Below are 53,499 nucleotides of genomic sequence, written 5' to 3'. Positions count from 1 at the left end.
CGCTTTTGAAGTAGACCTGGTAGGTGCCTGCGATCCCGGTGATCCTCGCCGTGGAGTTCCCCCGCACGTAGACGCTCGCGAGCGGCGCCTTCGGGTCGGACGCGACGGCGGCGACCACCGCGTCGGAGTCGCCCCCGTTGTTGATCTCCAGGGTGCCGCGGCCGTGCGGTCCGTTGCGGTCGAGCACCGCCCCGTTCTCGCCGCGCCGGTTCTGCTCCGCCGGCGGCTCGAGCCCCGGCGGGACGAGGTCGACGGCGAGCGAGAGCCCGGCCCGGGCCATGTTGTCGTTCGTCAGCGTCGCCCCCGCGCTCTCCAGCTCCGCGCGGACGTCCGCCTTGGCCTGCGCGGTCTGCTCCTCGGGGGTCGGCACGATCCCGCACTCGTCGGGCGTCGTGCCGTCCGGCGGGGCGAGGGCGGCGAGCTTCTCGGCCGCGCCCAGGAAGCCGAGCACGGCGCCGTGCTGGACGCCGGCCTCCTCGGGCGGCCTCCCGGCGTCGCGGAACGCCTCCATCTGCGCGCGCATCGCCGCGACCAGCTCGGAACGGGCCGCGGTGACCTCGTCCACGGACGTCGCCGCCGCGAGCCGGTCGATCGGCGGCTGGACGGCCTGCTCCAGCCCGGTCAGCAGCCCCTGGTACTCCTCGGTGGTGAGGGTCGAGGCGCACCCGGTGACGCCCAGCAGCACCGCGAACCCGGCCGCGGCGAACCGCGCCCCCGTCCGCGCGCGAACCCGACCTGGCAACGGCTCCGTCCGATGCACGAGACCCCCCCGACTCGGTGCGCTGATGATCAACGGCGTGTGATTCCACCACGCCCACCGGGGCCCGTCCACCGCAAGCGGGAACCGGTCTCCGGGCCCTCGTGTTCGATGGTCGCGTGGAACGCGTTGCGCGAGTGGATCCGCCCGTCACCGTGGTTCACGCGTTCGCGGACGGGGGGCGGGGCGGGAATCCCGCCCCGATCGTCCTCGACGCCGCCGGGCTCGACGACGCCGCGATGCAGCGGATCGCCCGCGAGCACGGTCTCGAGAGCGGGTTCGTCCTCCCGGCGCCGCCCGGCTCCGGATGCGACCTGCAGCTGCGGTTCTGGGTCCCCGCGCACGAGATGTCGATGTGCGGCCACGCGACCCTCGCGGCGGTGTGGCTGCTCGACCGGCTCGCCGGCGAGCGGCTCACGGCGATGCGGGTCCTGACCAGGAGCGGGGTGGTCGAGGCTCGGCTGCACGGGACGGGCGACGGCAGGCGTGTCGAGATCGCGCAGCCGCCCGGGACGGTCGAGCCGGTGCCGCGGGGCGCCGTCGAGCCGATCCTCGACGTGCTCGGGCTCGACCCGGACGCGCTCGCGGACCGGCCGGTGCGCAACGCGTCGACGAGCCGCGTGAAGACGCTGGTCCCGGTGGCCGACGGGGCCGTGCTCGACGGCCTGGCGCCGGACTTCGCCCGCGTCGAGGCGGTGTGCGACCGCGCCGGGTCGACGGGGCTGTACCCCTACGCCGTGACCGACCCGGCGGCACAGGTCGTGGACGCGCGCCAGTTCCCGCGGTCGTCCGGGTACCCGGAGGACGCCGCCACCGGCATCGCCGCCGCCGCGCTCGCGTTCGGGCTGCTGCACGACGGCCTGGTCGACCCCGCGCGACCGGTCACGGTGCGGCAGGGGCGGGCGATGGGCCGCCCCTCGCGCATCGAGCTGCGGTTCCGGTCGGAGGACGGGGGCGTCTGGATGGGCGGCGAGGTGCGCCTCACTCGCCGCTGAACCGCGGCGCGAGCGGCCCGAGCGGCGGGACCCACTCCCGGATGTCGGCCTTCGCGACGACGCCCGCCTTCGTGTACGGGTCGGCGTCGACGAACCCCTGCACCGTCGCCTTGTCCTCGGCGCGGAACACGAGCAGGCCGCCGGGGGCCTCGGACGGCGCCCACGCCCCCGCGACGAGCAGTGCGCCGTCGTCGGCGAGGCCGCGCAGGTACTCGCGGTGCGTGGGCCGCGTGGCCTCCCGCAGGGCGGTGTCGTCGGTGTAGGTGTAGATCACTGCGAAGGTCGAGGCCATGCCCCAGATACTTCCACCGGGCCGATCGCGACCACCAGAATGGGGCCCATGACGATCTACGCGGTCACCTACCGGTACTCCGACGACGTGGACACGCGTGACCGCGTCCGTCCCGAACACCGCAGGTACCTGGGCGGGCTCGCCGACGAGGGGAAGCTGCTGCTGTCCGGCCCCTACGCGCCCGGCGAGCAGGCGGGCGCGCTGCTGCTGTTCCGCGCCGACGACAAGGACACCGTGGCCTCCTACGTCGCCGACGACCCGTTCACCGCCGCCGGGGTGATCACCTCCAGCGAGATCGTCGAGTGGGAGCCCGTGCTCGGGCCGCTGCGGTCCGCGATCCCGTGAGGCCGTACCGGTTCGCCGGGCGCACCGCCGTCGTCACCGGCGCGGGCAGCGGGATCGGCGAGCAGCTGGCCCGCGCGCTCGCCGAGCGGGGCAGCCACCTCGTCCTGCTCGAACGCGACCCCGACCGCCTCGACCGGGTGTCCGGCGAGATCCGCGCCGCCCACCCGGGCATCGCGGTCGACCCCATCACGGTGGACCTGGCCGACCGCGCCGCGACCACCGACGCCGCGCAGCGCATCGTCCGCGACCACCCGCGCACCGACCTGTTGATCAACAACGCCGGGGTGGCGCTCGCCGGGCGGTTCTCGGAGGTCACGCTCGAGGAGTTCGACTGGGTGCTGGAGGTGAACTTCCACGCCCCCGTCGTCCTCACCCACCACCTGCTGCCGACCATGCAGCCGGGCGCCCACCTCGTGAACGTCTCGAGCCTCTACGGCCTGATCGCCCCGCCCGCTCAGTCGGCGTACGCCGCGTCGAAGTTCGCCCTGCGCGGCTTCAGCCAGTCGCTGCACGTGGAGCTGGCCGAGCGGGGAATCGGGGTCACCACGGTGCACCCGGGAGGGGTGAACACGCGGATCGCGGTGGACGCGCGCGTGGGGTCCGGGGTGGACCGCGCGGAGTTCGAGGCGGGCCTTGCGTCGTTCTCCCGGCTGCTCAGCTACCCGCCGGAGAAGGCGGCCGCCGACATCCTGCGTGCCGTCGAGCGCCGCAAGGCGCGGCTGCTCATCGCCGCGAACGCGAAGATCCCGGACGTGCTCGCCCGGCTGCTGCCCGTCGGGCACATGGCCGTGCTCTCCCGGCTGGTTCGCCCGTGACCCGGCTCGTCGCGGCGAGCGGGACCCGGGTGCGGGTCCGCGAGACGGGCCCGGCCGACGGCGACCCGGTCGTCCTGCTGCACGGTATCGGCCGCAGCCTCGAGGACTGGGCGCCCCAGCACGACGCGCTGCCCGCCGCGTACCGCGTGATCAGCATGGACCTGCTCGGGTTCGGGTTGTCGGACCCGCCACCACGACGGCCGGTCACGCTCGCCCGGCTCGCGACGGGCGTCGGCGACGTGCTCGACGCGCTCGGCGTGCGGCGGCCCGTGCACGTGTTCGGCAACTCGCTCGGCGGGGCCGTCGCGCTCGCGATGCAGGCTGCGCACCCGCAGCGGGTGCGCAGCGTCGTCCTCGCCGCGCCCGCGGGGTTCGGCCGGCAGGTCGTGCTCGACCTGCGGCTGCTCGCGATCCCCGGCCTGGGCGGCCACCTGCTGCGGCACACGGGCCCGCGGACCGCGCGCCGCACCGAGCGCGCGCTGTTTGACGACCCGTCGTTCGTCACCGAGGAACGGGTCCGGCACGCCCTGCGCGTCGCGGCCCAGCCCGCCCGTACCGAGGTCTTCCTCGACGTCCTCCGCGAGCTGGGCACCGTGCGCGGCATCCGGCCGGGCTGGCGCTCCGCCCTGCTCGCCGACGTGGCGCGCGACCCGCGCCCGACCCTGGTCGTCTGGGGCGACCGGGACCGCATCCTCCCGGTGCGCCACCTGTCGGCGGCCCGCGCGGCGCTGCCGCACGCGCGGTCGCACGTCTTCGCCGACACCGGGCACCTGCCGCAGGTCGAGCGCGCCGACGGGTTCGCCGCGCTCGCCGTCCGTTTCCTGGGGTCGGTCTAGCTCGCCGCGGCGGCCTTCCCCGCCGCCCTGCGGGCGCGGCGGCGCTCGACGAACGCCCGCTGCTTGGCCGCGGCGCCGCAGGCACTCATCGAGCACCACACCCCGGAGGCGTTGCGGGACGCGTCGTAGAACGCCGCGCGGCAGCGCGGCTCGCGGCAGACCTTCAGCCGCTGCCACGTCCGGTCCCGCGCGGCGGGGACGACGGCGGCGAGGGCCGACGCCAGCAGCCGGCGGGCCGGCGACCCGTCCCGGGGGAGCAGCTCGGGCGAATCGCCCGCGAGCGAGACCCGCAGACCGAGCGCGGGCGCCGCTTCGTCGAGGCGCTGCAGCGCCTCCGCGTCGGCCGGCTGCACGGCGTCGTTGTGCCGCGCGAGCGCGGCACGCAGTCCCTCGCGCACGGTGCGGGCGAGCGCGAGGTCGTCGGCCGTGACCGCGTCGTCGGCGACCGCGACCCCGTGTGCCCGGCACCAGCGGGCGAGGTCGGCCGGGGACGCCAGGTGCTCGTCACCGCCGCCCGACAGCCGCCCGGACCACGTGTTGACCAGGTCCTGGACCAGGTCGAGCGGGGCGGGCGCATGGGCCTTGCTCATGCGCAGAGATGTTACCAGCGTCTTGCATTGACTGGTCACACTGTGACCGGCTAACGTCTTTCGCTGGTCACACCAACTTGGAGGAACGATGTTCCGCGGCTTCGCCACCCTGAACTTCTTCGCCGACGACGTCGCCGTCGCCCGCGACTGGTACGCCGAGCTGTTCGGCGTCGAGGCGTACTTCGCCAACCCGCCCGCCCCGGCGCCGCCCGCGTACGTCGAGTTCCGCATCGGCGACGACGGGGACGAGATCGGGATCATCGACCGCCGCTACGCACCGCCCGGGCACGCCGCGGGCCCCGGCGGTGCGGTCATGCACTGGCACGTCGACGACCTGCAGGGCGCCCTCGACCGGCTGCTCGCCCTGGGCGCCACCGCGTACCAGCCGATCACCGAACACGGCGACGGCTTCGTCACGGCGTCGGTGGTCGACCCGTTCGGCAACGTGCTCGGCGTGATGCACAACGCGCACTACCTCGAGGTCGTCGCGGGCCGGGGGACCGGGTCGTGAGCACGGAGGTGTTCGAGCCGGCCACGCGGGAGGAGTGGCGCGGGTGGCTCGAAGCGCACGCGGGCACCGCGGCGGAGGCCTGGGTGGTGATCCCGCACGCCCGCAGCGGCCGGCCGGGCATCAGCCACCGCGAGGCGGTCGAGGAGGCGCTCTGCTTCGGCTGGATCGACAGCCTCGCCCGCCGCCACGACGGCTCCTCCTTCCGGCAGCGGTTCGGCCCGCGCCGCCCGACCGCCCCGTGGAGCACGCTCAACCGCGGGCTGGCCGAGGAGCTCGCCGCGCAGGGCCGGATGACGCCCGCCGGCCAGGCCGCCGTCGACCGCGCGAAGCGGACCGGCACGTGGTCGCTGCTCGCCGGCGCCCAGGCCGGGGTCGTGCCCGACGACCTGCGGGTCGCGCTCGACGCCGAGCCGGGCGCCGCGGCGGGCTTCGCCGCGCTCTCGCCGTCGGCCCGCCGGGCGGCGCTGGAGTCCATCGCGCGGGCGGTCCGCCCGGAGACCCGGCGACGGCGGATCGCGGCCGCCGTCGCCCGGGCGCTGGGCCGCTGACCGTCGACCTCAGGCGACCGCGGCGTTCCCCCGCGCCGCCCCGATCTCCGCGGCGGCGCGCAGCACCACCTCGCCCAGCTCGGCGAAGCGCTCCGGTGGAACCCGGTCGCGCGGCCCCCAGATCGACAGCACCGCGAGCGGGCGGTGGTTGCGGTCCAGCACCGGCGCCGACACCCCGTACAGCGACGACTCCAGCTCGCCCGCGCACACGCCGTAGCCGCGCTCGCGGGTGGCGGCGAGCTCGGCGGTGAGGTGGTCCGGGTCGGTGATCGTGGTGTCGGTGAAGCGGGTCAGCGGGCCCGCGAGCACCCGGCGCACCTGGTCGGCGGGCAGGTGGGCCAGCAGCGCCTTGCCGGTGGAGGTGGCGTGCAGCGGCACCGAGCGGCCGAGCCAGCTCGCGGTGAGCACGGCCTTGGGCGTGACCTCGTCGAGGTAGGTCAGCCCGCCGACGCCCGGTACGGCGAGCGAGGCGGTCTCCCCGGTCTCGGCGCACATCCGCTCGAGCGTCGGACGGGCGGCGGAGATCAGCGCGTCCGGCCCGGCGGCGTTGCCGAGCTCCATCGTGGTGAGCCCGATGGAGTACCGGCCGGTGGACTCGTCCACCGAGACCAGCCCGCGCACCTGGAGGGTCTTGAGCAGCCGCCACGCGGTGGCGCGGTTGAGCCCGCAGGCGCGGGCCAGTGCGGGGACGGTCGCCTCTTCGGGCTGCGCGGCGGCGACCGCCAGGAGAAGATCAACGGCACGGTCGACCGACTGGATGCGGACCGAAGCCGCCGGCTCACGTGTTGCCACGACGCAACATCCTCATCACTCCGTTGACGGTCGACCCCCGGGTGGATAGGTTCACATCGCTCCAAGGGGGTTCGCATCATGCGACAGACAAGGCCGTCCCGTCGAGATGTGCTCAGAGCGGGCTTGCTCACAGGAGCAGCGCTCGCCGGATTACCCGGGTGCAGCGCGGTGCCCAGCCGGCCGGAGCCGGGCACGCCGCCGGTCCGCGGCGGCGTCTACAGCCACGGCGCCACCGGCGGTGGCCTGAAGGACACGCTCGAGCCGTACTTCCCGGTCACCAACCCGGACATCAGCCGCGTCATGCAGCTCTACGAGCCGTTGCTCCGATGGGACGCGAACTACGAGATCGAGCCGTCGGTCGCCGAGTCGGTCGAGCCGAACGCCGACAACACGCAGTGGACCGTGCGCATCCGCGACGGCGTGGAGTTCCACCACGGCAAGACCGTCACGGCCGAGGACGTCATGTTCAGCCTCGCGACGGTCACCGACCCCGACAACCCCGGCTCGGGTGGCACGGAGCTCGCCACGATCCTCGAGCTGGACAACTCCAAGATCCTCGACCCGCGCACGATCGTGCTGCAGCTCAACTCGCCGTACGCGGTGCTCGACCAGCTGCTCGCCGAGTACACCGTCGGGATCATCCCCACCGACTTCGACATCTCCCACCCGGTCGGCACCGGCCCGTTCGTCTACAAGCACTTCGTGCCCGGGCAGCTGTCGCAGTTCGTGCGCAACGAGAACTACTGGGACGGCCCGCCCTGGGTCGACGAGCTGTTCATCTACGACTTCGCCGACGACGCGGCCAAGGTCAACGCGCTGCTCGCGGGCCAGGTGCAGAGCATCGACAACCTGCCCAGCTACCTGGCGGGCACCATCGAGCAGCAGGGTGCGACGCCACTGGTCTCCGAGACCGGGGCGTGGGTGCCGTTCACGATGCGCGTCGACGTCGCCCCGTTCTCCGACGTGCGGGTGCGCCAGGCGATGCGGCTCATCGTCGACCGGCAGCAGATGATCGACCAGGCGCTCAACGGGTTCGGCGTGCTCGGCAACGACCTGTACGCGCCGTTCGACCCGGCGTACGCGAGCCACCTGCCGCAGCGCATGCAGGACATCGACCAGGCCAAGTCGCTGCTGCGCCAGGCCGGCTACGAAGACCTCGAGGTCGAGCTGGTCACCTCCACCGCGGTCGGGGCGGGCGGGGTCGAGTCGGCCAACCTGTTCGTCGAGCAGGCCCGGCAGGCGGGCGTCACGGTCCGGCTGAACAAGGCCGACCCCAACGTCTTCTACGGCGACCAGTACCTGTCCTGGACCTTCGCCCAGGACTTCTGGAACACCCGCAACTACATCCCCCAGGTGGCGACCTCGTCGGTGAAGGGCGCCACCTACAACGAGACGCACTTCGAGGACCCGGTCTTCACCGAGCTGGTCGAGCAGGCCAAGCGCGAGCCGGACCCGGAGCGCCGCAGGCGGCTCCTGCACGAGGCGCAGGAGATCGAGTACCACACCGGCGGTTACATCATCTGGGGCTTCAAGCGCCAGCTCGACGCCTACTCCAACCTGGTGCAGGGGCTCGAACCGCACCGGTACCTGCCGTGCTCCAACTTCCGGTTCTCCCGGGTGTCCTTCGTGAGGCAGCCATGACCGCGACGCAGGACAAGGTGGTCGAGACCCCCGCGCAGGCGCCGCCCGCCCGGCGCGGCTCGGCCTGGCTCTGGTGGTTCGCCCGCCGCATCGGGCTCGCCCTGCTGACGCTGTGGCTGTGCTCGATGCTCGTCTTCTTCGCCACCGCCGCGCTCGGCGACCCGGTGCGCGCGATCCTGGGCCGGGACTACGCCCAGAGCCCGGAGCGGGTGGCCGCGATCGAGGCCGCGCTGCGGCTCGACCAGCCGGTGATCGTCCGGTACTTCGAGTGGCTGGGCGGGCTGCTCACCGGGAACCTGGGCAACTCGATCGCCAACGGGCTGCCGGTGGGCGAGCTGGTCGGCGACCGGATCGTCAACTCGGCGGTGCTGGTGATCGTGTCGGCGATCGTGATGATCCCGATCGCGTTCGGCATCGCGATGATCTCGGCCAACCACCGCGGCAAGCGCGCCGACGGCGTCATCCAGGTCATCATGATCACGATCGCCGGGCTGCCCGAGTTCGTGGTCGGCATCCTGCTGGTGGCGCTGTTCTCCACCACGGTGCTGCACGTGCTGCCCGCGGTCACCATCGCCGGCGGCGGGGCGCCGCCCTGGTCCGTCCCGGCCTCGATGGTGCTGCCGGTGGCCACCCTCGTGATCGCCGTGGCGCCGTACGTGGCGCGCATCGTGCGCTCCAGCCTGCTGGAGGTGCTCGACTCCGACTACGTCGAGCTGGCGCGGCTCAAGGGCGTGCCCGAGCGGATCGTGATGCGCAAGCACGCCCTGCTCAACGCGGTCGTGCCCGGCATCCAGGTGATCGCGCTGCAGCTGGCCTGGCTCGCCGGCGGCATCGTGATCGTCGAGTACCTGTTCTCCTACCCCGGCGTGGGGGCGAGCCTCGTCGACTCCGTGCGCAACTCCGACTTCCCGATGGTCCAGGTGCTGGCCATGGTGATCGCCGCGGTGTACGTCGTGGTCAACCTGGTCGCCGACGTGCTGTCGATCCTGTTCACCCCGCGAGCGAGGACGGCGATCAGCTCATGAGCGTCATGACGACAACGCGGCGGATCGGGCGGCAGCGCCGCCTCGTCACCGGCATGGTGATCACGCTGGTGATCACGGTGCTCGCGATCGTAGGCCCGTGGCTCGCCCCCTACGGGGAGAACGAGATCGTCGGCAAGCCCTTCACCATGGAGGGCTCCTGGCTGGGCACCGACTACCTCGGCCAGGACGTGTGGAGCCGGGTGCTCGCCGGCGGTGGCTCGATCCTCGTCACGGCGGCGCTGGCCACCGCGCTCGGCATGGTGGTCGGGATCGTGATCGGCGTCGTGGCCGCCTACTCCGGCGGCTGGCTCGACGAGGCGATCATGCGGCTCAACGACGTGGCGCTCGCGTTCCCGCAGATCCTGCTCGCGCTGCTCGTGCTCACCGCCGTCGACCAGCCCGCCTGGTGGATGATCGTGCTGCTGGTCGGCGCCTCGCACGCCCCCCGCGTGGCGCGGGTGGCCCGCGGCGTCGCGCTGGGCGTCGTCTCCCGCGACTTCGTCCACGCCGCCGAGGCGCTCGGGGAGTCGCGACTGCGGGTGATGGTGGCCGAGGTGCTGCCGAACATGAACGCCCCGCTGCTGGCCGAGGCGGGCCTGCGGCTGACGTACTCGATCGGCATGGTCGCGGGCATCGGCTTCCTCGGCTTCGCCACCAACCCCGGCGCCGCCGACTGGGGCCAGATGATCAACGAGAACCGGCTGGCGCTGCTGGTGCAGCCGTGGGGCGTCCTGGCGCCGGTGATCGTGATCGGCATCTTCACCGTCGGCACGAACCTGATGGCCGACGGGATCGCGCAGCTCGCAGGACGGAGCGAGTAGATGACCACCATCACGACCGAAGCGGGCTGCGTCCTGTCCGACCTGCGGGTCGGCCTCGCCGGGCGGCGCGACGTCGACGTCGTCGACGAGATCAACCTCGAGCTGCGCCCGGGCGAGGTCGTCGGGCTGGTCGGCGAGTCCGGATCGGGCAAGACCACGGCGGGCACCGCGCTGTTGGGTTACGCCCGGCCGGGCGCGGTCATCGAGCGGGGCAAGCTGCTGTTCGAGGGCCAGGACATCCTGGCGCTGCCCTGGGAGCAGGTCCGCCCGATCCGCGGCATGAAGATCGCCTACGTCCCGCAGGACCCCGGCGCGGCGCTCAACCCGGCCATCCGCATCGGCCGCCAGATCGTCGAGCTGCTCGAGCTGCACGGCGTCGGCACCCCGCAGGAGCGCCTCGAGCGGGCCAGGGCGGGGCTGCGCGAGGTCGGCCTGCCCGACGACGACGAGTTCCTCGCCCGCTACCCGCACCAGCTCTCCGGCGGGCAGGTGCAGCGGGTGGCGCTCGCGATGGCGTTCCTGCCCCGGCCCAAGGTGCTCGTCCTCGACGAGCCCACCACCGGGCTGGACGTCACCACGCAGGGCATGGTGCTGCGCACGATGGCGCAGCTGTGCCGCAGCTACCAGGTGGCGGCGCTGTACGTCACCCACGACCTCGCCGTCGTGGCCAACATCGCCGACCGGGTCGCCGTCATGTACGCGGGGCGGATCGTCGAGCTGGGGCCGCGCGAGCAGATGTTCTCCCAGCCCGCCCACCCCTACACGCGCGCCCTGCTCGACGCCATCCCGCACCTGTCGCACGCCCGCGCGCTCACCGGCATCCCCGGCAACACCCCCGCGCCGGGGCGCCGCCCGTCCGGCTGCCGCTTCCACGACCGGTGCGCCTACGTCCAGGACCGCTGCCGGGAGACCGAGCCGGTCGACGTCGAGGTCGGCCCGGACCACACCGCCAAGTGCCACCGGGTCGGCGAGATCGGTGTGTGGGACCTCGCCCGCGGCAACGTGGCCGACACCGACCCGACGAAGCAGCGCGAGATCATCCTCACCGTCGAGGACCTGCGGGTGTTCTACGGCCGCAAGGAGGTCGTGCACGGCGTCGGCTTCGACGTGGCGAAGGCCGAGGTCGTCGCGCTCGTGGGCGAGTCGGGCAGCGGCAAGACCACGATCTCGCGCTGCATCGGCGGGCTGCTCGACAGCTGGACCGGACAGGTGGTCTTCGAGGGCCGCAGCCTGGGCAAGGGCGCCCGGGCGCGCAGCGTCGAGGACCGCAAGCGGATCCAGTACATCTTCCAGAACCCCTACCTGTCGCTGAACCCGCGCCTGACGATCGCCCAGATCGTGGCCCGCCCGATGGAGCTGTTCGGCATCGCCAAGGGCAAGGCGGCGCGCGAGCGCGTCGTGGAGCTGCTGGAGGCGGTGGCGCTGGGCCCGGCCGTGCTCGACCTGCGCACCGACCGGCTCTCCGGCGGCGAGCGGCAGCGGGTGGCGATCGCCCGAGCGCTGGCCGCCGAGCCGGACCTCCTGGTCTGCGACGAGATCACCTCGGCGCTGGACGTGTCCGTGCAGGGCTCGATCGTCGAGCTGCTGGAGGACCTCCGCAAGGAGCGGGGGATCAGCATGCTCTTCGTCACCCACAACCTCGCCCTGGTCCGCTCGATCGCGGCCAGGGTGCAGGTGCTCAACGCCGGCGAGCTGGTCGAGTCGGGCTTCGTGGTCGAGGTCCTCGACTCGCCGAAGCAGGAGTACACGAGGCGACTGCTCAGCAACTCGCCCACGGTCGGCTGAAGGGAGCCGCGGGTTGAACAGGAAGGTCATCATCACCTGCGCGCTGACCGGCGCGGGGGACACGGTCGGCAAGTCCGAGCACGTGCCGGTGACCCCCGAGCAGATCGCGCAGTCCGGCATCGAGGCCGCGCGCGCCGGGGCGGCGATCGTGCACGTCCACGTGCGCGACCCGCAGACCGGCGCCGGGTCGCGCGATGTCGCGCTGTACCGGGAGGTGGTGCAGCGGCTGCGCGACAGCGACGTCGATGTCGTGATCAACACGACCGCGGGCATGGGCGGCGACCTCTACCTGGACCCGGACGACCCCTCCGGGTTCGCCGAGGGCACCGATCTGGTCAACGGCATCGAGCGGCTCGCGCACGTCGAGGAGCTGCTGCCCGACATCTGCACGCTCGACTGCGGGAGCCTGAACTTCGGCGAGGGCAGCCTCGTCTACGTCAGCACGCCCGACATGCTGCGCGCGGGCGCCAAGCGGATCCAGGAGCTCGGCGTGCGCCCCGAGCTGGAGATCTTCGACACCGGCAACCTCTGGTTCGCCAACAAGCTCGTGGACGAGGGCCTGATCGACCCGCCCGGGATGTACCAGCTGTGCATGGGCATCCCCTACGGCGCGCCGCCCGACCCGGCCCTGCTCGCGGCGATGGTGGCGCAGATCCCGCCCGGCGTGGTGTGGGCGTCGTTCGCCCTCGGCCGGATGCAGATGCCGTGGGTGGCGCAGTCGGTGCTGCTCGGCGGGCACGTGCGGGTCGGGCTGGAGGACAACCTCTACCTCGGCCGCGGCAACAAGGTCACCAACGCCGCGCTCGTCGAGAACGCCGTCACGATCATCGAGGCGATGGGCGCCGAGGTGGCCACGCCGGACGAGGCGCGGGAGATCCTCTCCCTGCGGCCGCGCGCATGACCGAGCGCGTGCGACCGGACCGGGTGCGCACCGTCGCGTGCGTCGGCGCCGGGGTGATCGGCGGCGGCTGGGTGGCCTACTTCCTGGCCCGCGGGTTCCGGGTGCGCGCGTGGGACCCCGCGGCCGACGCCGAGGCGCGGCTGCGGGAGCTCGTCGACGCGGCCTGGCCGGCCCTGACCGAGCTCGGGCTCGCACCAGGCGCGAGCCGGGACGACCTCGCGGTGACCGGCGAGCTGGCCGAGGCCGTGGCCGACGCCGACTACGTGCAGGAGAGCGCCCCCGAGCAGCTCGACCTCAAGCGCCGCCTGCTCGCCGACATCGACGCCGCCACGCCCGAGCACGTCGTGATCGGCTCGTCCACGTCCGGCTACGGCATGAGCGAGATGGCGGTCGACGCGGTCGGCGGGCACCGGCTCGTCGTCGCCCACCCGTTCAACCCGCCGTACCTGATCCCGCTGGTCGAGGTCGTGGGCGGCAAGCGGACGGCGGCCGAGGTCGTCACGTGGACCGCCGACTTCCTGCGCCACATCGGCAAGTCGGTGATCGTGATGGACCGGGAGGTCCCCGGGTTCATCGCCAACCGGCTGCAGGAGGCGCTGTGGCGGGAGGCGCTGCACATGGTGGCCAACGGCGAGGCCACGCCCGCGCAGATCGACGCCTCGATCACCGAGGGCCCCGGCCTGCGCTGGGCCTTCCACGGCCCGATGCTCACCTTCCACCTGGCGGGCGGCCCCGGCGGGATGGCGCACATGCTCGACCACTTCGGCCCGTCGCTGCTCTCGCCGTGGACGCGGCTCGACGCGCCCGAGCTCACGCCCGAGCTGCGCGATTCCGTGGTGGCGGGCACCGAGGCCGCGGCCGCCGGGCGCTCGATCGCCGAGCTGGTGCGCGAGCGGGACCGCAGGCTCGTCGACGTGCTGCGCGTGCTCGGCAAGGTCGGCGATGGCAGCTGAGCCGGCCACGTGGACCGAGGATGTCCGGCCGGAGTGGATCGACTACAACGGCCACCTGTCCGAGGCCTACTACGTGCTCGTGTTCGGCCACGCCACCGACGCGGTGATGTTCGGCCTCGGCATCGACCCGGCCGTCACCGGCACCTCCCTCTACACGGTCGAGGCGCACGTGCGCTACCTCGACCAGGTGCCGCCCGGCGCCCGGCTCGAGGTGCGGACCTCGGTGATCGGCGTGACGGCCAAGCTCGTGTGGCTGTGGCACGAGATGCGGTCCGACGGGCGGCTGCGTGCCACCGAGGAGGTGCTCACCGTGCACGTCGACGCCGCGGCCGGTCGGTCCAGCCCGCTGCCGGACGACGTGCGGCAGCGGCTCGAGGAGATGCGGGTGCCGGTGCCCGAGCACGCGTCGCGGCGGATCGCGGTGGTCTGAGATGGACCTGCGGTTCCCCGACGAGCAGCGCGCGGTGGAGGAGCCGTCCCGCGCGTTCGTGCACCGCGAGCTCGTGCCGCCCGAGGACGAGGTGGAGCGCACCGGGCGGGTCGACCCCGACCTGGTGCGCGAGCTGCGCGGCCGGGCCCTCGAGGCCGGGCTCCACGCGGCGGACCGGCCCGAGGACGCCGGCGGCGCCGGGCTGGACACGCTGACCTGGATGCCGGTGGAGCGCGAGCCCGGGCACACCGGCTCCGCGCGGCAGACGCGCGCGGTGGCCCGGCCGTCGCGGATCCTGCTCGCCTGCCCCGGCGACCAGCGCACCGACCACCCGCTGCCGACGGTCGCGGGGGAGCGGGTCGAGTGCCTGGCGATGACCGAGCCGGAGGCGGGCTCCGACCTGCGCGGCATGCGCACCCGCGCCGTCCGCGACGGCCCGGACCGGGTGATCACCGCGACGAAGCACTTCACCGGTACGTCGCTGAGGCGCACCGCTGGGGCCCGGTGAACGCGGTGCACCCGCGCCACGAGCTGGAGGACCGGGTGCTGGGGTGGCCGCGCGGCGGCCGAGGGGCCGCCGCTGGTGTTCGCGGCGATCGAGGAGGTGTGGCGGGAGAGCGAGCGGTTGACCTTCGCCGAGGCGATGCGCCGCATCGCGGACCGGGGGTTCCGGCCGTGGCGGCGCTGTACGGGATCGCAGGAGCAGCTGGAGGGCGCCCGCGCGTTCGCGCAGAAGCGCCGACCGGTGCGGAAGGGGTACTGAGGATTGGGTCACGAGCACGGTCACGTTCCCGGGCACGGGCACGGGCACGGGTGCAGCGCGGATCACCACCGCGGGGAGTACACCGAGCGGCAGCGGGCGGACCTCGACCTGGTGCTGGCGTTCAACCACCGGCTCGCGCACGCCGTCGAGGAGTGCGTCGACATCACCGAGACCATCGCGGCGCTCGACCCGGACCCGCTGCGGTACATGTGGGTCGACGAGGGCGCGGGCCAGATCCCGGCGCAGCTGGAGCGGGCCGCGGCCGTCCTCGAGCGCGCGCCGGTGCTGCGCGGCCAGACCCGGGCGACGGCGCGGCCCCTGCCGGCGAGCCGCAACGCCGCCCGGCCCACCGTCGCGACCGGGGCCGGCCGCACGCTCGTCGCCTGGCTGGAGTGGGTGCCCGACCGCGGTGACCGGCTCGTCGCCGAGCTCGACGGCGAGACCTCGACCGTGCTCGCCGAGCCGCACGACCTGTTCCGCCCGACCGCGGCGGTCACCGCGGACGGCACGCCGTGGCTGCTGTTCGGCCGCTCCGTCGACGGCGTGGTCGGGGTGTGGGCGTGCCGCCACGACGGCGCCAGGTGGGGCGAGCCGGAGCTGGTCAGCACCACCGACGCGCCGTCGTTCAACCAGGAGGTGCTCGCCCACCCCGACGGCAGCCTCCACGTGTGCTGGCAGGCGCGCACCGCGGGCGGGTTCGGGATCTTCGCCCGCCGGTTCGCCGGCAGCTGGGGGCCGACGCGCTGGGTGAGCGAGGGTGCGGTCGGCAACGCGTGGGACCCGACGCTCGCGGCCGTGCCGGAGGCGGTGTCCGAGGACGGGATGGCCTACGCGTGGTCGGAGTACGACGGCGGCAGCTACGCGGTCGTGCTGCGCACCGGCGACCGGTCGCGCCGGCTCACCGGGGGCAGCGACTACGCCCTGCACCCGAGCCTCGCCACCACCACCGACGGGCGGCTGTGGTGCGCCTTCGACGTGATCACGGTGCACGGGCACGGCGGCAGCGGGCCGACGAAGCTGCGGCCCCGCGACCGCGGTGCCACCCGTGTGGCGGGCATGCGGGAGGCGGGCGACAGCGTGCCCCCGGAACTGCTGCCCGAGGTGAGCGCGGCGATCCGCGTCGTGCGGGTCGACGGCGACGAGGTCGTCACGCCGCCGGGCGAGCTCGCCCCCGGCCTGAACGTCGTCCCGTCCGCGCTGCCCCGGCTGCACGCCACGGCCGACGGCGGCCTCGTCGTCGGCTACCGGGTGCACCGCCAGCTGCCGCTGATGACCTACTACTGGGAGGTGGCCACGCAGGCCCTCGGCCCGGACGGCTGGCTGCCCCCGACCACCTACACCGGCACCGACGCCACGCTCGAGGAGGTGGCGCTCGCCGACGGCGTGCTCGTCACCCAGTCCGACGGCAGGCTCGACCGGGCCCTCGGCTGGACCGAGGGCTTCGGCGGGCGCGAGTGCCCGTACCTCGCCGACCACCACGGGGCGGTGATCTGGCACGGTGTGCACGGCGCCGGGCAGGTGGTGCGCGCCGAGGTCGGCTCGGCGGGCCCGGCCGCGACCGGCGGGGAGCGTGCCGCGCTGGTCAGCTCCGACGGCCGCCGCGAGGACCGCCGCTGGCTCGCCGGCGAACCGGCCGAGCGCTACGAGGTGGACGGCTACACCCTGTACTGGGGTGACCTGCACCGGCACTCGTTGATCAGCCGGTGCACCTCCGGCGACGAGCCGTCGCTGGAGGACTTCTACCGCTACGCGTGGGACGTCAACTCCTACGACTTCTGGGCGGTCACCGACCACGCCGAGAACTCGTCGGCCTACCAGTGGTGGAGCCTGCAGAAGATCGCGGACCTGCTGCACGTGCCCGGCCGGTTCGTGCCGCTGTACGGCTTCGAGTGGACCTCGGCCGACACCGGGCACCAGAACGTGATCTACGGCGACGTCGCCCGCGGCGCGCCGATCTTCTCCGCGTTCGCCGCGGGCACCACCACCCCGGACGGGCTGTGGCGGGCGCTCGCCGAGCACCCCGAGTACCCGGCGATCACGATCCCGCACCACCCCGGCTCGGCGATGGTGCACAACGACTGGGACTACCACGACCCCCGCTACAGCCGCCTGGTCGAGGTGTTCCAGGCCTGCCGCGGCAACTACGAGTCCGACAGCTGCTTCCGCCAGTACTCCGACGGCACCGCGGCCGGCACGTTCATGCTCGACGGGCTGCGCCGCGGGCACCGGTTCGGGCTGATCGCCTCCTCCGACCACGGCCACGGCGCGAGCTACGTCGGGGTGCTCGCCCGGTCGCTCTCGCGCGCGGACGTGTTCGACGGGCTGTGGTCGCGCCGGACCTGCGCGGCCACCACCCGCGGGGTGATCGCCGACCTGCGGCTCGGCCCGCACCTGATGGGTTCGGAGGTGTCGTGGAACGGGCCGCGGCCGCTCACCGTGCACGCCCGCGGCTACACCGAGCTCGCCCGGGTCGACATCGTCCGCGACGGCGAGGTCGTGCACACCGTCCGCGGCGAACCGGAGCTGCCGCTCGGCCACCTGCGCGTCGACGTGCGCGTGGAGTGGGGCAAGGCCGACACGACGATGTGCTGGGACGGGCGGCTGCGGGTGACCCGCGGCCGGCTGCTGCTGCCGGAGTTCGTCGGCCCCGAGGTGGTGGCGATGGACGAGGAGTCGGTGGCCTGGGAGCACGTGACCCGCAGCTTCGGCGAGCCGTACGGCGCGCAGCGCGGCGGGGTCGAGGTGAGCGTCTGCGGCCCGCCGGACGCGCTCGTGCACGTCGAGTGCGGTGGGCGCAGGGTCGCCGTCGAGCTCGCGAAGCTCGCGGCCGGCCCGGTCGTGTTCGACGACGACCTGCCGGGGGAGCTGGCCCTGCAACCGGCGGTGGGGGCGCTTCTGGGCCTCGGCGTGCGGGAGGTGGACGTGCCGCTCGTGGACGACTCGACGGCCCCGGCGTTCTACTACGCCCGGGTGTTCCAGGTGGACGGCGAGATGGCCTGGTCCTCGCCGATCTGGGTCGCCTGACCGCTTACCGCCCGCCTGCGCGGGAACCCGGTGGCATGTGCCGCTGGCTCGGCTACGTCGGGAACCCGATCCTGCCCAAGTCGTTGGTGTGCGACCCGGAGCGCTCGCTCATCGAGCAGAGCAGGCGCGCGGGGCCGCACATGTCGGCCGCGAACGGCGACGGCTTCGGTCTCGGCTGGTACGGGCCGCGCGACGGCCCGGCCGTGTTCCGCAGCGCGACCCCCGCCTGGGGCGACGAGAACCTGCGCGAGCTGGCCGTGGCCATCGAGTCGCCGCTGTTCCTCGCGCACGTCCGGGCGGCCACCGGCACCCCGGTGCAGCAGAGCAACTGCCACCCGTTCCGCTACGGGCGCTGGCTCTTCGTGCACAACGGCTACGTCGCGGAGTTCCAGCGGCTGCGCCGGGACCTGCTGCTCGCGGTCCGCCCCGATCTGTTCGCGAACATCAAGGGGTCGACCGACTCGGAGGTGATGTTCCACCTCGCGCTGACGTTCGGCCTGGAGGGGGACCCGATCGGCGGGCTGGAGCGGATGGTGGGCCACATCGAGGCGCTCGCGGCCGCGGAGGGGGTGCAGCAGCCGCTGCAGGCGACGATCGGGCTGTCCGACGGCGAGTGCCTCTACGCCGTCCGCTACGCGAGCGGGCCCGACGTCAACACCCTGTACGTCAGCGAGCACATCGAGGCGGTGCGCCGGCTCCACCCGGCCGACGAGCGGTTCGCGCACTTCGGCGACGAGGCGCGGGTGGTCGTGTCGGAGCCGCTCTACGCCCTGCCGGAGCTGTGGCACGAGGTGGCGCCCTCCACCGCGCTGGTCATCCGCAAGGGGCCGGACGAGGAACGCCGGTTCCGGCCGGCGGCGCCCTGACGCGAGACGATCACGAGCCCGCCCAGCAGCAGGATCCCGCCCGCGGCGACCGGCGCCGACGGGCGTTCGCCGAGCACGAGCACGGCGAGCGCGGCGGCGACCAGCGGCTCGACCAGCGCGAGCGTGCCCGCGGTGGCCGCGGTGATCCGGCGCAGCCCGGTGACGAAGAACCAGTAGGCCGCGGCCGCCGTGATCGGGCCGAGCCAGAGCACCAGCGCCAGGACGCGCGGCGCGGCGAGGTCGCCGACCGCGGCCAGGGTCCACGGCGCGAGCACCGCCGCCGACGAGCAGCGTCACGGCCACCGCCGCCGGCATGGCCGTGCCGCGCCCGATGAGGTGCTTCGCGGCCACCGTGTAGACGCCGAAGCAGCACCCGGCCAGCGCGCCGAGCGCGGCGCCGCGGATGTCGACCTGCCCGCCGCCCGCCGGGACGACCAGGACCGCGCAACCCAGCACCGCGCAGGCCGTGCCCGCCGCCCAGCGCCGCGACAGGCGGGTGCCGAACGCAACCCGCTCCGCGAGCCCGGTCGCGACCGGGGTGACCCCGATCGTCACGGCGGTGGCGACGGCGGCGCCGGTGGCCGCCACGGACATCAGGAAGGCGGCCTGGAAGGTCGCGGTGGCCGCGGACGCCGCGAGGAGCGCGGGCCAGCGGCGCGGCGTGAGCGCCCGCACCGACGCCGGGTCGGTGGCGAGGACGACGGCGGCGAGCACCAGCCCACCGATGAGGATCCGGGCGCCGCCCAGGGCCGCCGGGTCGACGACGGAACCCGCCACGACCTGGGCGGGCCCGACGGTCGCCCAGAGGACGCCCGCCGCCAGGACGAGCAGGATGCCGGTTCGCTGGTCTCGTTGCTCCACCCCGTCGAGGGTTCTCGCATCGACGGCTGGATCACCGGGAAACCGAACATCGTTCGGTCGGGCCGCGCGAGGTGGCCGGATGCTCGGTTCGGTGCCGTCCCGGGGCGGATCGGCCGGACGACGTTCGGCGATCATCCCACCCGGCAACCTTCTCGGCGTGGCGCTTGTCGGACCCCGCGGAAGTAGCGAGACTCGATGATGTGACCGAGTACCCGGTGGATCTGCGCCTCGACGATGCCGGCCTCGCGGCCGAACTCCCGCGACCCGAGCACCCCCAGGACCAGATCCACGACGTGCCCTTCCGGCCGGTCCAGTTCTGCGACGACGATCTGCCGACCGCGCTCGAACGTGCCGCCTCGTGGCTGCGCCGCACCCAGGAGTGGCTCGGTGAGCCGGTCGACGTGATCGCCATCCACCTCGACTACGACGACCGCGAGGGGTCGCCGTACTACGAGGTCAAGCTGCTGTGCAACGACGAGGACCTGGCCGGAGCCCCGGTGGCGCTGCGCGCGGCGCGCCGCGGCGAGCGGTGACCGGTTGACCGCCGGGTCGAGCCCGGCGTGATCTGCCCGGCGTCGGGCTCCCGGCGGGAATGCCGGTGGGGCCGGCGTGGTTTGCTCCCGGCGTGCTTGTGGGGCGGACCGGGGTCGGGCTGGGGTTGGCGGTGCTGTCTGCCGTCACGTTCGGGTTGTCGGGGCCGTTCGCGAAGGCGTTGACGGAGGCGGGCTGGTCGGCCAACGGGGCGGTGCTGGTCCGGATCGCCGGTGCCGCCGTCATCCTGCTGGTGATCCTCGCGGTGACCCGCCCCGGGGTGGTCGCGGCGGTGCGCGCCGACGGCCCCGCGCTGGTGCTCTACGGCGTGCTCGCGGTCGCCGGGGTGCAGGTGACGTTCTTCAACGCGCTGGTCTACGTGCCGGTCGCGGTCGCGCTCCTGCTGGAGTTCCTCGGCCCCGTCCTCGTCCTGGGCTGGGTGTGGCTGGTGCGCAGGCAGCGGCTCGGCGGCCGCACCCTGTTCGGCGCCGCGGTCGCGTTGTTCGGGCTGTCGCTGGTGGTGGGGGTCTGGACCGGGGTCGAGCTGCGCTGGGAGGGCATCGCGTGGGGGCTCGCCGCCGCGGTGTGCCAGGCGTCGTACTTCCTGGTCGCCGACCGGGCTCGCAGCGCCACGCCGCCGCTGGTGCTCGCCGGGGTCGGGATGACCGTCGGCGCGGTCGTGGTGGTGGCCCTCGGCGTGGCGGGGGTGCTGCCGATCGTGATCGACACCGCCGCCACCGGCGTGTACCTGGCGGGCGTCGACGTCGGCTGGCCGGTGGCCGCGACGCTTCTGGTGGTCGTCGCCTCGGTGATCGCCTACCTGGCGGGCGTGGCCGCGATCGCCCGCATCGGCGCGCCCCGTGGCTCGCTCGTGGCGCTGCTGGAGGTGGTCGCGTCCGCCGTGGCGTCGTGGCTGCTGCTGGGCCAGGTCCCGACACCCGTGCAGATCGTCGGCGGGGCGCTGATCCTCGGCGGGGTGGCGCTGACCATCACCGGGCGGCGCCGCGGGGCCACCGAGCCCGAGGTGCTGCCCGCGGCGTGAGGCGCCCCGAACTTCAGGAAAGCCACATCCATGAAGCCCAGGTTCATGAATGTGGCTTTCCTGAAGGAGGAGCCCCAGCCATCCGCTCCTGCACCGCCAGGAACTCGTCCAGCGGCGGCGACGCCTCGTCCCGCCGCCAGAACGCCGCCAGCTCCACCCGCCGCGCCGGCCCGGAGAGGGGCCGCAGGACCACCCCGCTGCGGCGCAGCGTGGCCGCCGAGGACGGCACCAGTGCCAGCCCGATGCCCGCGGCGACGAGGCCGAGGACGGTCTGGATGAGCCACACCCCCCGCTGGGCGACGCGCGGGGTGATGCCGGCGTCGGCGAACAGCGCGGTGACGGCGGCGTGCAGCCCGGGCACGTCGTAGCGCTCCTGCAGGACGAACGGCTCCCGCGCGACGTCGGCGAGCGCGACGGCGGACGCCGCCGCGGCGGGGTGGGCCTCGGGGAGGGCGAGCAGGAGCTCCTCGCAGGCGAGGCGGCGGTGCGCGAGGTCGGGTTCGTCGAGCGGCAGGTAGAGCACCGCGACGTCGAGCCGTCGCTCCAGCACCGCGTGCACGAGCGCGTCGGGGGCCATCTCGCGCAGGGTCAGGTCGACCCCCGGGTGCGTGGCCCGGAACTCGCGCACCAGGTCGGGGAGCACGCCGTTCATCGCCGAGGGGATGAAGCCGACGGTGAGGCGCCCGATGGTGCCCTCGCCGACGCCGCGCACCATGCGGACGGTCTCGTCGAGGTCGGCGAGCAGCCGGCGGGCCTCGGGCAGGAGGGCGGCGCCCGCCGCGGTGAGCCGGACGGCGCGGTGCGAGCGGTCGAACAACGGCGTGCCGATCTCCTTCTCCAGCAGGGCGATCTGCTGGCTGAGCGGGGGCTGCGCCATGTGCAGGCGCTGCGCGGCGCGGGTGAAGCTCTGCTCCTCCGCCACCGCCACGAAGTAGGCGAGCCGCCGGTAGCGCACCAGCGAATGCTATATCCGGATCGTCTCAATCCAGATTCACTAGATGTTGGACATATGAGTGGCAGCCGTGGTCAGCTGGTCCCATGACCACACTCGTCGAGCGGCCCATCGTCGGCGTCGCCGAGGCGGTCGCGCGGATCCCGGACGGCGCCACGGTGATGGTCGGCGGGTTCGGCCTGGTCGGCGCGCCCCTCACCCTGATCGAGGGCCTGCTCACCCACTCGACGGCGGGCAACCTCACGGTCATCAGCAACAACCTCGGCGAGCCGGGGCGCGGCCTCGGCAAGCTGCTGCTCGAGGGCAGGGTGCGCAAGGCGATCGGGTCGTTCTTCACCAGCAACCCCGATGTCGTCGCCGCGTACCAGGCCGGGACGCTCGAGATCGACCTGCTGCCGCAGGGCACCCTCGCCGAGGCGATCCGGGCCGGGGGCGCGGGCATCGGCGGGTTCTACACGCGCACCGGGTGGGGCACCGCCCTCGGGGAGGGCCGCGAGGAGCGGGTGATCCGCGGCGAGCCGCACATCTACCAGGAGAGCCTGCGCGCCGACGTCGCGCTCGTGCGGGCGCGGGCGGCCGACGAGCTGGGCAACCTCGTGTACTCCAAGACCGCGCGCAACTTCAACCCCGACATGGCCACCGCGGCCGACCTGGTGATCGCCGAGGTCGACGAGGTGGTCCCGGTCGGCGCGCTCGACCCGGAGGCCATCGTGACCCCGCACCTGTTCGTCGACGTACTGGTCCGAAGCGACGGGAGCGGCCGGTGAGCGACCTGCAGAACCGCATCGCCGCCCGCGTCGTCCCGCACATCCCGCACGGCGCGGTGGTCAACCTGGGCATCGGCATCCCGACCCTGGTGGCCGACCACCTGCCGCCCGGCCACGTCGCCCACCTGCAGACCGAGAACGGGCTGCTCGGCGTGGGCCCGACGCCCGCGCCCGACGAGGTCGACCCGGACCTCGTGCACGCGGGCAAGCAGCCGGTCACCGCGCGGCCCGGCGCCTCCTACTTCGCGAGCTCGGTCTCGTTCGGCATGATCCGCGGCGGGCACGTCGAGGTCGCGGTGCTCGGCGCGCTGCAGATCGACGCGTCCGGCCGGATCGCCAACTGGGCCATCCCCGGCAAGCCCGTGCTCGGGGTCGGGGGAGCGATGGACCTCCTGGTCGGTGCGCGCACGGTCGTGGTGGCCACCACGCACACCGCGAAGGACGGCTCGCCCAAGATCGTGCCGGAGTGCACGTTCCCGCTCACCGCGCAGCGGCCGGTCGACGTGGTCGTCACCGAGGCCGCCACGTTCCGCACCGGGCCCGACGGCCTGGTCCTGGTCGACCTCGCCCCCGAGACCACGCTCGACTGGGTGCGCGAGCACACCGCCGCGCCGTTCCGGGTCGAGCTGGACGCGACCCGCTCGGTCGCGTAGCCATCGCAGGCGCCGCCGCCGATCGCGACCCGGTCGGCGGCGGCTGCCCGGTGGGCGAGGATGTCGGTCGTGCGGACCGACCCCGGCCTCCTCGAGGAGGAGGCGATCGAGCTGGTGCGGGACCTGATCCGGATCGAGAGCGTCAACACCGGCGACCCCGCGACGATCGGCGACGGCGAGGCGCGTGCCGCCCGGTACGTCGCCGAGCGGCTGGCCGAGGCCGGGATCGACGGCGAGTACGTCGAGCCCGCCCCCGGGCGCGGGAACGTCGTCGCCCGGCTCCCCGGCCGCGACCCGTCGGCCCCGGCCCTGGTCGTGCACGCGCACCTGGACGTCGTACCGGCGAGCGCCGCCGACTGGTCGGTGCCGCCGTTCGCCGCCCGGGTGCTCGACGACGCCCGCCACGGCGAGGTGCTCTACGGGCGGGGCGCGCTCGACATGAAGGGGTTCGCGGGCACGGTGGTGGCGGCGGTCCGGGCGCTGCGCCGCGGCCGCGTGCAGCCGCGCCGCGACCTCGTGCTCGCGTTCGTCGCCGACGAGGAGGCGGGCGGGGCGCACGGGGCGCAGTGGCTGGTGGAGCACCGGCCCGACCTCTTCGCGGGCGCGACGGAGGCGATCGGCGAGGTCGGCGGCTTCTCGGTGCCGCTGCCCGGCGACTCGGCGCGGCGGGCCTACCTGCTCGCCACCGCGGAGAAGGGCGTCGGCTGGGGGATCATGCGCGCCCGCGGGGCGGCCGGTCACCCCTCCCGCCCGACGCGCGACAACCCGGTGGGCCGGATCGCGCGGGCGGTCGCGGCGATCCACGACCACGAGTTCCCGGTCCGGCGCACCGAGGCGACGGCCGCCTTCCTCGCCGCGCTCGGCCTGCTGTCCGGTCGCGACCTGAGCGGCGACGGCGCCGAGCTGGAGCGGGAGCTCGACCGGCTCGGCTTCGTCGGCGACATCGCCCGGGCCGGCCTGCGCCACACCGCGACCCCCACCGTCCTGTCCGCGGGCGGGCGGCCCAACGTGATCCCCGGCGAGGCGGTGGCCGAGATCGACACCCGGATCCTGCCCGGCGGCGAGGGGGAGATCGAACGCGAGGTCGAGCGGCTGGCCGGCCACGGCGTCGCGGTCGAGTGGCGGACGATGCCGCCGATCGCCGCGCCCGCGGACGGCCCGCTCGTGGACGCGCTGCGCGCCGCGGTCGCCGCCGAGGACCCCGGCGGGGTCGTGGTGCCCCACCTCTCGCCCGCGTCCACCGACAACAAGCACTTCGCGCGGCTCGGGATCGCCGGCTACGGGTTCACACCGCTGCGCGTTCCGGACGGGTTCGACGCCTTCGGCCTGTTGCACGCCGCCGACGAGCGGGTGCCGCTGTCGGCGCTGCGGTTCGGTGCCCGCGTGACCGCGCGGATCCTCGCGACGGCGTGACGCGGCCCCGCCTACCGAAGATCAGCACGTCATGTCATGATCGCGTGGCTTCCCAGACAACCGAAGAAGGCAACCCGATGACGCGACGCCGAATCCTCTGCACGGCGGCCTTCCTCGCCGTGACCGGTCTGCTCACCGCATGCGCGGGCAACGGCCCGGGCGCCGCCGGCGCCCAGGGGTCGGACAACCCCCAGAACGTGCGCGTGTACCTCGCGAGCGACACCAACATCCAGGAGCTGTGGGAAGACACCCTGATCCCGGCCTTCACCGCGGCGAACCCGGACATCGGCGTCGAGGTGCAGTTCGACCTGCACGGCAACAACCAGACGCAGACCGTCGCGAAGCTCGCGGCCGCCGACGCGCAGGGCGCCGACCCCGGCATCGACATCGTCGAGGGCGACCCCGCCCAGCAGGCCGGGGCGGCCGACCTGCTCGTCGACCCGGCGGGCCTCATCCCCGGACTGTCCGCCGTCGCCCCCGACATCGTCGCGGCGGCCGGTCCCGGGGCGGTGCCCTACCGCGCGTCGTCGGTGCTGCTCGCCTACGATTCCACCAAGGTGCCCAACCCGCCGCGCACCCTCGACGAGCTGCTCGCGTGGATCAAGGCGAACCCCGGCCAGTTCACCTACAACTCGCCCAAGACCGGCGGCTCCGGCCAGGCGTTCGTCACCACCGTGCTGGACAAGTTCGTGCCGCCGGACGTGCGCGCGCAGATGACGACCGGCTACCACAAGGACCTCGAGAGCCACTGGGACGAGGGCTGGCGCACGCTCCAGGAGCTCAACCAGTACGTGTTCCAGGGCGGCGTCTACCCGAACGGCAACAACGGCACGCTCGAGCTGCTCGCGAGCGGCCAGGTGTCGATGAGCCCCGTGTGGTCGGACCAGTTCCTCACCGGCCAGCGCAACGGCACCATCCCGCCCACCGTCAAAGCGCTGCAGATCAGCGATCCGCCCTTCACCGGCGGCGCCACCCCGATCGGCATCGTCAAGGCTTCCGACCGGCAGGAGAACGCGGCGAAGCTGATCGACTTCCTGCTCCAGCCGGCCCAGCAGCAGGCGATCGCGGAGAAGATCGCGGGCTACCCCGTCATCCCCCTCGACCAGCTGTCGGAGGAGGTGCGGACGGCGTTCGGCGACGCGCGCCCGGACCAGCTGCGCCCGACCTACTTCACCGACCACAAGAACGACCTGAACAACCTGTGGGACCAGCTGGTCCCCGGGCACTAGGCAGCCGACATGCGCAGGAGACCGATCGCCGGGCTGCTGATGGCGGCCCCACCGGTGCTCGTCGTCGCGGTGTTCGTCGGCTTCCCGATCGCGACGGCGATCGCCTACAGCCTCGGCCACGTCGGCGGGCTGAACACGACGATCGCGCGGATCGCGCGCGACCAGCACACCGTCGATGCCTGGTGGCAGCAGACCTTCGGCGCCTACACCGACGTGCTCGGTGACGCGCGGGTCGTGCGCGACCTGATGACGACGGTGACGGTCACGTTCGTGACCACGGTGGTGGTCGTCGTGCTCGCCTGGGTGATCGCGCTCTACCTGCGGTTCTCCGGCTCCCGCGCCGCCCAGGTCCTCGCCGCGCTCGCCGTGGTGCCGATGTTCATCCCGGTCGTGATCGCCTCGTGGGCGATCCTCACCTTCTACGCCGGTGACGGGTTCGTGCGCTCGGTCGCCGCGCAGCTGGGCGGGGAGGCCCCGACCCTGGGCTACACGGTCACCTGCATCACGATCGCGATGATCTGGACGTCGTTGCCGTTCGCCACGCTCATGGTCACCTCGGGCGTGCAGTCGGTGCCGAACGCGCTCATCGAGGCCGCGGCCGACGCGGGCGCGTCGCTGCCGCGGATCGTGCGGTCGGTGCTGCTGCCGCTCTCCGTGGTGCCGACGGTGATCGCGGCGACGTTCACGGCCATCGCCACCCTCGGCGCGTTCACGGTGCCGTACTTCACCGGGCCGAACGCGCCGACGATGCTCGGCGTGGACATGGCGGCCTTCTTCCAGTCCTACAACCTGCCCCAGCAGGCCGTGGTGATCGCCGTGATCGTGTTCGTGATCGCGGCGGGCATCGGGGCGTTGTACGTGTGGGCGAACCTGCGGGCGGCGCGCGACGCGGGGCGGATCTGATGGCCGTCGCGGTGCGGGTGCTGGGCGGCATCGCGCTGGTGCTGCTCGGCGTGTTCATCATCGGCCCGCTGGCGTGGCTCGCCGTGCGCGCCTTCGCCACCGGGTGGACCTACCCGAACCTGCTGCCCGACGGGTGGACCCTGCACTGGTTCGGCCAGGTGTTCGCCGACCCCCTGCTGTTCTCCTCGATCCAGCTGTCGCTCGCGTTCGCGTTCACCACGATCGCCGTCTCGGCCGTGATCTGCCTGCCGGCGGCGTACGCGTTCGCCCGGTTCGACTTCCCGGGCCGGCGGTTCTTCCTGATCGGTCTGTTCGCCACGAACGCGTTCCCGAAGACCGGGCTGTTCGTCTCCATCGCCGCGCTGTTCTACGCGCTCGGCCTCATGTCGACGTTCACCGGGATCGTGATCGTGCACCTGCTCGGCACGGTGGTGTTCATGACGTGGATCCCGGCGGCGGCGTTCGCCGCGGTGCCGCGCAGCCTCGAGGAGGCCGCGCGGGACGCGGGCGCCGGTCCGATCCGGGTGTTCACGTCGGTGACGCTGCCGATGGCGCTCCCCGGGATCCTGGTGGCGCTGGTCATGTCCTTCCTCGCCTCGTTCGACGAGGCACAGGGCACCTACCTGGTCGGCGCCCCGGTCTACTACACGATGCCCACGGAGATGTACTCGTTGGTGCTCAACTACCCGCGCCAGGTGGCGGCGGTGTTCTCGATCCTGCTGTCGATCCCGTCCGTCGCGCTGCTGTTGCTCGTGCGCCGCCACGTCATGGGCGGCCAGCTCGCGGAGGGGTTCCAGATCCGGTGAGCCTGCACCTGTCGGGCGTCTCCAAGGACCTGGGCGGACGCCGCATCGTCGACGACCTCGACCTCGAGGTCGACAGCGGGGAGCTGGTGTGCCTGCTCGGCCCGTCGGGCTGCGGCAAGACCACCACCCTGCGCATCGTCGCCGGGTTCCTCGGACCCGACGTGGGCAAGGTCGTGATCGACGGCCGGGACGTCACGCACCTGCCACCGGAGCGCCGCCCCACGGCCATGGTGTTCCAGAACTACGCGCTGTGGCCGCACATGTCCGTGTTCGACAACGTGGCCTTCCCCCTCAAGCTGCGCAAGCTGCCTCGCGCCGAGATCGCGAAGCGGGTCGAGGGGATGCTGGAGCTGGTCGGGCTCACCCACCACCTGCGCAGCAGGCCCGCCCACATCTCCGGCGGGGAGCAGCAGCGCGTCGCGCTGGCGAGGGCGCTGGTGCAGGAGCCCGCGGTGCTGCTGCTCGACGAGCCGTTGTCCAACCTGGACGCGAAGCTGCGGGTCCGCGTGCGCGAGGACATCCGTGACATCCAGCTGAGGCTGGGGATCACGACCCTGGTGGTCACCCACGACCAGGACGAGGCGCTGTCGATCGGCGACCGGGTCGCCGTGATGAACGGCGGGCGCATCGAACAGGTCGCGCCGCCGGACGCGCTCTACCGGCAGCCCGCCACCCGGTTCGTCGGCAACTTCGTCGGCGCGATGAACAGCCTGCCCGGCGCCATCGAGGACGGGAAGGCGGTCCTCGCCGACGGCACGCGGGTCGAGGTGCTGAGCCCGTGCGCGGCGGGCGGCACGGAGATCGCGGTGCGCCCGGAGGACGTCGTGCTGGGCGCCGACGGGCCGCCCGCGCGTGTGGAGCGCGTGGTCGCCCGCGGGCACTTCACCGAGGTGGTGCTCGACTTCGCCGGGACGAGCCTGCGGGCCTACCTCGGCCCCGACGACCCCCGCCCGGAGCTGGGCGCGAACACCGGCGTCCGGTTCCGCCGCGCGCTGGGTTACGCCGACGGGCAGCTCGTCGGATGATCCCGGTGACGCCGGACCACACCGGCGCTGCCGGACGAAGGGTGCTCGATGAGCTCGACGGTGGACTCGACGCTGCAGCCTGAGGAGCTGGCCGAGGCGGCGCGGGTGGCCGAGGACGCGGCCCGGCTCGCGATCCGGATCGTCCGCTCCGCCCCGCTCGGCACGGTCGAGGAGAAGGTGCACGCCGCCGACCTGGTCACCGACGTCGACCGGGCGGTCGAGCGCGAGGTGCGCGAGCTGGTCGCGCGCCGCCTGCCCGGGCACACGCTGGTGGGGGAGGAGTTCGGCGGCGCCGCGGCCGACGGCCCGACCTGGTACTGCGACCCGGTCGACGGCACCACGAACCTCGTCGCCGGCCTGCCGTGGACGTCGTTCTCGCTCGCGCTCGCCGTCGGCACGTCCCCGCTGGTGGGCGTCGTCGCCGACCCGTGGCGCGAGGAGGTGGTGCTCGCCGTCGCCGGGAAGGGCGTCACGGTGAACGGGCGGCCGGTCCCGCGCACCCGCCCGCCCCACCGCTCGCGGCTCACCGGTGGCGTGGTGCTGACCGAGTGGGCCGCGCACCGGCCGTGGCCGGGGATGGCGCCGCTGCTCGCCGCGCTCGCCGACCGCGCGTGCACCGTCCGCGTGATGGGCAGCGGCACCCTCGCGCTGGGCCACGTCGCCGCCGGGCGGGCCACCGGCGCGGTGATCAGCGAGTTCCACCCGGAGGACCACCTCGCCGCCGCGTTCGCCTGCGCCGAGGCCGGGCTCGCGGTGCGCGACGAGTCCGGCGCGCAGACGCCGTTCCCCGAGCGCGGCGGCATCCTCGTCTGCGCGCCGGAGGCCGCGGACGAGCTCTTCGACGTGTGGCGAGAGGCCGTGAGCGCCGCGCGTGACCCGGGGGCCGGGTCCTGACCCGTCTCGCCGGCCGGGTCTTCCACTCGGAGCAACGCGAGGGCCCGCTCTGGCCGTAGCGGCGGGCGCCGCGCGCGCGTAGGACTGGCCCTGCCGATCCCGGCTGCAGGCCAGACCCGACGAGGAGCTGGTGGCCATGCCCGACACACCGCACGACGTCCTCACGTTGGCACGGGAGAATTCCGCGCGGATCGTGGATCTCCGGTTCTGCGATCTCCCCGGCTTGATGCAGCACTTCTCCGTCCCGGTGGAGGAGCTCACGGAGGAGGGGTTCGAGTCGGGCTACGGTTTCGACGGCTCGTCGATCCGCGGGTTCCAGGAGATCCACGAGTCGGACATGCTCCTCGTGCCGGACCCGACAACGGCCGTGATGGACCCGTTCCGGGACGTGCCGACCCTGCAGATCCACTGCTTCGTCGCCGACCCGCTGACGCAGCAGAGCTACTCGCGCGACCCACGGCACATCGCGAGGAAAGCGGAGGACCACCTGCGGGAGACCGGGATCGCCGACGTCTCCTACTGGGGTCCCGAGCTCGAGTTCTACATCTTCGACGGGGCCCGGTTCGACCAGAACCAGCACGAGGGCTACTACCACATCGAGTCGGTCGAGGGCGTCTGGGCGTCCGGGCGGGAGGGGAGCCGGGGCTACCGTCCCCGCTACAAGGAGGGCTACTTCCCGGTGCCCCCGATGGACCAGCACCAGGACCTGCGCACCCAGATGGCCCTGACCCTCATGGACCTCGGCATCCCGATCGAGGTCCAGCACCACGAGGTCGGCACCGCGGGCCAGGCCGAGATGGACATGCGCTTCTCGTCGCTGCTGGCCATGGCCGACAACGTCATGAACTACAAGTACGTGGTCAAGAACGTCGCGTGGCAGGCGGGCAAGACCGCCACGTTCATGCCCAAACCGGTCTTCGCCGACAACGGCTCGGGGATGCACGTCCACCAGTCGTTGTGGAAGAACGGGCGGAACCTGTTCTTCGACGAGTCGGGGTACGCGGGATTCAGCGACCTGGGCCGCCACTACATCGGCGGGATCCTGGCCCACTCGCCCGCGCTGCTGGCGTTCTGCGCGCCGACCACGAACTCCTACCGCCGCCTCGTTCCCGGCTTCGAGGCGCCGATCAACCTCGTCTACTCGCAGCGCAACCGGTCGGCCTGCGTCCGCATCCCGATGTACACCCAGAACGCCAAGGCGAAGCGCCTCGAGTACCGCTGTCCCGACCCGACCGCGAACCCGTACCTCGCCTTCACCGCGATGCTGCAGGCAGGCCTCGACGGGATCCGGAACAAGATCGAGCCGCCGGAGCCGATCGACCGCGACCTCTACGAGCTCACGCCCGAGGAGGCGACCGACCTCAAGCAGGTGCCCGGCTCCCTCGAAGCGGTCCTGGACGCGCTCGAGGCGGACCACGAGTTCCTGCTGGAGGGCGGGGTCTTCACGGAGGACCTGGTCGAGACCTGGCTCGACTACAAGCGCACCAAGGAGCTCAACCAGATCCGCCTGCGGCCGCACCCGTGGGAGTTCATGCTCTACTACGACCTATAGGCCGTGCTCTGCGAGGACCGGGGGCCACCGGTCCTGCCACGGGGCCGCCGCCTCGAACGCGGCCGAGGCCCGCAACACGAGCGCGTCGTCGAGGCGGCGCCCGACGAGCTGCAGGCCGACCGGCAGCCCGTCCTCGGTGAAGCCGGCTGGGACCGTCGCCGCCGGCTGGCCGGTGAAGTTGAACGGGAACGTGAAGGACAGCCAGTAGAACCCGTCGACGTCCCGGCCGTCGATCGTCGGCGGACCCTGCAGGCCGTGCTCGAACGGCGGCACCGCCAGCGTGGGCGTGAGGAGCAGGTCGTACGAGCGGAAGAACCGCCACGCGGCGTTGTAGACGGCCTTGCGCTGGATCACCGCGCTCGTGAGCTGCTCGGCCGTCCAGTCGGCGCGCAGCACGTCGACCAGGTGCGGTGACATGCGGTCGCCGAGCTCGTCGGCGAGCCGGCGCATGCCCGCGAGGTCGCTCTCGCAGATGATCAGCGGCAGGAGCGCGTCGTACGGGTCGGACCAGCCCGGGTCGGCGCGTTCGACGGTGCAGCCGAGATCGCGCTCGAACACCGTGACGGCCTGGTCGACCACCGAACGCACCTGCGGGTCGACGGCGGCGTATCCCAGGTCCGCGCTGTACGCGACGCGGACACCGCGCAGGTCGCCGTCCACGGCCCGCCGCCAGTCAACGTCGTCCGAGCGGAGGCTCAGCCGGTCGCGGTCGTCGAACCCGGCGATCACCGACAGGACGAGGGCGGCGTCGGCGACGGTGCGGGTGATCGGGCCGATGTGTTCGAGGGACTCCCAGCTGGAGACGCCGGGATAGCGCTCGTCCTTCGTGCCCGGCCAGAGCGGCACGCGGCCCATCGTGGGCTTGATCCCGTACAGCCCGCAGAAGCTCGCCGGGATGCGGATGGACCCGCCCCCGTCGCTGCCCAGCGAGAACGGCCCGACGCCGGTGGCGACCGCGGCCCCGGACCCGGCAGACGACCCACCGGACGTGCGATCCACGTTCCACGGGTTGCGGGTCGGCTCGGCGAGCGGGGTCTGCCCGGTGCCGGAGTAGCCGAACTCCGGCACCTGCGTCTTGCCGATCACGATCGCGCCCGCGTCCTTGATCCGCTCGACCACCACGTCGTCCTCGTCCGGCACGAACTCGCGGTAGGCGTTCGACCCGGACGCGGTGCGGATCCCCTTCGTGTAGATCAGGTCCTTCACGCCGGTCGGCACGCCGGCCAGCGGCCCGATCTCGCGTCCCGCCGCGATCTCGGCCTCGATGCGCTCGGCCTCCTGACGCGCGAGGTCCGGCACGACGGTCGTGAACATGTGGAGGACGGGATCGAGCCGGTCCAGCCGGTCGAGGACGGCGTCGACCACCTCGACGGGGGAGAGCTCCTTCGCGGCGATGCGCCGCGCGAGGCCGACCGTGTCCATCTGGCAGATGTCGCTGTTCGTGGCCATCGTTCCGCCTCCTCGCGGTCCGGCCGTCCCCATCTCGGGCCGGTTCGACGTTAGGGCGGGAACGCGGCGAGGTCATGAGGCCGTCCGGCCGCTCGAGAACGCCCGAGCGGAGCGCTGCGGGGATCCGACCGGACTTGCCGGCCCGTCACGCCTCCGGCCACACCCCGGGGCACCACCGCCGCGGCACGCGCACCCGGACCGTGACACGGGGGTTGACCAGCTGGCTGACCTGCACGTCGCACACCACGCTCGCGAGCCGGTACGCGTCGGGCCAGGCCAGCCCGTGGGCGCCGGCGACGAGCGCCACCGCCTCGCCGAACCCGGCCCGCACGGCGGTGTCGACGTCGGCGGCGCTCGCGAGCACGTGCGCCGCGTCGTCGGCGAAGAGCAGCGGCCAGCTCCCGACGGGACCGGTGTAGCGCTCGACCGACAGCTGCACCCGGCCCGCGATCTCGATGCCGGTGCCGCCGAGCTCGCCGTCGCCCATCGCGGCGTGCACGTCACCGGCGGCGAGCCCGAGCCCCGGCTGGTGGGCGCGGAAGGCGACCGCGGCGCCCTCCCGGAGCAGTCGGGTGTCGAGGTTGCCGCCGTGGGCGCCGGGAACCGAGGTCGCCACCGTCTCGGCCGCGGTCGCGATCCCGAGGATCCCGACCATGGGGGCGAGCGGCACCCCGATCTGCGGGGTCAGCCACGCGTGCCCGTCCCGGACGGGCAGCAGGCGGGTCGACGGCTGCGCAACCTGCCCACCGAGCACCCCCAGCCCGGGGGCGACCGCCATGACGCCCGGCCCGCGCACGTCGATGCGCTCGACGCGGACCACGACGCCGTCGCCCACCTCGACCCCGTCGACGCGCACCGGGCCGGTGGCGCGGTTGAAGCGCGCCATGTCGATGTCGGGCCGCAGGACATCGGCGGAGGTGAACTGGCCGTCGTAGCAGTCGGCGGTCTCCAGGACGAAGCGCTCGCCGAGCGCCACCGACCCCACGGGGTCGAACCGCGGGCCGAACCGCGTGACGGCGCCGGACGCGGGGAAGACCTGCACGCTACGACCAGCCCTCCGGGACGAGCCCGACGATCGTCAGCAGCGAGTAGAGGAACGCCAGCCCGAACACCGCGATCAGCGCGACCTGCACGACCGGGTGCGCGATCCAGCCCGCCCGCCACTCGGGCTCCCGGTCGCCGGTGCGGCGGGCCCGGCGCAGCATCAGCACCGGCACGATGGACATGATCGCGCCGGCGAACCCGCCCGCGTAGCCGAGCGCGGAGACGAACCCGGCGAGGCCGAGGGCCGCGATGAGGAACGGGGGCACGACGACCAGCGTGATCCCCATCAGGCGATGGCGCACCGACCCCGTGGCCGGCCAGGCGAAGCGGTCGAAGACGTTGGTGAGCAGCGTCAGCCCGATCGCCCAGAAGGACGTCATCATCGCCAGCAGCGCGAACACGTTTGCGCAGTAGTACGCGACGGGCCCCAGTGCGTCGGCCCACGCGATCGTGACGACCTCGGTGATCCGGTCGGGGCCCATCATCCCGAGCGCGGCGAACGGCACCAGGGCCAGCACGAACCCCGTGGCGCACATCCCGGCCACCACGGCCCGCGGCAACGCGAGCGGCGCGTGCCGGGCCAGGCCGCGGGCGAGCTCGGGCACCGTGTACTGCGCGATGAACGAGAACACGGCGAGGTTCATGATCGGCACGACGAAGTACGGCTGCAGGAACGTCAGGTTGTCGACCTCGATGCCGGGCCCGACCAGCGTCCACCCCACGAGCACCGCGATCAGCAGCGCCATCCCCGTCGTGATCGCCTGCTCGGAGCGCCCGGTCGCGCGCAGGCCCAGCCACACCACGACGACCCCCGGCACGTAGAACAGCAGGCTGCCGGCCAGCTGCGGGATGCCCAGCAGCTCGCCGAGCACCTCCCCGCCCCCGCTCGCATAGGCGATCAGCGCGCCGAGGCCGTTGATCGAGATCCCCGCGAACAGCAGCCACGACCCGGCGTCGCCGAGGTACTTGCGCGCGAGCCCGGACAGCTGCAGCGGCGTCTCCGTGCGCAGCGCGACCTCGGCGACGTAGAGCATCGACGCCGTCGTCAGGAAGCCCGCGATCAGCAGCGCGATGACCAGCGCCGGAAAACCGCCGGTGCGCGCGCCGTAGGGCAGGCTCAGGATGCCCGCGCCGATGTTCGCGCCGAAGATGATCGCGACGCCCTGCCAGAACGTGATCCGCTCGTGCCCCAGGCCGGTGAACCGCCGGGTGTCGCGGTCGCGGGCTTCCGTCACGTGCGCTCCTGCCTCGTCCGGCCCGCCGCTGGCGACGGGTGCTGGTCGGGATGCCGGTAGTGATCATCCTCGACCACCGGGCCCGCCGCCCGGTGGGGCGGTGCTCGGGAGCGCCGGACGGGTCAGGCCGGGGCGAACGCGCGCAGGAACGTGTCGACCGCCGCCTTCGCCACCTCGCGCAGCTCCTCCTCGGGCACCGCGCGGGTGCCGAAGCGGGTGCGCGTGTCCATGCCGCCGGTGAGCAGGCTGGCGAAGTGCTCGGCGGCGAGCGCGGGGTCGGGGACCGAGAGGTGCCCGGCGACGGACAGGGCGAGCAGCCGGTCGGCGAGCGCCTGGCTGACCCTGGTCGAGGCGCGGGTGCAGTAGACGTCGACGAGCTCGGGGTGCTGCGGAACCTCGGCGGTGACGAGCCTGCGCAGCGCCCAGGACCGCTGGTCGGTGTAGCACTGCAGCAGCTTCACCGCGACGTCCTCCAGCGCGGCGCGGACGTCCGAGCCCGGTTCCAGCAGCCGTTCGACGGCCTCGAGGTTGGCCTGCGCGGCCCGGTCGGCCTCGGTCATCAGGCACTCGCGCAACAGGGTCTGCTTGTCGCCGAAGTGGCTGTAGACCGTGGCCTTCGCCACCCCGGCCTCCGCCGCGATCTCGTCGACCCCGGCCTGGGCGTAGCCCTCGCGGGCGAACACGACGCTCGCCGCCTCGAGGATGGCCAGGCGCTTGTCGATGCGACCGCGCGTCCGGGTGCCCGCCGTCATGGTGCCGATGCTACCCGAGCGACTCGAAATCCAGACTTGACAGTTCAACTCGACGTACTACTTAATCAGACTCGTGAGTCTGGATAGGCAAACTCGAATGGATGCACCGCTGCGTCGGACGATCGCGGTCGTCCTCCTCGGCGGGATCATGGGGATCCTCGACGGCTCGATGGTCCTGGTGGCGGTGCGGACCATCGCCGAGGACACCGGCGCGACGCTCGGCGCCGTCGGGTGGGTCGGCACGGCGTACCTGCTCGCGGTGACCGCGACCGTGCCGGTGGGGGCGTGGGCCGTCGACCGCTACGGCGGCAAGCGGATGTGGCTCGCCGGGCTCGTGGTGTTCCTCGTCGGCTCGTTGGGCGCGGCGCTCGCCCCGCAGCTCGGGGTGCTGATCGCGTTCCGGGTGGTGCAGGGCGTCGGGGCGGGGGTCCTCGACCCGCTGATGCTCACGCTGCTCGCGCGCGCCGCGGGGCCGGCGCGGTCCGGGCAGGTGATGGGGATCATGGGCGTCGTCGGTTCCGCGGGACCGGTGGCCGGGCCGATCGTCGGCGGGGCGCTGCTGCAGGCGCTGGACTGGCGCTGGCTGTTCCTGGTCAACCTGCCGATCGTGGTGGTGGCGATCGTGCTCGCGGTCCGGGTGCTCGCCCCGGACGCCCCCGCCGCGGGCGCGCCGGTGCGCCGGCTCGACGTGGTGGGCGTCGCGCTGGTGGGGCCCGGCGTGGGCGCCGCGCTGCTCGGCCTGTCCCGCGTCGAACACGAGCACGGCGCGCCGGCCTGGTCGGTGCTCGTCCCGCTCGCGCTGGCCGCGGTGGCGCTCGCCTGCTACACCGCGCACGCCCTGCGCAGCGCGGCGCCGCTTCTGGACCTGCGGCTGCTCGCCCGGCGCGGGGTCACGCCGAGCCTCGCCGCCGCGGGCACGAACGGGCTCGCCACGTTCGGGGCGCTCCTTTTGATCCCGCTGTCCTACCAGCAGGTGCACGGTCTCGGCCCGGCGGCGGCCGGATTGCTGCTCGCGCCGCTCGGGGCGGCCTCGATGATCGCGATGCCGGTGTCGGGGCGGCTGTCGGACCGGGTCGGGGCCCGGCGCGTGGCGGTCACGGGCAGCGTCGTCGCGCTCGCGGGGGCCGTCCTGCTCGCCGCGCAGCCCGCGGGGGCGGGGCTCGCCGGGGCGGTGGCCGGGGCCGTGGTGCTCGGCTTCGGCCTCGGGACGGTCGGTGCGCCCGCCATCGGTTCGGTGTTCCGCACCGTGCCGCCCGCGGCCGCCTCCCAGGGCAGCGCCCTGCTCTACGTGTTCAACCAGGTCGGGGCGGCCGTGGGGATCGCGGTCGGCGCGGTGCTGGTCGCCGGCGCGGAGCCGTCGGTCGCGGGCTTCCGGCCGGCGTTCGCGTTCCTCGCGCTCGCGGTCGTCGGTGGGCTGGTGGCGAGCGCCCGGCTGCCCGGCCGCTCACCCGCCGCGGCGGCCGAGCCGGTGGGGACCGGCTCCTGAGTCCACGTGCCGTGGGTCACAGAGGGCCTGCCCTCGGCGCCGCGGGGTCGCAGGATCGCGGGTGCGGGTTCGTCGCACGAGAGGGGACCGCGTGACACTCCACAGCTCGCACTGGGGCAACTTCGAGGCCGTCGCCACGGACACCGGCCTGGACGTCCGTCCCGATCCCGTCGACCCGGATCCGGCGCTGCCGCTGCTGCGCAACGTGCCCGCGATGCTCGACGAACGGGTCCGCGTGCTGGTGCCGCACGTGCGCCGCGGCTTCCTGGAGCGGGGCGCGGGCCCGGACGAGCGGCGGGGACGCGACGACTACGTCCCCGTCTCGTGGGAGCGGGCGGTCGCGCTGGCCGCGGGGGAGCTGGAGCGGGTCCGCACCGAGCACGGCAACGCCTCGATCTTCGGCGGCTCGTACGGCTGGGCGAGCGCGGGCCGGTTCCACCACGCGCAGAGCCAGGTGCACCGGTTCCTCGGGGTGCTCGGCGGCTACACCCGCTCCGTCGAGACCTACAGCCTCGGCGCCGCCCGCCCGCTGCTGCGCCGCATCGTCGGCAACGACGACCCGATCTCGCGGCCGACCACGTTGCCGGTGCTCGCCGAGCACACGGAGCTGTTCGTCTGCTTCGGCGGGATCCCGGCGAAGAACGCGCACGTCAACCCGGGCGGCATCGCGCGGCACACCACCGTCGGGCACCTGCGGCGGGCCCGGGAGCGCGGCGCGCGGTTCGTCCTGGTCTCCCCGCTGCGCGACGACCTGGTCGCCGACCTCGACGCCGAGTGGATCGTGCCCGTGCCCGGCACGGACACGGCGCTGATGCTCGGGCTTGCGCACACGCTCGTGGCGCACGGCTTGCACGACGCCGCCTTCCTGCGCACCCACTGCGCCGGGTTCGACGAGTGGTGGGCCTATCTGGACGGGCGCGCCGACGGGGTCGTCCGCGACGCGGCGTGGGCGTCGCGCATCTGCGGGGTGCCCGCGGAGCGGATCGTCGCGCTGGCCCGCGAGATGGCCGCGCACCGCACGATGATCACGCTCAGCTGGTCGCTGCAGCGGGCGCGCTACGGGGAGCAGCCGCTGTGGGCGGGGATCGCGCTCGCCTGCGTGCTCGGCCAGATCGGGTTGCCCGGCGGCGGGTTCGCGCACGGCTACGGCTCGATGGCGGGCGTCGGCGGGCCGCGCGTCGAGGGTCCCCTGCCGACGCTGCCCAGGGGCGTCAACCCGGTCCGGGACTTCATCCCGGTCGCCCGGATCGCCGACATGCTGCTGAACCCGGGCGGCGAGTTCGACTTCGACGGCGCGCGCCTGCGCTACCCCGACATCCGGCTCGTCTACTGGGCAGGCGGCAACCCGTTCCACCACCACCAGGACCTGGCGCGGCTGCGGCGCGCCTTCGCCCGCCCGGAGACGATCATCGTCAACGAGCAGTTCTGGACCGCGACCGCCCGGCACGCCGACATCGTGTTCCCGGCGACGACGACGCTGGAGCGCGACGACATCGGCTGCGCCCGCGAGAGCGACGCCATCGTCGCGATGCCGCGGATCGCGGAGCCGCTCGGCGAGGCGCGGTCGGACTTCGAGATCTTCCGCGCGCTCGCCGACCAGCTGGGCGCGGGCAAGGAGTTCGACGAGGGCCGCGACGAGCGGGGGTGGCTCGAGCACCTCTACGACCGCTGGCGGGCCGCGCTGCCCGCGGGCGACGACCCGGGGCTCGATTTCGCCGCGTTCTGGGCGAAGGGCCGCATCGATCTGCCCCGGCTCGACCGCGACCGGGTGCTCTACGCCGACTTCCGGGCCGACCCCGAGGCCCACCCCCTGCCCACGCCGAGCGGGCGCATCGAGATCACCTCCGCCACGGTCGCGTCGTTCGGCTACGACGACTGCCCCGGCCACCCGGCGTGGCTCGAACCGGAGTTCCTCGCCGACCCGCCGGGCACGGGCCCGTACCCGCTGTTCCTGGTGGCGAACAACCCGGCCACCCGGCTGCACAGCCAGCTCGACCACGGCGCCGGCAGCGCCGGGTCGAAGATCGCGGGCCGCGAGCCGGCGCGGATGCACCCCACCGACGCCGCCGCCCGCGGGCTGGCGGACGGCGACGTCGTCGTGGTGGAGAGCCGGGTGGGCAGCGTGCTGGCGGGGCTGGTGCTCTCCGACGCCGTCGCACCCGGCGTGGTGCAGCTGTCGACCGGCGCCTGGTTCGACCCGAGCGCCCCCGAGGTGGCGACCTGCGTGCACGGCAACCCGAACGCCGTCACCACCGACGTCGGGACCTCCCGGCTCGCGCAGGGCTGCACCGGGCAGCTGTCGCGGGTCGAGGTGCGCAAGGCGCCCGAGCCGCTGCCGCCGGTGCGGGCCTACGAGCCGCCGGTGGCCGCCCCGTAGCCGGGCCTCACGAGGCCGCCGTGCGGGGCAGGCCCGGCGGGTTGATCTCCGAGGTGGGCACGGCCTCGCTGGTGAGGTTCCAGCGGGCCAGCACCTCGGCGTAGGTGCCGTTCTCGATCACCGTGTTCAGCGCCTCTGGGCGAAGCCGCGGCGCCGGTGCGCCGAGTGCGTCCAGATCCGCTTCAGCTCGGCGGTCCGCTCGTCGTAGCGGCGGAACGCGTCCCCCGGCGACCGGGGCGTCGTCGGCGAGCAGCAGGACCAGGCCGCCGTCGGGCGGGCCGAACTCGGCCGCGCCGCGCAGCGCCTCGTGGCGCAGGTCGCCCAGCGTGTGGCCGTAGCGGGGGAGTACTCGCGGTCCAGCTCGGCGAGCAGCGGCAGGGCGAGCGGGTCGGTGTAGGGGACAAGGCGTGCCTCGAGTGCCGGTGCACTCATCGGATCCTCCGTCGAGAAGGCATGGGGAAACCGCCGCGGAAGCGGGGGTGCGGTGAGGGAATGCGCGACGGGGATCAGCGACAGAGGGCGGTCTGCGTGCGGCACAGGTCGACGTGCCGCCGCGGCGACCCGGAAAAACGCATGTGCGAAACCCTATGTCGAAACGCGTGCGCCTTGTCAAGCGGTGCTCATTTCGGCGCGCAATTGCCGGACAGCACGGCCGGGAAATGTCCGTCCCCATTCCTCGTCGTGGACGGGAGGGGCCGGCCGCTCACGTCCAGCGGCGCAGCAGCCTCCGCTCGGCGAGCCCGAGCAGCCCGTCGGTGAGCTTGCCGAGCAGGGCGAGCAGCGCGATCGCGAGCAGCAGGATGTCGGTGCGGCCGGTGTTCTGGCTGTCGATGAGCAGGAACCCGAGCCCGATCGACGAGGCGATCAGCTCGGCGGCCACCAGGAACAGCCAGCCCTGCGCGAGCCCCAACCGCAGGCCGGCCAGCGCGCCGGGCGCGATCGCGGGCAGCTGGATCTGCAGGAACAGCCGCACGCCGCTGCGCCCGTAGGCGCGGCCGACCTCGACGAGGTGCCGGTCGACGTGCGCGAGCGCCGCCGACACGGTGGTGTAGACGGGGAAGAACGCGCCGATCGCCACGAGCGTGATCTTCGGCGTCTCGCCGATGCCCAGCCAGAGCAGCAGCAGCGGCACCCAGGCCAGCGAGGGCACCGCGCGCACCGCCTGGATGGACGGCGCGAGCAGCGTGCGGGCGCGGTGGGAGAGCCCGACGACGCCACCGAGCAGCAGCCCGGCCCCCGCGCCGAGCGCGAACCCGGCGAGCACGCGCTGGGTGCTGATCGCGATGTGCAGCCACAGCTCGCCGCGGCGCAGCAGCTCGGCGAGCGCGGCGAGCACCGCGCCGGGCGTGGGCAGCTGCGCGGGCGAGAACCGCCCCGAGGTGGCGAGCGCCTGCCACCCCAGCACGAACAGGACGGGGACGACGAGCCCGAGCAGCGCGGTGCCCGCCGCGCCGCGGGCGCGCCCCGGCGCCCGGGCGGGGGCGGGGGCCGGGGCGCTCGGGTGTTCGGTGACCGTCACGACCCGGCCGGGGTGGCGCCGCGCGCCGCCTCGGCGAACCGGGGCTCGAACAGGGTGTTGAGCGCGGTCCGCGCCTCCTCCTCCGAGCGCACCAGCCCGTCGTTCACGAGCAGCGGCAGCAGGCGCCACAGCACCTCCCGCTGCGGCTCACCCGGCACCGGGTCGATGTCGAGCTGCGTGCGGGTGAGCAGCTGCTGGCGGGCGATCTCCGGGTCGATGCTCGCGGCCGTGGCGAGCGTCTGGACGGCCGCGTCCGGGTTCTCCAGGATCCACGCGCGGGCCCGCTCGTAGGCGTTCACGACGGTCTGCACGAGGTCGGGGTGCTGGTCGATGAACTCCTCCCGGGCGTTGAGCAGCCCGTAGGAGTTGAAGTCGAGGTTGCGGTAGATCAGCCGGGAGCCGGCCTCCAGCTCGGTCTGCGCCATGAACGGGTCCAGCCCGGCCCACGCGGCGACGTCGCCGCGCTCGAGCGCGGTCTTGCCGTCGGAGTGCTGCAAGTTGACGATCTCCACGTCGGAGGCCGACAGGCCCGCCGCGGCGAGCGTCTGCAGCAGGAAGAAATACGGGTCGGTGCCCTGGGTGGCCGCGATCTTCTGCCCCCGCAGCTGCGCCGGCTCGGTGATCGCGGAGTCGCCGGGCACGACGATCGCCGACCACTCGGGGCGCGAGTAGACGTCGATCGAGCGGATCGCCGAGCCGTTCGCCCTGGCCAGCAGCGCCGGGGTGCCCGCGGTCGAGCCGATGTCGATCGCGTCGGCGCGCAGGTTCTCGTTGGCCTTGTTGCTGCCCTGCGAGAGCACCCACTCGACGGAACCGGGCCCGAGCTCCTGCTCCAGCCAGCCCTGCTCCTTGATCACGAGGCTCTCGGGGTTGTAGTAGGCGTAGTCGAGGCGGATCTGGACGCCGCTGTCGGCCGGCTCGCCGACCGAGCCGTCGGCGCTCTCGCCGGACACGCAGCCGGCGAGCATGCCGAGCGCGGCGACGAGCCCGCCGAGGCGGGCGAGGCGGGGGAGCGATCGGGACATCGTGGACTCCGGGGTGCTGATGGGGGAGGCGGTCAGGCGTGGCGGGGCACGCCGAGCCGGTCGAGCAGCTCGACGCGCAGGGCGGCGAGGACCGGGTCGGCGCGGTCGCGGGGGCGGGCGCCGGGCACCTCGAGCGCGTGCCCGATGCCGGAGCCCGCTCCCGGCGCCCGGGGGGCGAGCACGACGACGCGGTCGGCGAGCTGCAGCGCCTCGTCGACGTCGTGGGTGACGAGCAGGATGGTGGCGCCCTCCGCGCGCTGCAGGTCGTCGACCAGGTCCTGCATGTGCAGCCGGGTGAGGGCGTCGAGCGCGGCGAACGGCTCGTCGAGCAGCAGCACGCCGGGCCTGCGCACGAGGGCCCGGGCGAGCGCCGTGCGCTGGGCCATGCCGCCGGAGACCGCGCGCGGCCGGTACCCGGCGAAGGCCGACAGCCCGACGACCTCCAGGGCGCGCTCGACCGCGCCCCGGCGCTCGGCGCGGCTGCCGACGCCGTCCGGCAGGCCGAACGCCACGTTCTCGGCGAGGGTCCGCCAGGGCAGCAGCCGGGGCTCCTGGAACACCACGGCCGCGCGCGGGTCGATCCCCTCGACGCGGGCGCCGTCGATCAGCACCTCGCCGGAGGTCGGCCGGTCGAGGCCGGCGACGAGGCGCAGCAGCGTCGACTTGCCGCAGCCGGACGCGCCGAGCAGCGCGACGACCTCACCCGCGGCGACGTCGAGGTCGATGCCGTCGAGGACGGTGTGGGCGTCGAAGGCGCGGCCGACGCCGCGCAGCGTCACGGGGGCCGCGGCCACCCGCGGAGCGGTGGTCTGCACGAAAGGGGTTCCTCGTCCGGGGTCGGGGGGAGCAGGGCCGTCAGCCCGGACAGGCGGCGCTCACCCCGTAGCCGAGGTCGAGCCACAACCGGGCGGCGAGATCCTCGCCCGCTCCACGGTCGGTGAGGGCCACGGCGGCACGCTACGCGGTTCGGGTGGCGAAGGGCAAAAGCTCGTGACGGGAATCATCGGACCTTGTCGCCCCGGGCGGGGCACGAATAGCGTCGGTCGGGTGGTGGGAACCCTGTTGGTGGGCCGCCGGTACCTCGATCTGATGCGGGTGCACAGCGCTCGTTGTCGGGCCCCTCGGAATTGACCGGACATTTCATTCGACCCGTCCCCGGTTCGTCCCGAGAGGCAGGAAATGCCCGAACACCTCCACCTCGCCGTCGCGCTCGACGGCGCCGGCTGGCACCCCGCCGCGTGGCGGGAGCCCGCCGCCCGGCCGAGCGAGCTGTTCTCCCCGCGCTACTGGGCCGACCTCGTGCGCACCGCCGAACGCGGCCTGCTCGACCTCGTGACCGTCGAGGACACCTTCGGCATCCAGACCCACCGCCTCGGCGTGCCCGACGACCGCGTGGACCAGGTCCGCGGCCGGCTGGACGCGCTGCTGGTGGCGTCCTACCTCGCGCCGCTCACCTCCCGGATCGGCCTGGTCCCGACCGTGACCACCACCCACACCGAACCGTTCCACGTCTCGAAGGGGCTCGCGACCCTCGACCACACCTCGCGCGGCCGGGCCGGCTGGCAGGCGCGGGTGTCGGGCTCGGCCGCCGACGCCGCGCTCGTCGGCAGGCGGACCATCAGCGGGTACGACGAGCGCATCGTCGCCGCCGACGAGCTGCCCGCCGAGCTGCGCGACCTGTTCGCCGAGGCCGAGGACGTGATCGACGTCGTGCGGCGGCTGTGGGACTCCTGGGAGGACGACGCGGAGATCCGCGACGTCGCCACCCGCCGGTTCATCGACCGCTCCAAGGTCCACCACGTGAACTTCGAGGGGCGGTTCTTCTCCGTGCGCGGCCCGTCGATCACCCCGCGCCCGCCGCAGGGCCAGCCGGTGGTGAGCGTGCTCGCCCACCGCCGCGAGCCCTACGAGCTGGCCGCCCGCGCCGCCGACCTGGTGTTCGTCACCCCCACCGCGAAGCGCGGCGCCGAGGAGGTGCTCGGCGACGTCACCCGGGCCGTCGCCGACGTCGGGCGGACCGGGGAGCCGCTGCACGTCTACGCCGACGTGGTGGTCGCCCTCGACGGGCCGGGGGAGTCGGGCGCCGACCGGCTGCGCCGCCTCGACGACCTCGCGGGCGAGCCGTACACCTGCGACACCACCGTCTTCGCCGGCTCGGCGGGCGAGCTGGCCGACCTCCTCGCCTCCTGGCAGGCGCTCGGCTTCCGCGGGGTGCGGCTGCGACCCGCCGCGCTGCCCGACGACCTCGACCGGATCGTCGCCGACCTGGTCCCCGAGCTGCAGCGCCGCGGCCTGCACCGCACCTCCTACCCGGAGGCCTCCTCCCTGCGTGGCCTGCTGGGCCTGCCGACCTCCGTCCCCAACCGCTACGCGAAGGCCGTCTGACATGAGCAGCCGCAAGCAGGTCATCCTCGGCGCCTACGTGGCGGGCGTGAACCACCACACCGCCTGGTGGCACCCGGACGCGGGCAGCCAGATCGACTTCTCCACGTTCGAGCACGTCGCCCGCACCGCGGAGCGGGGCAGGTTCGACTTCTTCTTCCTCGCCGAGGGCCTCGCGCTGCGCGAGCGGGCCGGGCAGGTCTTCGACCAGGACGTCGTCGGGCGGCCGGACACGCTGCCGGTGCTCGCCTCCCTCGCCGCCGTCACCACCCACCTCGGCCTGGCCGGCACCATCAACGCGACGTTCAACGAGCCCTACGAGCTGGCGCGCCAGTTCGCCACGCTCGACCACCTCTCCGGCGGGCGCACCGCCTGGAACGTCGTCACCTCCTTCGACGCGTTCACCGGCCAGAACTTCCGCCGCGGGGGGTTCCTGCAGCGGTCCCAGCGCTACGAGCGGGCCGCCGAGATGATCGAGGCGGCGCGGGTGCTGTGGGACTCGTGGGACGACGAGGACCTGATCGCCGACCAGGCGGGAGGGCGGTTCCTCGGCCGGCCCGACGCCGGCCGGTTCGACATCACGGGCAACCAGTTCGACATCCACGGGCGCTTCACCGTGCCGCGCAGCCCGCAGGGTCGCCCGGTGATCCTGCAGGCCGGGGTCTCCCCGGAGGGCCGCGACTTCGCCGCCCGCCACTCGGATGCGATCTTCTCCCCGTTCGGCAAGCTACCGGAGGCCGCGGAGTTCTACCGCGATGTGAAGGCCAGGGCGGCCCGGTTCGGGCGCAACCCCGACGAGCTGAAGATCCTCCCGTCGGCGAGCTTCGTGCTCGGCGACACCGAGGCCGAGGCGAAGGAACGCCACCGGGAGATCCGCGAGCAGCAGATCACCGGCCAGACCGCGCTGATCCTGCTCGAGCAGATCTGGAACCGCGACCTGTCCGGCTACGACCCCGACGGCCCGCTGCCCGACATCGACCCGGACCCGGACGCGCCGCCGTTCATCCAGGGCCGGGCGCTGGTCCACCAGGACCGGTTCGCGACGGTGGCGCGCTGGCGCGAGATCGCCGAGGCGAAGAAGCTCAGCCTGCGCGAGCTGGTGATCGACCAGTTCGAGCGGGGCCCGTTCGTCGGCACCCCGGCGCAGGTGGCGCAGCAGATCGACGACTTCGTGCAGAACGACGGCGCCGACGGGCTGATCATCGGCTCGCACCTGGTGCCGTCGGGGCTCGACGAGTTCGTCGACAAGGTGGTGCCGCTGCTGCAGGAGCGCGGCTCGCTGCGCACCGAGTACACCGGCACGACCCTGCGCGACAACCTCGGCCTGCCGCCGCTGCCGCGCCGGTCCGGGAGCGTCACCGCCGCGGTCTAGCGCGTGCCGCCCCCGTGCGGGCCGCGCCGGTGATCCGTACGGTGATCGGTGTGCGGCGGTACCGGTGGTGGATGGTCGCCGCGCTCGCGGTGACCTCGACCGCGGGCTACGGGGTGCTCACCTACGCCTTCGCCGTCCTGCTGGTGCCGATGCAGGAGGCGCTCGGCGCCGACCGCACCGCCATCACCGGCGCCCAGACCGCCTCGCTGCTCGCGGCCGCGCTCGCCGCGGTGCCCGCGGGCCGCTGGCTCGACCGGTGGGGCGGGCGCGCGCTGATGGTCGGCTGCTCGGTGCTCGCGACGCTGCTGCTGTTCGCCTGGTCCCGGGTCACGAGCGTCGCCGCGCTGTACGCGGTGTCGGCGGGGCTCGGCGTCGCCGCGGCGGGCGTGTTGTACGAGGCGGCGTTCGCCGTGGTCGTCACCTGGTTCGACGATGCCAGGCGCGGGACCGCGATGCTCGCGATCACGATCGCGGGCGGCTTCGCCTCGACGATCTTCATGCCGCTCACGGCGGCGCTGGTGGAGGCGCACGGCTGGCGGCACGCGCTGGTCGTGCTGGCGGCGGTCTACGGCGGGCTCACGATCCCGCTGCACCTGCTCGTGCGCCGGCCGCCCGGCTTCGCGCCCCAGCGCCGGGAGGCGGGGCGCAACGCCGCGAACGCCGTCCGCGACCCCGGGTACTGGCTGATCGCGTCCGTGTTCGTGGCGCAGGGCATCGGCGTGTTCGTCGTCGGCGTCCACCTGGTCGCCTACCTGCGCGAGCTCGGCCACGCCCCGACCGTGGCCGCGAACGTCGCCGGCCTGCTCGGGGTGATGTCGGTGACCGGTCGGATCGTGACCACCCTCGCCGCCCGCAGGTACGGAACGGCGGTGGTGGCGGTGGTCTTCGCCGTGCAGGCGGCCGGGCTCGCCCTCCTGCCGGTCGTGGGAAGCGTGCTCGCGCCCGCCGTCGCGTGCGTGCTCGCCGTGGGGCTCGGCTTCGGCGTGAGCACGATCGCCCGGCCCGCGCTGCTGGCCGACCGGTACGGCGTGGCCGGCTACGCCACCGTGGCCGGGCTGCTCGCCGCGGTGCTCACCGTGACCAAGGCGCTCGCGCCGCTGGGTGCGGCGTGGCTGCGCACCGTCGCGGGGTCCTACACGCCGGTGATGGCGATCTCGGCCGCGGGCGGGCTGCTCGGCGCCGCCGGGCTGCTCGCGCTGCGCCCCGCGCGGTCGAGCAGCCGCGCCCCGGCGTGATCAGCGGGTGGTCACCGGCTGATCACGCCGCGGCGGCCAGGTGCGCCACCAGGTGGTCGGCGAGCTCCGCCGCGTCGGCCCCGGCGCCGTCGATGAACGTGGACTTGCGCCGCCGCAGGAACGGCCACCCCAGCACGTAGAGCCCGGGCCACGGGGTGACACCGCCGTCGTGGCGGATCCGCCCCTTGCGGTCGAGCACCGGCACGTCCAGCCAGGACAGGTCCGGCCGGAACCCGGTGGCCCACACGATCGAGCGGATCTCGCCGCGGCGCAGGTCGAGCGTGAGCGGCGGCGGGTCGGGCACCCGGGTCGGCTCGGGCCGCGGGCGGTCGCCGTTCGCCCCCGCGTGGGCGTCGATGCCGTCCAGCAGCCGGCCGAGCTTGAGGTCGGCCAGCGCGCACACGTTCGGCAGCGAGCCGGAGAACTGCGCGACCCCGTCCCGGATCCCGGCGAGCCTGCCGACGAGCCGCACCCCGCGGTCGGTCAGGGCGTTGAGGTCGAGCGTGATCCGCTCCGGCGTGCCGACCAGCTGCATCGACGGCAGGTTGCGCGCCCGCAGCAGGTCGGGAACCTCGTCGTAGCGCTCGTCGAGCAGGCCGGTGGCGTCCATCCACGCGAAGATGTCGCGGCCGCGGTAGGTGCGCGGCACCCGCACGTGCTCGCCCACCGACAGCGTGACCGGCCGGCCCGAGCGGTGCACCTCGTCGGCGATCTGGATGCCGCTCGCCGCCGCGCCGACGACGAGCACCCCGCCCTCGGGCAGCTGTTCCGGGCGGCGGTAGGCGTCGAGCGCGACCTGGGTGATCCCCTCGGGCACCGCCTCGCCGACGGCGGGCACCGCGGCGAGGTTGTGCGCGCCGGAGGCGAGCACCACGGTCCGCGCCCGCCACCGGCCCGCGTCCGTCTCGACCGTGAACCCGCCCTCCTCGGGGCGGACGGCGGTGACGGTGGTGTGCGCCTGCACCGGCGCGTCCACGGTCTTGGCGTAGCCCTCGATCAGGTCGACGACCTCCGGCACCGTGAGGAAGCCGTCGGGGTCGTCGCCGTCGTAGCGGTGCCCGGGCAGGCGGGTCATCCAGTTCGGGGTGAGCAGGCGCAGCGAGTCCCAGCGCTGGGTGCGCCACGAGTTCGCCACCTCACCGCGCTCGAGCACGACGTGGTCGATCGCCCGGTCGGTGAGGCAGCGGCTCATGGCGAGGCCGCTGTGCCCGGCCCCGATGACGACGGTGGTCGTCTGCGGCATGGGTGCGATCAGCCCACCGTCACGCTGACGTTGGTCGGGTTGGTGAGGATGTCGTAGACCGCCGAGCGCTTCTGCGACTGCGCGACCAGCGCCTTGATGTCGTCCTCGGAGGCGTCGGCGTCGACGGTGAAGTTCACCTTCACGCCGCTGAACCCGTTGCGGACCTCCGGGTCGGCGCCGAGGATGCCGTGCAGGTCCATGTCGGCCTCGATCGTTCCGGTCACCGACCGCAGCTGGATGCCCCGCTGCTGGGCCACCGACGCGATGCCCGCGGTGAGGCAGCTGCCCAGCGCCACCAGCACGTACTCCACCGGCGTGATGCCGTTGTCCTCGGCGGCGAACTGCAGCGGGTGGTCGGCGTCGAACGTGAAGGTGGTCTTGTGGCGCTGCTCGTCGCCGAAGCCGTGGAAGGTCTCCACGGTGGAGCGGCTGTGGGTGCCCTTGACCCACGAGACGTTCGCCCGCCACTGGAACTGGGCGATCTCGGGGGTGTCGGCGAGCGAGCTGCGCACGCCGAGGAGCGCCTCGACGTTCACGCCGTTGTCGACAGCAGGGGTGTCCGTGGTCGTCATGGATCCTCCAGGGGAACCGCGATCGCGGCACGCGCGTGTGGGCGTGCCGCAGCGAGGAAGGGCAGGGGAGGGGCGGCTCAGCGGAAGAGCGGACAGCCGCAGGTGGAGACCAGGCCGTGGTCCACGTGGCGTCGGCGCACGAGGAACGTGTGACCGGCCATGGGCATTTCGTACCAGACGGCCCCGGTGATGACCAGACTCGGGGGGCGGGTTGGACAGGGCCCGGCCGGATGATGTTTTCTCCGCTCGTGCCCCCCGAACACCGTTACGTCGTCGTCGGCGCGGGCGCGGTCGGCGCCACGCTGGCCGCCGAGCTGCACACGGCCGGGATCCCGGTGGTGCTCGTCGCCCGCGGTGCCCACCTCGCCGAGCTGCGCCGCGCCGGCCTGCGCCAGGTCCGCCCCGACGGCGAGCGCGTCGTGCCGGTCCCGGTGGCCGGCGGCCCCGACGAGGTCGACCTGCGGCCGGACGACGTGCTCGTCCTCGCGACCAAGGCCCACGACGCGGAGGCCGCCGTCGCGGCGTGGGCGTGGCGGCCGGTCGGGGACCACGGCGCCGCGGCCGAGGTGCTGCCGATCGTGGTGCTGCAGAACGGGCTCGACAGCGAGCGGGTCGCGCTGCGCCGCTTCGCCGCGGTGTACGGGGCGGTGGCCTTCTCGCCCGCCGAGCACGTCACGCCGGGCGAGGTGGTCTCGCCCGCCGACCCCGCCGTCGGGGTGGTCTGGATCGGCCGGTACCCGTCCGGCCGCGACGCCCGCCTCGAGCGGATCGCCGCCGACCTGCGCGCGGCCCGGCACCTGGTGGAGGTCGTCGACGACGTGCCGCGGTTCAAGGCGGGCAAGCTGCTCTCCGTGGTCGGCAACGCGCTCGAGGCGCTCTACGCGCCGAGCCCGCTGCGGGAGCGCGCCACCGCCGCGCTGCGCGCCGAGGCGCGCGAGGTGTTCCGGGCGGCGGGCGTCGACGCGGCCGACATCGTGGCCGAGACCGGGCTGGATCTCTCGGCCTACACGGCGCACCCGGTCCCGGGCCGGGAGCCGGCCGGCCGCTCCACGCGGCAGAGCCTGCAGCGCGGCGCGCCGCCCGAGACCGACTTCCTCAACGGGGAGATCACGCTGCTCGCCCGGCTGCACGGCGTCGAGGCGCCGCGCAACGCGGCGGTGCTCGCCCGGGTGCACCGGGCCGTCCGGGAGGCGACGCCGGTCGGGTCGCTCGACGACGCCGACCTGCTGCGGGTGCTGCCCGACCTCGCCGTGCTCGTCGACGTCGAGGGCCTCGCCGCGGAGCTCGCCGGGCCGAACCCGCCGGTGCTGCTCGACGTCCGGTGGGCGCTCGGCGACCCGCACGGCCGCGACCACTACCGCGACGGCCACATCCCCGGTGCGGTGTACGTGGACCTCGACACCGAGCTCGCCGCGCACCCGGACGACCCGACGCAGGGCAGGCACCCCCTGCCCGACGTCGCGGCCCTGCAGGCCGCGGCGCGCCGCTGGGGGATCAGCGCGGGCCGCCCGGTCGTCGTCTACGACGCCACCGGCGGGCTCGCGGCCGGCCGGGCCTGGTGGCTGCTGCGCTGGGGCGGGCTCACCGACGTGCGGCTGCTCGACGGCGGCCTCGGCGCCTGGACCGCGAGCGGGCGCGCCCTCGAGACCGGTGCCGGGCCCGAGCCGGAACCCGGTGACGTCGAGCTGACCGGCGGGCACCTGCCCGTCCTCGACGCCGACGGCGCGGCCGCGCTCGCCCGCACCGGTGTGCTGCTCGACGCCCGCGCGGGCGAGCGCTACCGGGGCGAGGTCGAGCCGATCGACCCGCGGGCCGGCCACATCCCCGGCGCGGTGAGCGCGCCCACCACCGACAACCTCGCCCCGGACGGGAGGTTCCGGCGCCTCGACGAGCTGCGGGCGCGGTTCGCCGAGCTCGGTGCGACCGGCGAGGTGGGGGTGTACTGCGGCTCCGGGATCACCGCCGCGCACGAGGTCGCCGCCCTCGCTGCGATCGGGGTCGAGGCCGCGCTCTTCCCCGGCTCCTTCTCGGCCTGGTCGTCGGACCCGCAGCGGCCCGTGGCGACCGGTCCCGAACCGGGGGCCTGACCGGTCAGATCGTGCGGGGCCGGCCCGCGAGCGCGCCGGTGACGGACTGGGCGACCACCACGGCGAGCAGCACCGCGAACGGCACGTCCCAGCCGCCGGTGGCCTCGTGCAGCAGCCCGCTGAGGAAGGGGCCGATGCCCGCGATCACGTAGCCGATGCCCTGCGCCATGCCGGACAGGCTCGCGGTGCGCTCCGCGGTCGACGCGCGCAGCGCGATCACCGTGAGGGCGAGCGAGAACACGCTCATGCCGAGCCCGACGAGCAGCACCCACGGCAAGGCCTGCCACGGCCCGTCGGTGGGCACGAACAGCAAGCCCGACAGGCCGGCGGCGCCGCACGCGCTCAGGCCCAGGATCCAGCCGCTCTGCCCGCGGGCGCGGCCGGCGAGCGGCGGCACCAGCAGGCTGACCGGCAGCGCGACGATCGACAGCACGCCCAGCAGGAAGCCGGCCTCGGTGCGGGTGACGCCCCGGTCCATCAGCGCGAGCGGGAGCCAGTTCATCACGGAGAAGGCGACGAAGGCCTGCAGCCCGAAGAAGGCCGTGACCGTCCACGCCAGCGGGGAGGCGAGCACCGAGCCGCCCACCGCGGGCGCCGGGCCCGCCGCCGGCGCGCCGGGGCGGCCCCAGGCGAGCCAGCCCGCGAGCGCGACCGCCCCGATGGCCGCCCAGCTCGCGAGGGCGGGCCGCCAGCCGCCGAGCCCGTCGGCGAGCAGCGGCGGCCGTGACCTCGACGCTGCGCGTGGGGACGCGGGGTGAACGCGAACCCCAGCGTGGCCCCGGCCTGCAGCGCGGCGGTGTAGAGGCCGGTGACCAGCCCGACGCGGGTGGGGAACCCGGCCCGCACGACCACCGGCACGAGCACGCCGGCGACCGCGACCCCGCTCGTCGCCACGACGGTGGCCGCGATCATGAGCGACGGGCCGCCGAGCACCCGCAGCGCCAGCCCCGCGGTGATCGCGACCAGCGCCAGCGCGATCGCCCCGCGCAGCCCGGCCCGCCGCGCGAGCTGCGGGGCGGCCGCCCCCGCTGCGGCGAGGCACAGCACGGGGACGGTGGTGAGCAGGCCGACCCAGCCGGCGGACGCGGCGAACGCCGCCCTGGCCTGGTCGAGCACCGGACCGACGCTCGTGATCGCCGGCCGGAGGTTGAACGCCACGAGGACCACCGCGACGGCGAGCAGCGCCGACGCCGCCCCGACCCGGCCGGGGCGGGTTGTCGGTTGTGCCATGGCGGCCATCCTCCCCCATCCGCGGGAGCCGGGTGATCCGCGAGCGCCGCCGCCCGGCCGATTGACGCACCCTTCCGGCGGCAATAGTTTCATTCGGTAGCTTTCGTGGACCTCGCCGAGGAGGGTGCCCATGACCGGCCGCGACGCGCCGTACGACGTCCACGAGATCCCGGACTTCACGTTGGCCTGCGGCGCCACGCTGCGGCCCGCGCGGATCGCCTACCAGACCTACGGGACGCTCACCGAGGCGAAGGACAACGCGATCCTCTACCCGACCTGGTTCTCGGGCCGCCACTGGGACAACGAGTGGCTCATCGGCCCGGACAAGGCGCTCGACCCGGACCGCTGGTTCATCATCGTGCCGAACATGCTCGGCAACGGGCTGTCGGCGTCCCCGTCGAACACGCCGCCGCCGTGGGACCGGGCCCGGTTCCCCCGGATCGCCGTGCGCGACAACGTCGAGGCGCAGCACCGGCTCGTGACGGAGGTGTTCGGCATCGAGACGCTGCAGCTCGTGCTCGGGTGGTCGATGGGGGCGGGCCAGACCTACCAGTGGGCGGTCAGCCACCCGGAGATGGTCGAGCGCATCCTGCCGTTCTGCGGCTCGCCCCGGACCTCGCCGCACAACCGGGTGTTCCTCGACTCGCTCGCCCACGCGCTGCGGGCCGACGCCGACTTCGCCGGGGGCTGGTACGACCCCGACCGGCTGCCGGTGCGCGGGCTGCGCGCGTTCGCGCGGATCTACGCGGGCTGGGGCTTCTCCCAGGCGTTCTACTGGGACGAGGTGTGGCGCGAGCTCGGCTACACCTCGCTCGAGGACTTCGCGGTCGGCTTCTGGGAGGGCTTCTTCCTCGACGACCGGGACCCGAACAACCTGCTCACGATGCTCGACACGTGGTGGACCGGCGACGTGGGCACCACGCCCGGCTTCTCCTCCACCGAGGAGGCGCTCGCCTCCATCCGGGCGCGCGCGATCGTCATGCCGGCGGAGAAGGACCTGTACTTCCCGCCGGAGGACGAACGGTGGACCGTTTCGCACATGAAATCCGCGGAATTGCGCGTGATCCCCGGCGTGTGGGGTCACTTCGCGGGTGGCGGGTTGAACCCGGTGGACACCGCGTTCATCGACGAGGGGGTGCGGGACCTCCTGGCCAGGTGAACGGGGCGCGATCC

52 protein-coding genes and 1 pseudogene are annotated in these 53,499 nt (G+C 74.0%); 35 read left to right on the top strand and 18 right to left on the bottom strand.

Annotated features, from left to right (window positions below; translation table 11 throughout):
• Positions 1-742: hypothetical protein (locus tag VKZ81_RS01605; protein ID WP_324239554.1), on the bottom strand; the 742-nt coding region annotated here is incomplete at its 3' end.
• Between the two features lie 170 nt (positions 743-912).
• Between VKZ81_RS01605 and VKZ81_RS01600 the strand changes: the two genes are divergently transcribed.
• Positions 913-1,752 (top strand): PhzF family phenazine biosynthesis protein, encoded by an 840-nt coding sequence (locus VKZ81_RS01600; RefSeq protein WP_324239553.1) that lies wholly within the window; start codon positions 913-915, stop codon positions 1,750-1,752.
• On the opposite strand, the gene VKZ81_RS01595 is transcribed toward VKZ81_RS01600, so the two are convergent.
• Positions 1,739-2,044 (bottom strand): YciI family protein, encoded by a 306-nt coding sequence (locus VKZ81_RS01595; RefSeq protein ID WP_324239552.1) that lies wholly within the window; start codon positions 2,042-2,044, stop codon positions 1,739-1,741. The two genes, VKZ81_RS01600 and VKZ81_RS01595, sit on opposite strands and share 14 nt — an antisense overlap.
• Before the next feature lie 48 nt (positions 2,045-2,092).
• On the opposite strand from VKZ81_RS01595, the gene VKZ81_RS01590 reads away from it, so the two are divergent.
• Genes VKZ81_RS01590 through VKZ81_RS01580 form a run of 3 tightly spaced genes read left to right on the top strand, consistent with a single transcriptional unit; the run spans position 2,093 to position 4,040 of the window.
• Positions 2,093-2,389, top strand: coding sequence for a YciI family protein (locus tag VKZ81_RS01590; protein WP_324239551.1), 297 nt, complete (start codon positions 2,093-2,095; stop codon positions 2,387-2,389).
• A complete protein-coding gene (locus VKZ81_RS01585; RefSeq protein ID WP_324239550.1) occupies positions 2,386-3,204 on the top strand; it encodes an SDR family NAD(P)-dependent oxidoreductase in 819 nt (272 codons plus the stop codon). Before VKZ81_RS01590 ends, VKZ81_RS01585 begins: the two co-directional genes overlap by 4 nt.
• On the top strand, positions 3,201-4,040 hold the full coding sequence (locus VKZ81_RS01580) for an alpha/beta fold hydrolase (protein ID WP_324239549.1): 840 nt from the start codon (positions 3,201-3,203) through the stop codon (positions 4,038-4,040). The genes VKZ81_RS01585 and VKZ81_RS01580 overlap by 4 nt, the downstream gene beginning before the upstream one ends.
• Here VKZ81_RS01580 and VKZ81_RS01575 read toward each other — a convergent pair.
• Entirely contained in the window at positions 4,037-4,630 is a 594-nt protein-coding gene (locus VKZ81_RS01575; protein ID WP_324239548.1) for a CGNR zinc finger domain-containing protein, read from the bottom strand. The two genes, VKZ81_RS01580 and VKZ81_RS01575, sit on opposite strands and share 4 nt — an antisense overlap.
• 88 nt (positions 4,631-4,718) lie before the next feature.
• Between VKZ81_RS01575 and VKZ81_RS01570 the strand changes: the two genes are divergently transcribed.
• Together VKZ81_RS01570 and VKZ81_RS01565 are read left to right on the top strand one after the other, a co-directional pair.
• Positions 4,719-5,141: a VOC family protein gene (locus VKZ81_RS01570; RefSeq protein WP_324239547.1), complete on the top strand. Its 423-nt coding sequence runs from the start codon at positions 4,719-4,721 to the stop codon at positions 5,139-5,141.
• A complete protein-coding gene (locus VKZ81_RS01565; protein WP_324239546.1) occupies positions 5,138-5,689 on the top strand; it encodes a YdeI/OmpD-associated family protein in 552 nt (183 codons plus the stop codon). The genes VKZ81_RS01570 and VKZ81_RS01565 overlap by 4 nt, the downstream gene beginning before the upstream one ends.
• 9 nt (positions 5,690-5,698) lie before the next feature.
• On the opposite strand, the gene VKZ81_RS01560 is transcribed toward VKZ81_RS01565, so the two are convergent.
• Positions 5,699-6,481, bottom strand: coding sequence for an IclR family transcriptional regulator (locus VKZ81_RS01560; protein WP_324239545.1), 783 nt, complete (start codon positions 6,479-6,481; stop codon positions 5,699-5,701).
• Positions 6,482-6,649: 168 nt separating this feature from the next.
• Here VKZ81_RS01560 and VKZ81_RS01555 point away from each other — a divergent pair, with 168 nt between their 5' ends.
• The 11 genes from VKZ81_RS01555 (at position 6,650) to VKZ81_RS01505 (ending at position 18,690) form a co-directional block, all read left to right on the top strand.
• Complete coding sequence (locus tag VKZ81_RS01555; protein WP_324239544.1) at positions 6,650-8,122, top strand: ABC transporter substrate-binding protein; 1,473 nt, start codon at positions 6,650-6,652, stop codon at positions 8,120-8,122.
• Positions 8,119-9,147 carry an ABC transporter permease gene (locus tag VKZ81_RS01550; RefSeq protein ID WP_324239543.1) on the top strand — a complete coding sequence of 343 codons (1,029 nt, stop codon included), beginning with the start codon at positions 8,119-8,121 and terminating at the stop codon, positions 9,145-9,147. The genes VKZ81_RS01555 and VKZ81_RS01550 overlap by 4 nt, the downstream gene beginning before the upstream one ends.
• A 5-nt stretch (positions 9,148-9,152) precedes the next feature.
• Complete coding sequence (locus VKZ81_RS01545; RefSeq protein ID WP_324239542.1) at positions 9,153-9,968, top strand: ABC transporter permease; 816 nt, start codon at positions 9,153-9,155, stop codon at positions 9,966-9,968.
• A complete protein-coding gene (locus tag VKZ81_RS01540; protein ID WP_324239541.1) occupies positions 9,969-11,753 on the top strand; it encodes an ABC transporter ATP-binding protein in 1,785 nt (594 codons plus the stop codon).
• A 13-nt stretch (positions 11,754-11,766) separates the two neighbouring features.
• Positions 11,767-12,654, top strand: a complete 888-nt coding sequence (locus VKZ81_RS01535) for a beta-keto acid cleavage family enzyme (RefSeq protein ID WP_324239540.1) — start codon at positions 11,767-11,769, stop codon at positions 12,652-12,654.
• Positions 12,651-13,607 carry a 3-hydroxyacyl-CoA dehydrogenase NAD-binding domain-containing protein gene (locus tag VKZ81_RS01530; RefSeq protein WP_324239539.1) on the top strand — a complete coding sequence of 319 codons (957 nt, stop codon included), beginning with the start codon at positions 12,651-12,653 and terminating at the stop codon, positions 13,605-13,607. Before VKZ81_RS01535 ends, VKZ81_RS01530 begins: the two co-directional genes overlap by 4 nt.
• Positions 13,597-14,037 (top strand): thioesterase family protein, encoded by a 441-nt coding sequence (locus VKZ81_RS01525; RefSeq protein ID WP_324239538.1) that lies wholly within the window; start codon positions 13,597-13,599, stop codon positions 14,035-14,037. Before VKZ81_RS01530 ends, VKZ81_RS01525 begins: the two co-directional genes overlap by 11 nt.
• A 1-nt stretch (position 14,038) precedes the next feature.
• Complete coding sequence (locus tag VKZ81_RS01520; RefSeq protein WP_324239537.1) at positions 14,039-14,545, top strand: acyl-CoA dehydrogenase family protein; 507 nt, start codon at positions 14,039-14,041, stop codon at positions 14,543-14,545.
• A gap of 75 nt (positions 14,546-14,620) precedes the next feature.
• Positions 14,621-14,800, top strand: coding sequence for a Clp protease/crotonase-like domain-containing protein (locus VKZ81_RS01515; RefSeq protein WP_324239536.1), 180 nt, complete (start codon positions 14,621-14,623; stop codon positions 14,798-14,800).
• A gap of 3 nt (positions 14,801-14,803) precedes the next feature.
• A complete protein-coding gene (locus VKZ81_RS01510) occupies positions 14,804-17,824 on the top strand; it encodes a DUF3604 domain-containing protein (protein WP_324239535.1) in 3,021 nt (1,006 codons plus the stop codon).
• A 35-nt stretch (positions 17,825-17,859) separates the two neighbouring features.
• Positions 17,860-18,690 (top strand): class II glutamine amidotransferase, encoded by an 831-nt coding sequence (locus tag VKZ81_RS01505; protein ID WP_324239534.1) that lies wholly within the window; start codon positions 17,860-17,862, stop codon positions 18,688-18,690.
• Here the strand turns inward: VKZ81_RS01505 and VKZ81_RS01500 are convergent.
• Positions 18,588-18,965 (bottom strand): EamA family transporter, encoded by a 378-nt coding sequence (locus VKZ81_RS01500; RefSeq protein WP_324239533.1) that lies wholly within the window; start codon positions 18,963-18,965, stop codon positions 18,588-18,590. The genes VKZ81_RS01505 and VKZ81_RS01500 overlap by 103 nt on opposite strands.
• A 496-nt stretch (positions 18,966-19,461) precedes the next feature.
• Positions 19,462-19,686 (bottom strand): annotated as a pseudogene (locus tag VKZ81_RS01495) (hypothetical protein); the annotation flags it as partial.
• A gap of 65 nt (positions 19,687-19,751) precedes the next feature.
• Between VKZ81_RS01495 and VKZ81_RS01490 the strand changes: the two are divergent.
• Together VKZ81_RS01490 and VKZ81_RS01485 are read left to right on the top strand one after the other, a co-directional pair.
• Positions 19,752-20,084, top strand: coding sequence for a hypothetical protein (locus VKZ81_RS01490; protein ID WP_324239532.1), 333 nt, complete (start codon positions 19,752-19,754; stop codon positions 20,082-20,084).
• Positions 20,085-20,143: 59 nt separating this feature from the next.
• Positions 20,144-21,124: an EamA family transporter gene (locus tag VKZ81_RS01485; RefSeq protein ID WP_324239531.1), complete on the top strand. Its 981-nt coding sequence runs from the start codon at positions 20,144-20,146 to the stop codon at positions 21,122-21,124.
• 43 nt (positions 21,125-21,167) lie between these two features.
• Here VKZ81_RS01485 and VKZ81_RS01480 read toward each other — a convergent pair whose 3' ends face one another.
• Positions 21,168-22,079 (bottom strand): LysR family transcriptional regulator, encoded by a 912-nt coding sequence (locus VKZ81_RS01480; protein WP_324239530.1) that lies wholly within the window; start codon positions 22,077-22,079, stop codon positions 21,168-21,170.
• Between the two features lie 83 nt (positions 22,080-22,162).
• Here VKZ81_RS01480 and VKZ81_RS01475 point away from each other — a divergent pair, with 83 nt between their 5' ends.
• The 9 genes from VKZ81_RS01475 to glnA all read left to right on the top strand — a co-directional run bounded on the left by VKZ81_RS01475 (position 22,163) and on the right by glnA (position 31,318).
• The gene (locus tag VKZ81_RS01475) at positions 22,163-22,843 is read left to right on the top strand and encodes a CoA transferase subunit A (RefSeq protein ID WP_324239529.1); all 681 of its coding nucleotides are present in this window, start codon (positions 22,163-22,165) and stop codon (positions 22,841-22,843) included.
• Positions 22,840-23,496, top strand: a complete 657-nt coding sequence (locus VKZ81_RS01470) for a 3-oxoacid CoA-transferase subunit B (RefSeq protein WP_324239528.1) — start codon at positions 22,840-22,842, stop codon at positions 23,494-23,496. The genes VKZ81_RS01475 and VKZ81_RS01470 overlap by 4 nt, the downstream gene beginning before the upstream one ends.
• A 69-nt stretch (positions 23,497-23,565) precedes the next feature.
• Positions 23,566-24,909 (top strand): M20/M25/M40 family metallo-hydrolase, encoded by a 1,344-nt coding sequence (locus VKZ81_RS01465; RefSeq protein WP_324239527.1) that lies wholly within the window; start codon positions 23,566-23,568, stop codon positions 24,907-24,909.
• Between the two features lie 77 nt (positions 24,910-24,986).
• Positions 24,987-26,138, top strand: coding sequence for an extracellular solute-binding protein (locus VKZ81_RS01460; RefSeq protein ID WP_324239526.1), 1,152 nt, complete (start codon positions 24,987-24,989; stop codon positions 26,136-26,138).
• Between the two features lie 9 nt (positions 26,139-26,147).
• Positions 26,148-27,041, top strand: a complete 894-nt coding sequence (locus VKZ81_RS01455) for an ABC transporter permease (protein WP_324239525.1) — start codon at positions 26,148-26,150, stop codon at positions 27,039-27,041.
• Positions 27,041-27,847 (top strand): ABC transporter permease, encoded by an 807-nt coding sequence (locus tag VKZ81_RS01450; RefSeq protein ID WP_324239524.1) that lies wholly within the window; start codon positions 27,041-27,043, stop codon positions 27,845-27,847. The genes VKZ81_RS01455 and VKZ81_RS01450 overlap by 1 nt, the downstream gene beginning before the upstream one ends.
• Positions 27,844-28,872: an ABC transporter ATP-binding protein gene (locus VKZ81_RS01445; RefSeq protein WP_324239523.1), complete on the top strand. Its 1,029-nt coding sequence runs from the start codon at positions 27,844-27,846 to the stop codon at positions 28,870-28,872. Before VKZ81_RS01450 ends, VKZ81_RS01445 begins: the two co-directional genes overlap by 4 nt.
• Positions 28,873-28,920: 48 nt before the next feature.
• Positions 28,921-29,766 carry an inositol monophosphatase family protein gene (locus VKZ81_RS01440; protein ID WP_324239522.1) on the top strand — a complete coding sequence of 282 codons (846 nt, stop codon included), beginning with the start codon at positions 28,921-28,923 and terminating at the stop codon, positions 29,764-29,766.
• 136 nt (positions 29,767-29,902) lie between these two features.
• Complete coding sequence (gene glnA, locus VKZ81_RS01435) at positions 29,903-31,318, top strand: type I glutamate--ammonia ligase (RefSeq protein WP_324239557.1); 1,416 nt, start codon at positions 29,903-29,905, stop codon at positions 31,316-31,318.
• On the opposite strand, the gene VKZ81_RS01430 is transcribed toward glnA, so the two are convergent.
• From VKZ81_RS01430 to VKZ81_RS01415, 4 genes are all read right to left on the bottom strand, one after another.
• Positions 31,313-32,767, bottom strand: coding sequence for an amidase (locus tag VKZ81_RS01430; RefSeq protein WP_324239521.1), 1,455 nt, complete (start codon positions 32,765-32,767; stop codon positions 31,313-31,315). The two genes, glnA and VKZ81_RS01430, sit on opposite strands and share 6 nt — an antisense overlap.
• A 145-nt stretch (positions 32,768-32,912) precedes the next feature.
• Positions 32,913-33,809, bottom strand: coding sequence for an acetamidase/formamidase family protein (locus VKZ81_RS01425; protein ID WP_324239520.1), 897 nt, complete (start codon positions 33,807-33,809; stop codon positions 32,913-32,915).
• Between the two features lies 1 nt (position 33,810).
• Positions 33,811-35,046 carry an amino acid permease gene (locus VKZ81_RS01420; RefSeq protein WP_324239519.1) on the bottom strand — a complete coding sequence of 412 codons (1,236 nt, stop codon included), beginning with the start codon at positions 35,044-35,046 and terminating at the stop codon, positions 33,811-33,813.
• Between the two features lie 122 nt (positions 35,047-35,168).
• On the bottom strand, positions 35,169-35,798 hold the full coding sequence (locus tag VKZ81_RS01415) for a TetR/AcrR family transcriptional regulator (protein ID WP_324239518.1): 630 nt from the start codon (positions 35,796-35,798) through the stop codon (positions 35,169-35,171).
• Between the two features lie 97 nt (positions 35,799-35,895).
• On the opposite strand from VKZ81_RS01415, the gene VKZ81_RS01410 reads away from it, so the two are divergent.
• Both VKZ81_RS01410 and VKZ81_RS01405 read left to right on the top strand, forming a co-directional pair.
• On the top strand, positions 35,896-37,284 hold the full coding sequence (locus VKZ81_RS01410; protein WP_324239517.1) for a DHA2 family efflux MFS transporter permease subunit: 1,389 nt from the start codon (positions 35,896-35,898) through the stop codon (positions 37,282-37,284).
• 91 nt (positions 37,285-37,375) lie between these two features.
• The gene (locus VKZ81_RS01405) at positions 37,376-39,661 is read left to right on the top strand and encodes a molybdopterin-dependent oxidoreductase (RefSeq protein WP_324239516.1); all 2,286 of its coding nucleotides are present in this window, start codon (positions 37,376-37,378) and stop codon (positions 39,659-39,661) included.
• A 126-nt stretch (positions 39,662-39,787) separates the two neighbouring features.
• Here VKZ81_RS01405 and VKZ81_RS01400 read toward each other — a convergent pair whose 3' ends face one another.
• From VKZ81_RS01400 to VKZ81_RS01385, 4 genes are all read right to left on the bottom strand, one after another.
• Positions 39,788-40,093, bottom strand: a complete 306-nt coding sequence (locus VKZ81_RS01400; RefSeq protein ID WP_324239515.1) for a GNAT family N-acetyltransferase — start codon at positions 40,091-40,093, stop codon at positions 39,788-39,790.
• A 271-nt stretch (positions 40,094-40,364) separates the two neighbouring features.
• Positions 40,365-41,180: an ABC transporter permease gene (locus tag VKZ81_RS01395; protein ID WP_324239514.1), complete on the bottom strand. Its 816-nt coding sequence runs from the start codon at positions 41,178-41,180 to the stop codon at positions 40,365-40,367.
• Positions 41,177-42,205, bottom strand: a complete 1,029-nt coding sequence (locus tag VKZ81_RS01390) for an aliphatic sulfonate ABC transporter substrate-binding protein (protein WP_324239513.1) — start codon at positions 42,203-42,205, stop codon at positions 41,177-41,179. The genes VKZ81_RS01395 and VKZ81_RS01390 overlap by 4 nt, the downstream gene beginning before the upstream one ends.
• Before the next feature lie 32 nt (positions 42,206-42,237).
• Positions 42,238-43,020 carry an ABC transporter ATP-binding protein gene (locus VKZ81_RS01385; protein ID WP_324239512.1) on the bottom strand — a complete coding sequence of 261 codons (783 nt, stop codon included), beginning with the start codon at positions 43,018-43,020 and terminating at the stop codon, positions 42,238-42,240.
• A 364-nt stretch (positions 43,021-43,384) separates the two neighbouring features.
• On the opposite strand from VKZ81_RS01385, the gene VKZ81_RS01380 reads away from it, so the two are divergent.
• The 3 genes from VKZ81_RS01380 to VKZ81_RS01370 are packed head-to-tail and all read left to right on the top strand — an operon-like array spanning position 43,385 to position 47,194.
• Positions 43,385-44,590, top strand: coding sequence for an LLM class flavin-dependent oxidoreductase (locus VKZ81_RS01380; protein WP_324239511.1), 1,206 nt, complete (start codon positions 43,385-43,387; stop codon positions 44,588-44,590).
• Between the two features lies 1 nt (position 44,591).
• Positions 44,592-45,959 (top strand): NtaA/DmoA family FMN-dependent monooxygenase, encoded by a 1,368-nt coding sequence (locus VKZ81_RS01375; RefSeq protein ID WP_324239510.1) that lies wholly within the window; start codon positions 44,592-44,594, stop codon positions 45,957-45,959.
• 50 nt (positions 45,960-46,009) lie between these two features.
• Positions 46,010-47,194, top strand: coding sequence for an MFS transporter (locus tag VKZ81_RS01370; RefSeq protein WP_324239509.1), 1,185 nt, complete (start codon positions 46,010-46,012; stop codon positions 47,192-47,194).
• Between the two features lie 22 nt (positions 47,195-47,216).
• Here the strand turns inward: VKZ81_RS01370 and VKZ81_RS01365 are convergent, their stop codons facing one another.
• Together VKZ81_RS01365 and VKZ81_RS01360 are read right to left on the bottom strand one after the other, a co-directional pair.
• Entirely contained in the window at positions 47,217-48,437 is a 1,221-nt protein-coding gene (locus VKZ81_RS01365; RefSeq protein ID WP_324239508.1) for an NAD(P)-binding domain-containing protein, read from the bottom strand.
• Between the two features lie 8 nt (positions 48,438-48,445).
• Positions 48,446-49,009: an OsmC family protein gene (locus VKZ81_RS01360; RefSeq protein ID WP_324239507.1), complete on the bottom strand. Its 564-nt coding sequence runs from the start codon at positions 49,007-49,009 to the stop codon at positions 48,446-48,448.
• A gap of 248 nt (positions 49,010-49,257) precedes the next feature.
• On the opposite strand from VKZ81_RS01360, the gene VKZ81_RS01355 reads away from it, so the two are divergent.
• The gene (locus VKZ81_RS01355; RefSeq protein ID WP_324239506.1) at positions 49,258-51,096 is read left to right on the top strand and encodes a rhodanese-like domain-containing protein; all 1,839 of its coding nucleotides are present in this window, start codon (positions 49,258-49,260) and stop codon (positions 51,094-51,096) included.
• Positions 51,097-51,100: 4 nt separating this feature from the next.
• On the opposite strand, the gene VKZ81_RS01350 is transcribed toward VKZ81_RS01355, so the two are convergent.
• A complete protein-coding gene (locus VKZ81_RS01350; protein WP_324239505.1) occupies positions 51,101-52,345 on the bottom strand; it encodes an MFS transporter in 1,245 nt (414 codons plus the stop codon).
• A 111-nt stretch (positions 52,346-52,456) separates the two neighbouring features.
• On the opposite strand from VKZ81_RS01350, the gene VKZ81_RS01345 reads away from it, so the two are divergent.
• A complete protein-coding gene (locus tag VKZ81_RS01345; RefSeq protein WP_324239504.1) occupies positions 52,457-53,485 on the top strand; it encodes an alpha/beta fold hydrolase in 1,029 nt (342 codons plus the stop codon).
• Positions 53,486-53,499 lie beyond the last annotated feature (14 nt).

It is taken from the genome of Pseudonocardia sp. (assembly GCF_035305885.1).
In the GTDB taxonomy this organism is placed as follows: Bacteria; Actinomycetota; Actinomycetes; order Mycobacteriales; family Pseudonocardiaceae; genus Pseudonocardia.
This window is presented reverse-complemented; position numbering and strand designations above follow the sequence as displayed.

What these genes read in the sequence shown, in the direction of transcription:
- VKZ81_RS01570 (WP_324239547.1), top strand. Translation starts at nt 4,719, where the DNA reads ATGTTCCGCGGCTTCGCCACCCTGAACTTCTTCGCCGACGACGTCGCC.
- VKZ81_RS01525 (WP_324239538.1), top strand. Translation starts at nt 13,597, where the DNA reads ATGGCAGCTGAGCCGGCCACGTGGACCGAGGATGTCCGGCCGGAGTGG.
- VKZ81_RS01455 (WP_324239525.1), top strand. Translation starts at nt 26,148, where the DNA reads ATGCGCAGGAGACCGATCGCCGGGCTGCTGATGGCGGCCCCACCGGTG.
- VKZ81_RS01350 (WP_324239505.1), bottom strand. Translation starts at nt 52,345, where the DNA reads ATGGGGGAGGATGGCCGCCATGGCACAACCGACAACCCGCCCCGGCCG.
- glnA (WP_324239557.1), top strand. Translation starts at nt 29,903, where the DNA reads ATGCCCGACACACCGCACGACGTCCTCACGTTGGCACGGGAGAATTCC.
- VKZ81_RS01440 (WP_324239522.1), top strand. Translation starts at nt 28,921, where the DNA reads ATGAGCTCGACGGTGGACTCGACGCTGCAGCCTGAGGAGCTGGCCGAG.
- VKZ81_RS01545 (WP_324239542.1), top strand. Translation starts at nt 9,153, where the DNA reads ATGACGACAACGCGGCGGATCGGGCGGCAGCGCCGCCTCGTCACCGGC.
- VKZ81_RS01590 (WP_324239551.1), top strand. Translation starts at nt 2,093, where the DNA reads ATGACGATCTACGCGGTCACCTACCGGTACTCCGACGACGTGGACACG.
- VKZ81_RS01475 (WP_324239529.1), top strand. Translation starts at nt 22,163, where the DNA reads ATGACCACACTCGTCGAGCGGCCCATCGTCGGCGTCGCCGAGGCGGTC.
- VKZ81_RS01550 (WP_324239543.1), top strand. Translation starts at nt 8,119, where the DNA reads ATGACCGCGACGCAGGACAAGGTGGTCGAGACCCCCGCGCAGGCGCCG.
- VKZ81_RS01390 (WP_324239513.1), bottom strand. Translation starts at nt 42,205, where the DNA reads ATGTCCCGATCGCTCCCCCGCCTCGCCCGCCTCGGCGGGCTCGTCGCC.
- VKZ81_RS01365 (WP_324239508.1), bottom strand. Translation starts at nt 48,437, where the DNA reads ATGCCGCAGACGACCACCGTCGTCATCGGGGCCGGGCACAGCGGCCTC.
- VKZ81_RS01505 (WP_324239534.1), top strand. Translation starts at nt 17,860, where the DNA reads ATGTGCCGCTGGCTCGGCTACGTCGGGAACCCGATCCTGCCCAAGTCG.
- VKZ81_RS01530 (WP_324239539.1), top strand. Translation starts at nt 12,651, where the DNA reads ATGACCGAGCGCGTGCGACCGGACCGGGTGCGCACCGTCGCGTGCGTC.
- VKZ81_RS01460 (WP_324239526.1), top strand. Translation starts at nt 24,987, where the DNA reads ATGACGCGACGCCGAATCCTCTGCACGGCGGCCTTCCTCGCCGTGACC.
- VKZ81_RS01380 (WP_324239511.1), top strand. Translation starts at nt 43,385, where the DNA reads ATGCCCGAACACCTCCACCTCGCCGTCGCGCTCGACGGCGCCGGCTGG.
- VKZ81_RS01345 (WP_324239504.1), top strand. Translation starts at nt 52,457, where the DNA reads ATGACCGGCCGCGACGCGCCGTACGACGTCCACGAGATCCCGGACTTC.
- VKZ81_RS01485 (WP_324239531.1), top strand. Translation starts at nt 20,144, where the DNA reads ATGCCGGTGGGGCCGGCGTGGTTTGCTCCCGGCGTGCTTGTGGGGCGG.
- VKZ81_RS01410 (WP_324239517.1), top strand. Translation starts at nt 35,896, where the DNA reads ATGGATGCACCGCTGCGTCGGACGATCGCGGTCGTCCTCCTCGGCGGG.
- VKZ81_RS01575 (WP_324239548.1), bottom strand. Translation starts at nt 4,630, where the DNA reads ATGAGCAAGGCCCATGCGCCCGCCCCGCTCGACCTGGTCCAGGACCTG.
- VKZ81_RS01520 (WP_324239537.1), top strand. Translation starts at nt 14,039, where the DNA reads ATGGACCTGCGGTTCCCCGACGAGCAGCGCGCGGTGGAGGAGCCGTCC.
- VKZ81_RS01450 (WP_324239524.1), top strand. Translation starts at nt 27,041, where the DNA reads ATGGCCGTCGCGGTGCGGGTGCTGGGCGGCATCGCGCTGGTGCTGCTC.
- VKZ81_RS01595 (WP_324239552.1), bottom strand. Translation starts at nt 2,044, where the DNA reads ATGGCCTCGACCTTCGCAGTGATCTACACCTACACCGACGACACCGCC.
- VKZ81_RS01415 (WP_324239518.1), bottom strand. Translation starts at nt 35,798, where the DNA reads ATGACGGCGGGCACCCGGACGCGCGGTCGCATCGACAAGCGCCTGGCC.
- VKZ81_RS01540 (WP_324239541.1), top strand. Translation starts at nt 9,969, where the DNA reads ATGACCACCATCACGACCGAAGCGGGCTGCGTCCTGTCCGACCTGCGG.
- VKZ81_RS01375 (WP_324239510.1), top strand. Translation starts at nt 44,592, where the DNA reads ATGAGCAGCCGCAAGCAGGTCATCCTCGGCGCCTACGTGGCGGGCGTG.
- VKZ81_RS01400 (WP_324239515.1), bottom strand. Translation starts at nt 40,093, where the DNA reads ATGAGTGCACCGGCACTCGAGGCACGCCTTGTCCCCTACACCGACCCG.
- VKZ81_RS01430 (WP_324239521.1), bottom strand. Translation starts at nt 32,767, where the DNA reads ATGGCCACGAACAGCGACATCTGCCAGATGGACACGGTCGGCCTCGCG.
- VKZ81_RS01360 (WP_324239507.1), bottom strand. Translation starts at nt 49,009, where the DNA reads ATGACGACCACGGACACCCCTGCTGTCGACAACGGCGTGAACGTCGAG.